Genomic DNA, 57,671 nt, shown 5'->3' on the forward strand with positions numbered 1-57,671 from the left:
GTCCCAGGCACGGGCCAACCGGACGAACCTCAGCAGCAGTTCCTCGTTGTGGCCGATGTTCTCGGGGCGCAGGCGGGGCAGCCCCCGTCGGTAGTCGTCTTCCCGTAGCAGGGCCATGTCGAGCCGGCCGGTGAGAAACCCGCGGCCCAGCGGAGCGTAGCCCACGAGGCATGCTCCCAGGTCCCGTAGCGCGGGCAGGAGTTCGTCCTCGATGTCGCGGGACCACAGGGAGTACTCGCTCTGGACCACGGCCACCGGGTGGACGGCCGCCGCGCGCCGCAGAGTGGCCGCCCGTACCTCGGACAGGCCGATGGCGCGCACCTTGCCGGCCTCGACGAGGCCGCCCATCGCGCCGACGGTCTCCTCGATGGGAACCTTCCGGTCCACCCGGTGCAGCAGGTAGAGGTCGATGACGTCCACGCCCAGGCGTTCCAGGCTTGCGTCGCAAGCCCGGCGGATGTGATCGGGGCTGCCGTCCAGGCCCCGGTATCCGGGGTCGTCGGCACTGCGCAGCTGACCGGCCTTGGTGCTGATCAGCACCTGATCGCGCCGACCGCGCAGTGCCTCGCCGAGGAGCTGCTCATTGGTGAACGGGCCGTACACGTCCGCGGTGTCGAACAAGGTGACGCCCGCGTCCACGGCCGCCCGGACGGTGCGGATGGCCTCGGTCCGGTCCGCGACTCCGTAGAACTCACTCATTCCCATGCACCCCAGGCCCACGGCGGAACAGTCCAGCTCCCGGCCCAGCCGACGCCGGGGCATCGGCCGGTCCGTGAGCGGGGACGAGACGGCGTCAGCCATCGGAGAGCAGCTTCTGGGCCGCCCGGACGATGTCGGCGACGCCGAGCCCGCAGGCGTCGTACAGATCACTGACCGGCTTGCCGTGCATGCCGTAGTCGGTGAGGCCGAGGGTGGTGGAACGGGGTGACAGGAACTCTCCCAGAACCGACGGCGGCCCGTTGTGGACACTGAGCGAAGGAACATCCGTCGGAACGATCGAACGCCGGAAGGCCACGTCGTGGTCGGCGAAGCGGCTGGCCGAGAAGACGTTGACGACCCGGATACGGCTGCCGGACTCGGTGACGAGCCGGTCGGCCGCCTCCAGCGTCTGCGGAACCATCGATCCCGCGGTGAGCACGACCAGTTGTGGATCCGGCTCCTCCCTGACGGTCCAGACACCGGTGGAAGTGTCCCGGGCAGCCACCTCGGTGAGGTCCCCGAGGACGGGCAGCGCCTCGTGGGCGAGCCGCAGATAGACCGGGGTGCCGAGCGTCAGTGCCTCGTTGAAGAGCACCTTGGCCTCGTTGATGTCGTTGGCCTCCAGGACCGTCAGCCCCGGCAGGTTGCGTACGGCGGCGAAGCACGCGTCGGACTGCACCATCTGCCCGAGTTCGTCGCCCAGCCCCGCGGACGTGCCCACGACCACGACGGGGATTCCGGGAAAGCAGATCGACTGCCGGATCGAGTCGACCATGCGCCAGACGAACCCCTCCATCAGAAAGACGACCGTGCGCAGTCCGGCCGCGGTGGCACCGGCGGCCAGCGAGGCGACATCCTGCTCGGCGATCTGGTGCTCCAGCACCGGGCTCGTCGGGTTGTCCCAGTGCCATGAGGAGTGGGTGTCGAGCAGCGGCAGGAGTCCGGAGTTGCGGATCGCGTCGGGTGACACCACGAACAGGTCGCCGCCCGGAGCGACATGGTCCACCAGTTCCTCGGCGAACTTCTTGCTGACGATCTTCTGGCCGGCCGGGTTGCGGGCGGTGTCCCAGGCTATGGCAGGGGTGGCGCGTGCGGGGGTGACGGGTTCGGCCAGCGGTTCACGCCGGGCGGCGGCGGCCTGCGGGAAGTGCTCGGTCACCAGCTGTGACGCTTGCGCCACGTCGGCTTCGAGGTCGTACGGGGGCCGGTACTCGGCGGGGACCTCACCACCGGCGTTGGGACTGTCGCTGTACGGCGGGAGCAGCCCGTGCCCCTTGGTGGTGCTCAGCAGCAGCACGCTCGGGGCGGACTCTTCACGGGTCTGCGCCAGTCCCTCTCGAACGGCGGGCGCGTCGTGGCCGTCGACCTCGAAGACCTTCCAGCCGAAGCCCCTCCACCACGAGGCGATGGAATCGCGCTGGGTGCTCATGTGGCTGCCGAAGCCGTTGGCGTCCACCGCCACTGTCACGCGCTCCAGGCCCAGCCGCACGGTCGTCTGGGCCGCCTCCCAGACCTGTCCCTCGCTGAGTTCGGCGTCACCCATGAGCACCAGGGTGTGGGTGTCCCTGCCGGCCCGGCGGTCCGCGAGGGCCAGGCCGTTGGTGAACGACAGGCCCTGCCCGAGGGCGCCGGTGGTCATCTCCAAGCCGCGCGGGTGCTGCATCTGCGGGATGCGTGGCAGCCGGTGCCCGACGGCACCGAAGGTGAGCAGCTCGGCGAGTGTCACATCACCGAGGTAGCCGTGCAACCACAACGCGAAGTAGTGTGCCGCCGCGGCGTGTCCTTTGGAGTGCACGTACTTGTCGCGGTCGGGAGCCCCCCGGTGGGAGACGTCGAGTCGGTAGTCCCCGGTGAAGTAGAGCGTGGTGAGGAAGTCGACGGGCGAGAGACTGCCGCCCACATGATGGTTGGCCGACATCACGAAGTGGCGCATGGCACGGGCGACGGAGGCGAGTTCGTTCTCGTTCATCAGGAGTCGTCCTGTTCCCTGGGAGCCGGCAAGAGAGATGGTTCAGGTACGTGCTGCGGCGTCGCGAGACAGCTCGGCGGTCTCGTCGAACCAGGTGCTGTTCTCGGAAACGGCCCCGGTGCCGATGAGGTCGAGGATCTGCCGGACGTCGACCAGTTCGGTGTCGGCTCCGCCCGCGGTGCCGTCGGCGGCGATCCTGGCGAGGACGTCGTCGGCCGCGGTCACGAAGGCCCGCAGCATCTGATTGGCATAGATGGTCATAGACACGCCAGCCGCGGCGAGCTCCTTCTCGGAGACCAGCGGATAGGTGGTGGGGATGACGACCAGGGGCACGTCCGGGTGCCTCGGGCGGAAGCGGTGGGCAAAGGCGAGCACCTCGTCCGCGGTCTTGGCCTTGGAGTGGATGACGACGGCGTCCGCGCCCGCGGCCGTGTAGAGGTCGGCGCGGTACAGGGCGTCCTCCAGGCCGGCTCCGGCGACCAGCGACTCCAGGCGGGCGATGACGGTGAACGCCTCGGTCCGCTGGGCCCTCTTGGCCGCCAGGATCTTGGTGGCGAAATCGTGCGGGTCGGCGAGTTCCTGGCCCTCGCTGAAGCTGTTGCGTTTGGGAAAGACCTTGTCCTCGATGCAGACGGCCGCGATGCCCGCCTTCTCGTACTCGTGCACCATGTGGACGATGTTGTTGACGTCCCCGAAGCCGCTGTCGCAGTCGGCGATCACGGGCAGGTACGAGACGCGGTCGGCGATCCGGGCGGCGGCCAGGAATTCGGACATGGACAGGATGCTCGCGTCCGGCAGTCCGTGTGCCGCGGAGATGCCGAGGCCGCTGACCCAGAGGGCGTCGTAGGAGTGCCGACCGGCGAGCAGCGCGGTGAAGCCGTCGTGCACCCCGACCGCTCTGTGCAGCTGTCCGCTGCGCAACAGCGCGCGGAACAGTCGTGCCTTGTCCTGGTGGGGTTCGGAGGGTAAGTGCAGAGACAAGTTGGCGTTCCTTATCATCTCAAAAGGGACTTCAGATGGTCGGTCATGCGCGTGACCGCGCGTTCGAATTTCTCCGTCGGTTCGACGAACGAGAGGCGCACGTGCTCAGGGGCGCCGAAGGAGCCGCCGGGGACGACCGCGACGCCTGCCTCGTCGAGCAGTTCCCGGGCAACGGTCGCCGCGTTCAGCAGTCCGGGCCGGTTGGCCAGCAGAGGGGCGAGCGAGGGGAAGGCGTAGAAGGTGCCGTCCGGATCCCGGTGGTCGAAGACGTCGGGAGCCGCCGTGAGGATGCCGCCCAGCAGCGCGCGGTTGGCCAGCAGGCGGTGGCGCAGCCGGGCCACCGGTTCCTGGTCGCCTTCGAGGGCGGCGAGCGCCGCGACCTGGGCGATCCGGTTGGGATGGTTGGCGGTGTGCGACAGGACCGCCGTCACGGCCGCGGCGATGGGGGCGGGCGCCACCAGCCAGCCGATCCGCCAGCCGGTCATCGCGTACGTCTTCGACACCCCGTCGACCACGACGACCTCGGCGCCCGCCTCGCGCAGCACGTCGCGCGCCGGCGGGCCGGGGTCGGTCCAGCTCAGCCGACCGTAGATCTGGTCCAGTATCACGGTGACCCGGTGCCGGGCGCACCATGAGCCGATCTCCCGCAGCCGGTCGGCGGTCGGCACCGCGCCGGTCGGGTTCGACGGCGAGCAGAGCACAAGGAGCCTGACGCGGTCGTCGTGGTGGCGGTCGAGCAGTTCGGCGCCGGGATGGAAACCCGTGCCCGGCCCCGTCGGCACGGTAACGGCCCGGCCGCCGGCCAGCCGGACCGCGTGGCCGTACGTCGGCCACGACGGCGTCGGTACGAGCACACCGTCTCCGGGTGCCAGCAGAGCCAGGAACGTGACGAACAGCGCGGACTTCGCTCCCCCGGTGACCACGACGTTCCCCGCGTCGAGAGAGTCCCCGGCGGCGGGCGTGTCCGCCGCCACCCGCTCCCGCAGTTCGTGCAGCCCCGCAGGTGGACCGTAGCCGTGACCGGTGGGTGACAGTGCGGCGCGGGCGGCGGCGCGGCGGACGTGCTCGGGCGGGCAGCCCGGCGGTTCCCCCGCGGTGAGGACGGCTATGTCGTGCCCCTCGGCAAGCAGTTCGCGTACCCGGGCGTTGAGTCCCGAGGTGGGTGACAGGGGCGTCTTCGTCATCGGCGAATCGCTCATACGTGTGCTTCTCCGGCTGTGTGCGGAGCCGTCCGCGGACCCGGGACGGTGACGGAGGGGGACGTCTCGTAGCGAGCGGGTTCCAGGGGACCGCCGGGCGGACGGCCCTGCCGCTCGCAGGCCGCGGTGAACGCGTCCAGACCGTGCTCGACGTCGACGGGGCCGAGCGGTCCCATGGCGGCCAGGAAGAAGTATCCGGCGGCCAGCGCATCGGCGGGGGTGTAGATCTCCACGCCGAGCCGGTCGAGTTCGGTGCGGACCCGTTCGTAGTCGAGCCCGGCGGGCAGCCGGACCGGGACCACCACCTCGGAGCGCCGGCCGGCCGGCAGCTCCACCAGCCGGAACCCACGGCGGACCAGTCCGTCGCGCAGGAGGCCGGCGGTCACCGCGTACCGGGCGGCCCGGCCCGCGGGGGTCTCGCGCTCGTAGTGGTCCAGCGCCTCGGCCAGTGCGTGGAGGATCTGCACGGGCACGGTGAAGGGCACTTCGGCGCCGCGCTGCGCCCGTAACTGCCGTGCGAGGTCGAAGTAGTAGCTGTGCCCCGGCCGGGCGTTCTCCAGGACCGCGCGCCGTCCCACGACGAACGACACCCCGGGCAGCCCTTCGAGGCCCTTGTTGGAGGTGACGGTCAGGACGTCAGGTCCCTCGGCGTCCAGCGCGAGGCGGTGGGCGCCGACGCTGCTGATGGCGTCCACCAGGCTGAGCACGCCGCGTTCCGCCGCGACGCGGTTCAGTTCGGCCATCGGGGTCAGCACGCCGGTGGCCGTCTCGTGGTGGACGAACGTCAGGGACCGGATGTCCGGTGCGGAGTCCAGTTCGGCTGCCACCGCTCCGGGATCGACACCCTCGAATGTGCCGAAGCGCATCCGCCGCACCTCCAGGCCGGAGCGTTCCGCGATCTGAGCCAGGCGCTCGGAGTAGTAGCCGGTGACAAGGGCGAGCACCGGGCCGCGCACGCAGTTCACGGCGGCCTCGTTGGCGCCGGTGCCCGAACAGGCGAAGAGCACGGCTTCGAAGTCGTCCTCGCCGCCCAGCAGTCTCGGCAGGCTCTCGCGCACCTGGGTCAGGAGCGCCCGGAAGCCGGGGGCGCGGTGCGACATGTCGTCGACCACCAGAGCTTCTTTGGTACTGGCCCGGGTGTTGGTCGGGCCAGGGTTGAACAGCAGCCGGCTCATACGACCTTCTCGGTAGTGACGTCGGGTACGGAGTTCGGCCGGGGGCAGTAGACCCGCAGCCAGACCTCCAGGTTCATCAGCATCCACGCCTGGCGCCCGAAGGACGGCTGGGCGTCCCCTCGGGAGGCCCACCACCGGCGTAGTCGGTCGGCGTCGAGCACCTCGTGGAGACGAGCACCGTCGTCCAGGACCAGGCGGGCGACCTCACCCGCCTCGGGTGCGGCGAGCCACTCGTCCAGCGGGGCGGGAAAGGGACGCTTGGCACGGGTGAGGACGCCGGCGGGGACACGGCCGGTGAAGGCACGGCGCAGCAGCCACTTGGTGGTGTCACGCCGTTCGCTGTACCGGACGGGCGGTTCGGTGAGTGCGCGGACCGCGGCGAGCGGACCGCGCCAGCGCAGTTTGGCGCGCTGCGGCAACCGGTAGGCCCACTCCACCAGGCGGTGGTCCAGGAAGGGCACCCGGCTCTCGACCCCGGCGGCCATGGCCGTGCCGTCCAGGACGTGCAGCAGCCCGGGAAGATGCACCTTGACCATGAAGTGGGTGAGCCTGCGGTGTGTGCCGACGCGGCGTGGCCGGTCCCACTCGCGCTCCAGTACGCGCAGGAGTTCCGCGTCGTCGTCCAGCCGGGTGGCCACGTCGTCGCGCAACAACCTGTGTTTGACATCCATCGGCAGGTAGGAGTAGCTCTCCAGGAGCTGGGTGAACATCGGGGACCGTGGATGTCGGCGCCAGCCGACGGCCGTGGGACGGCGCGGGCCGCGCAGACGGCGTTTGCGCGCCTCGAAGGGCAGCCGGTACAACCGTCCGTAGCCGGCGAAGAGTTCGTCGGCCCCCTCGCCGCAGAGCACCACGCGGGCCTTCGGGCTCACCTGCTCGGCCAGCTGGATCAGCGCGACCTCGTTGTGCATGCCCAGCGGATGGTCACGGATGCGCACCATGGAGGCGAGTTGCTCGGGCGAGACGGCCACTTCCGTGCCCACCACGGTCAGGGGCAGCGACAGGGCGGTGGCGACCTCGGCGGCGCCGTCCGCCTCCGAGTAGCCCGGGACGTCGTACTCCGCAGTGTAGGCACCGGCGCAGCGGCCCAGACGCCCGAGTTCGCCGGTCAGGATGGCGGAGTCCAGGCCCCCTGAGAGGTAGGCGGAGACCGGGACATCGGATCGGCTCCAGGTCTCCACCGCTTCCCGCACGATGCGCCGCAGGACGGCCGCTCTGCGCCAGGGACGTGGTGAGCGGGCGCGGGATCGTGCGAGGTCCCACCACTGTCCGGTGCGGACGGCCCCGCCCTCCCAGCGGAGCCAGGACCCGGCCGGAAGCTGGCGCAGCTCCGCGAAGAGGGTCCGGGGCGCCGGGACGTGGCGCAGGGTCAGGAAGGCCGAGATCGCCTGTAGGTCGGGGGTAGGTGGTCCGGGCAGCAGGGGAAGCAAACCCTTGGGCTCGGAGCAGAAGGCGAGCCGGTCCTCCTGCTGAAGGTAATAGAGCGGTTTGATGCCGAAGCGGTCGCGGACCAGGGTGAGGCTGCCGTCCGTGTCGTCCCGTACCGCCAGCGCGAACATTCCGTTGAGCCGGTCCAGACAGGCGAGGCCCCACCGCTGGTAGGCGGCGAGCAGCACCTCGGTGTCCCCCGTGCCGACGAAGCGGTGACCGAGACGTTCCAGGTCGGCCCGGATCTCGGCATGGTTGAAGATCTCTCCGTTGAACACCATGTGCAGCCGGTCGTCCTGGGAGGCCATCGGCTGGGCGGCGAGTGGTCCGGTGTCGAAGACGGCCAGGCGGGTGTGGCCGAGCACGGCGTCCGGTGTCCACCTCAGACCGTCACCGTCGGGGCCGCGATGCCGCAGCAGGTGAACGCAGTGCTGGGCCGTCGCGCGGTCGAGACCGTGGCCGGTCCGGCCGGCGCCGACGGCGCCCCAGATTCCGCACATCGCCGCTACCGCCGATCGGACACGGCGGTCGGCCCGAACAGCCGTTCCGCGAAGGCCAGATCGACGTGATCGTCCACCTCGCACCAGCGCGTCCCGGCCATGTCCACTGTTTTCAGGGACAGCCCGGCCCCGAGGCAGCCTTGGAGCAGATGCTCCAGGTGGGCGCGGGGATCCTGCTCGGTCAGTGCCACCAGGGCCGGGGCCACGGTCCCCGTCAGGTCCGCGTGCGTGAGGACATGGACATTGACGGTCTTGTGCAGGTCCGTGACATCGGCGTCCGGCGCCCGCCAGTCGGCGCGAGTGACACCGGTCGCGCGTCCCTGGCGGTCCAGGGTCATGAAGGTGCCGGACAGGCCGGACCGGTACGCCTCCACAGCCGTGCTGCTGCCGTTCTGCTCCAGCAACCGTTCCAGGACGGCGGTTTCGAGAACCACGTCGCCCTCGACGACCACCGGCGTCTCCAGCGGATCGAGCGCGGCGAGCCCCGCACGCAGCGAGACGGCGGTGCCGGTGGTCGCGTACCGGTCGTTCGTCACGAACCGTACGTCGTACTGGGGCCGTAGACCGCGGACGGTGTCCGTGACCGTGTCGGCCAGATGGCCCGTCACGATGACGGCGCGGTGGATCCCGGCGGCGTTCAGGGCGTCCAGGGTCCGTACCACCAGTGGTACGCCGCCGACGGGAACGCATGCCTTCGGTACTGTCCCCGTGCTCGGCGCGAGCCGGCTGCCGAGACCGGCGGCGAGGATCACCGCGGTGTGCGCCGGCCGCATCCCGCCGGCCGTCGGTCCGTCGCCCGGCGGGATGCGTGCGGCACACCCGTGGAGGAAGGCCGCGTCGGCGGGGTGCGTCAGCAGCCGTGCGGCCGACGCGGGATCGGCCCAGACGGCGGACGGGTTGTCGGGGTCCGACGGGAGCAGCGGGCCGCCGGCCGTGGTGAAGAGGTGCATCTCGATGTTCTTCAGCCGGTCGGGAAGAATCGTTCCGTCACCGCTGATCGTGGACCGCACATAGGAGCCGAGCGAGGTGATGTGCCTCAGGTCCGTGAGCCCGCTCTCCTCGGCGATCTCCCGCTCGGCTGCCTCGCGCGGCCCTTCGCCCTCTTCCAGGTGGCCTTTGGGCAGCGACCAGGATCGGCCTTGCTGAGCGACGACGACGATGCGGCCGTCGGGTCCGGCCACGACGCCCCCGGCCACCCGGGGAACCGGCCTCACCGGCGGTCTTCCGCGGTCCCGAGGGTCATGACCTGTCGTTGCCGAGGAGGCTTGTAGAAGTCGGTGGGATGAGGGTCGTCACCGAAATCGCCGAACATCCGCCGCAGTCGCGGTGACATCGTTGCCAATACCTCTGACGGCTGCTGGAGGTAGTCGTGCGGACGGTGCCAGAGGTGACCGAACCGGAAGATGAAGGTCTCCCGGGGGCGCCTGGTGTTCTTCGCCACGGCGTGCCAGAGGGAGTACGGGAACAGGAGGACGTCCCCGGGTGCCGCGTGCACGGTCACCGCGTCCGAGGGCAGTTCCCCCCGTTCGAACGGTTCGTTGAGTTCTTCGATATAGCAGTTCGGCACGGTTTTGCGTGGCATCAGACGATGACTTCCCGGTATCAGGAGGAAGTTGCCGGATTCGCTCTCCGAGGTGTCACTCAGAAACACCTGGGCCTTCACCTGAAGACTGATACTGCCCTCGTCCAGCCGTATACGCTGGAGATATTCACCCCCGTCCGTGTGCCAGGACTCCAGTGGGGTGTCGTGCATCCCTCGGATAAATATTTCGGTGCCGAGGACCTGAACACTCGGCCCGAGAACCGATGTCAGTGGCCCGATCAGTCCGGGATGGTCCAGGAATTCCCCGAGACCCGGATGATGGGCGATCGCGTCACGCACGCGAACGGTGTGCGAGCGATCCGTGAAACTCTCGTGCGCGGTGATCGTCGGGGTATTTCCCTCTCGGGCGTCCTTCACCAACTGCCGCCCGCGAGCCACCTCCTCGGGGTCGAATAAGCCACGTAAGTGCAGGTAGCCGTCCCTTCGGTAGGTACGTAAATCGGCGTCGGACAGAGGTGTCACATCCCCCTCCGATACGTTTCCGGCATGATCTTCTACCTGGATATTTTGCTGCTGCATATTGCTCTCCAGTGATCGTCGATTATCACGAGCAATCAGGGACGTCTCGTCGCGAATTCGTACAAGTGGGCAGCATGGGCCGGGAAGTCCGGTGAACGTGGGCGTCGCAGGTGGCATGCGCAGCAGCCAGTGGGAACGGCCGTACATTGCCCGTCTGCTGCCGTTCAGGATTAAACGGAGGTATGGCGCGTGTCAAGCAGATGGGGGTGTGGCTGCCCGGTCGCCGACTGATGACGGGTAGCGAACGGGACAGTGAGGAGTAGGACACGGCCGACGGACGAGCCCCGAGATAGGCGGTAGTTGCCGACGCGGGCGGTAAACACTTAACGAGAATGTAATGTGCCGCGGCTCAACAGCGAGCCGAGCCCCGCGAGGTCCTCGTCAAGTCCGTCCCGGCGAGGCCACCGGGGTGTCCCACCGGCTCTGCGGCGTGCTCACGCAGAGCCACCCGTATGCGGCGCGAGTCGTCGGCCCACGCGTGCAGCCCCCGACCGTGCTCAAACCGCTCGGCCGGTGCGGCTCCCCGGCCCCGGATCCGCGAGTCCGGACGCCGGGTTGACCAGCTTGGTGGGCGAACGCCCTTCTCAAGGCGGACGACACCGATGCCGCCCCGCGAAGGACGCACCGGATCTGCCGGGCGGCTACCGCACGCCGCCGCGCGGCGGGACGATGCCGCGGCTCACCTTCGTACAGTGGGCCTGCGTCCATTGCGGGTACGTACGGTCCGAGACGGCCGTCACACCGGCTCGACCTCGATCACGTATCGGTCCATGAGTTCGTCGACGGCCTCGTGCAGATGGCGCTCGTCGGCCACTTCGAGGAGGACGAACCCTGTGCTCGAAGTCGACATCAGACGCGGACCGATGACGTCGCCGACCTTGGCCTTCAACTTCACCCGTGCCACGCCGGCCACCGTGGACAAGGACTCGGCCGAGGAAAGCCGTGTGATGCGGCCGGAGCTGACGGGAAGGGCGCAGTTGACCACGATGCCTTCCCGCGCGGGTGCGCGCGGAGCGACCGACGGCCGACCGCCGAGTTCCGCGTCGACGAAGGCATCCCAGAGGTTCACTCCGGTCTGGAGTGCGATTCCGTCGACGATCCCCATACCGGCGGGTCGGCAGGAGATCTCGCTGACGACCAGCCCACGCGCGGTCCTGAAGAGTTCCATGTGCGTGACACCTGTCTCAAGTCCCAACGCGGTGACCGTCGCCTGGTGCAGGTCGCGGACAGCCTCGACATCCGGGTGCGAAGAGGGAAGGACGTACGAGGCGTTGGGCTCCTTCGCCCGCCCGAGCACCGGGCTCAGATAGCTCGACACCGCCAGGAAGTCGGCCCGCCCGGCCCGCACGACACCGTCACAGTGATACTCCGCCCGCATGTCGATGAAACGTTCGACCAGGAGAAGGCAGTCGGGACTGCGCAACCCTTTCCCCAGTTCTGTGGAGACCAGGGCATGGAGATCCTCAAGGCCGCGGAGTAGGAAGGTGTCCTGGGCGCCGGCGCCGAGTGCGGGCTTGACGACTACCGGCCACCCCAGTTCCGCCGCGACGGCGGGTACGTCGTCCAGGGCGGCAATGGCGCGGAAGTCGGCGAGCGGCAGGCCGGCCGCCTTGAGGGCGGTCTTCATGGCCACCTTGTTGGAGAAGCGGTTGACCACGTCGTAACCCGTCCCCGGCAGGCCGAAGAACGATCTGAGGTACCCGGCCGCCTGCAGGCTCCGCTCGGACGAGCACATGACGAGGTCGATACGGCGCACGCGGTTGATGCTCAGGGCCGCGGCACGGAGCGCGGTGAGATCGGCGATGTCCGGGACCGTATGGATCCGTGTGCCGGTCGGGTAGAGATGTCTGTACGGGGCCTCGGTGACGACGGTCAAGTCGGCGTGGGCCGGCAGATGACCGACGATCTCGATGCGACCCGAGTTCACCAGAAGGACGTGCATCGTGTGCGGGGACTCCTTGGTCGGGGCGTTGCTCTCGCGGGGCCCGTGCCGGGGGGCGTCAGGCGGAGAAGGCCGAGCCGAAGACTTTGACGTGGTGAACGGTGCGGGCCCACAGTTCGGCGACATCAGCGCCGGAGTACCAGTCGGTCTTGTAGTCGGCCGACATGTGAACGCCCTCGTGCTCGTCCCAGTACGTGGCGATGGCCGCGTCCTGCCAGCCGACCCGCAGGGAAATCCGCCGGGTGTGCGCGCCGGTGAAGAGATCCGTGGGAGTGACCGTACGCATCCGGGCCGATCTGGCGTTGAACGATACATAGGGGACCTGCCCCTGGTAGCCGAAGCCGTCGGACGCGAGATCGTGGATCTGGGTCGACCAGGGGACTTTGGAAGCCTCGATGGCATCGATCAATTGGGTGAAGAACCTTCCCAGATATCCTTCGACATCCGCGAGGCGCTCCGGTCGGCTGGGCAGGATCACCTTGCTCGCGAACCAGCCGACGGTGTCGCGGGTCTTGGCGTTGGACCGGTTGGCGGTTGTCATGCTTGTCCCGACGGTGGACTGGCCGGACAGCTCCTCCAGGGAGGCATGGAGGGCGGCCAGCACAAGGTTCAGCCGGGTCAGGCGGGTGCTTCTGGCCGCCGGGAGCAGGCTGTCGTACAGGTCGGCGTCGAGCTGCCCCGTGAAGCGTTCGATGTGGTCATGTCGTATCGGTGAGACACCAGAGAAACCCTGGATCTCGACGCGAGGGAGCACTCCGACGTCTTCGAGCGCCGCGGCGATGTGCCGTCGGGCCGCGAGACCTGGCGGCGACTCCAGGTAGGTGTTCTGGCGGACCACGAAGTCGGGGAAGGACATCGCGATCTCCGGCAGGGCGCAGGGTTCGCCGAGGGCTTCCTGCCGGTAGAGGGCACGAAGGTCCCGGAGCAGTACATCGCCGGACCATCCGTCGCTGACCAGGTGGTCGGCCACCAGGCACACTTCGAAACGGCGTGGCGCGATCTCGACCGCCACCATGCGGGCCAGCGGACCGAGGTAAGGATCGAACGGTTGCGAGGCGGCGGCCACGATCGCCGTCCGCGCCGTCGACGCGGCGACAGCTGCCTCCGCCGTGCCGGCCCCGCCGGGAGCCCCGGGGACGGACCGGACGATGAGCGGCGCGGGTTCGGCCGATGTCTCCAGGCACCAGGTGTCATTGTCCGCACCGAAAGTGGTGAGCAGTCCCGGGTGACGGCGCTGGAGCAGCCCCCAGGCCCGGTCGAGTACGGCCAGATCCAGCGGACCTTCGACCTGGAAGGCCAAGGGACAGTGATGGGGGTTGAACACACCGACGGCAGCGTCGTTGATCGTCTGGCGTAGCCGGTGCCGCTGGTTCCACGATGCGGACGTGGTGGAAGGGCCCGTCATGATTCGCCGCCTTCCCCGGTCGCGAGGAGCGATTCGACGGAGGCCGCGATCCGCAGGACCGTCGGTGACTTGAAGACCAGCCCGAACCCGATGTCGACCGCGAACCTCTCCTCCAGAGCCGTGACTATTTCCAGGGCCGTGAGAGAGTCCACACCCAGCTCGAACAGATCCACGTCGTCTGCGACGGACTCGGTCCTGAGTACGGCCGCGCAGACCTCGGACACCGCGGCGACGATGTGCGGTGCCGCCGTCCGCGGGCCCGGAACATCCGGCACGGGGGCGACGGTTGTGTCTCCTTCGGGGAACGCGGCGGCACGGCTGCGCAACTCGCTCCGGTCGATCTTGCCGTTGGGAAGCAGCGGCAGTTCGTCGAGGACGGCGATGGCGTGGGGCACCGCGGCGGCCGGCAGCGAGTCGCCGACGGCACGCCTGAGGTGCCCGGCGGTCAGGCCCGCCGCCGCGGACACCACGTAGGCGAAGAGCTCTGTCATGCCCTCGACCCTGTGGTCGACCACGGACGCCTGAACCACTCCGGGGACGGCCTCCAGGGCTCTCGTCACCTCACTCAGGGCGATACGGACCCCCCTCACCTTCACCTGGTCGTCCATGCGCCCCAGTACGCGCAGCCTTCCCGAGTCGTCGAACGTGCCGCGATCACCCGTTCGGTACAGCAGGTCGAGCGGGTCGTCGTCACGGAAGGGGTTGGGCGTGAAGGGAGTCGGGGCGTGGAGGTAACCGGCTGATCGGTAGGGCGTGCGGAGGACTATTTCACCGGGCTCGCCCTGGGCGGGAAGGTCCCAGGCGCCGGGAACGAAAAGAGCTGCTTCGCACCCGGGGAGGGGCGCCCCCACGGGTAAGGAGCCGTCGTCGACGTCGAGAGGCACACGCTGATGGAACTTGGCCAGTGTGGTCTCGGTGGGGCCGTAGAGGTTCACGACTTCTGATGCCGGTGACACACGCTCACGCCACTGGCGGACCAGGGCGCCGTCGAGGGGTTCACCGGCGAAGAACGTGAGGCGGAGAGAGCGGACGGTGGTACGGTCCGGCTCCGCCGACAGTAACCAGCGACGCACCAGGGAGGGCACCACGTGCATGACCGTGACCCTCTGGCCGCGCGCGAAGGCGAACACGCGGCGTGCGTCGGGCGAACGCAGCCCCGGCAGACAGAGCGTGGCACCGCTGACGAGAGGCGTGCACACCTCGCGCAGCATGACGTCGAACGACCAGCGGGTCGACTGGCCGAAGCGGTCACCGGGGCCGATGCCGAAAGCGTCGCGCTGCCAGGCCACGAAGTGGCCGAGCCCTTCGGCCGTACCGGCCACCGCCTTGGGTTCGCCGGTGCTGCCGGAGGTGAAGAAGACGTAACCGCCGGGTCCGGGTGCGGTGCCATCCGCGGGAGTCGTCCCCGCGGTCGGCATCAGCTGAATTCTGTCCTGCTCACGCGGCTCACCCGCCACGATCACCGCGGCGGGGGCCGCGCTCTCCATCATTTTTCGACGGCGGGCCTCGGTGACGGCCGAGTCCAAGGGCATCACGGCGCAGGAGGCACGCCACACGCCGAGCAGCGCGGCGATCGACCGGAAGGTTCCGTCGTTCTCCACCGCGACGAGTGACCCTTTCCGCACGCCGCCGCGGACCAGCAGATCGGCCACGGCGTCCGCTTCGTGGTCGAGCTCGCGGTACGTGACCGAGCCGTTCTCGGATACCACGGCTTCGGTATCCGGGCTTCGGGCCGAGACGGCGCGGAACATCTCCGTCACGTTTGGCACGGGCCGAGCGGCAAGAGGACCACTGAACGGCGTTTCGACGATCGGCATGTCGACGTTCCCTTCCAGTCGTGGGATGCGAGCAAGAGATGTTCGCGGCACACCTACGGTGCCGTTCCGGTCGATCGTGGGGGGCCGGGCCGACAGAGGACGCGGGCTGTTCGCGATACCTCCTGTGGGGGAACTCAGGTCTTTCGCGGTTCACGGTCAGGGCGTCGGAGCGGACAGGTGATCTCCCGCGGTGAGACCACTCGGCGTGACGAGGGAAGAGCCCTTCGGCTGTATGCAGGCCACCAAGGATACCCGGTGCCAGGTTCTTGAGCGTTCATTGCCTGGCCGCCAACTCGGCCTGTCCGCTGGCTCGTTACCGCCCTCCCGCGTGTTCTCGGCAGGCCGCGCGCGCTCCGTGGACCGCCGGGACGGACCGCGGACGCGGGCACCGACGCCGCCGTCGGCACCTGGTGACGCTCGACAGCGCGGGGACCGGTCAGACGACGGGGGCCTTCACCGCGGACTCGAACCGCGCGTGCTCCAGGCGCCGGCGTTTCTGGGCCCAGCGGACCGCGGGCGATGCCATCAGACCCGTCAGGACGAACATGCCTCCCACGACGTACCAGCCCGGACGCCCCCAGGTAAGACACAGGGCGATGAGCAGTCCCGGGCCGAACGCCTCGGCCAGTCCGGCGCCCAGACCGAAGACACCCAGGTATTGCCCGGTGGCGTGGGACGGGGCGAGGGCGAAGGACACCTCGAAGCCCGCGGCGGTGTGCCAGAGTTCGCCGATCGTGTGGATCACCACCGCGGTGAGGAGCACCGCGGCCGCCGCCCATGCCGGTACACCCGCGGACAGGGGGATGAGCGAGCAGGCGACAAGGAAGGCCGTACCCGCTCGGCGGTAGGCGCCACCGGCGGCGGCGGGGGAGATCACGCCGCGGCTGGCCCGTACCTGGAAGGCGATCACCATGGCGGTGCTGGTGAGCATCGTGCCCGAAATGAGCCAGTGCGGAGCGCTGGTGTCATTGACCAGCCAGAGCGGGACCGCCACGGTCAGTACCTTGAACTGGATGGCCATGATGCCGTCGAGGACGGTCAGCAGCAGGTAGGGGCGGTCCCGTAGAGCGTTCGAGCGGAGATCTTCGGTGACGGTGAGGGGCGCGACCGGCGGCAGGAGGGCCAGGAGTCCCGCGGAGACCAGGAAGGCGATCGCGTTGCCGAGGACCATGATCTGGTAGGAGGTGAACGTGCCGACCTGCACGACCCAGCCCGCGCCCAGGGCGCCGAGGGAGATGCCGACGTTGGTCACCGCACGGAGATAGGCCCGGAACTGCTGCGGCCGGTCTCCACCGTAGTGCCTGATGAGAGGGGAGCGGGCCGCTACTCCTGCCGCCTTCGCTGCCGTGGCGGCGCTGATGACGAAGAGGAAGGGCCAGAAGCTGTCCGCCAGGACGAAGCCTGCCGTGGCCGATCCCTGCACCACGAGGGCGACCGCGTAGACGCCGCGCGCCCCGTGCCGGTCCGCGAGGTGACCGACCGCGACGCCCAGGGCCAGCGCGAACAGACCGGCGATCCCGAGCCCGAGTCCCACCTGGGACACGGGAAGGTGAACCGCCTCGGTGAAATAGAGGACTCCGCCGGTGAGATAGAGGCCGGAGCCGACGGTGTAGACGAAGTTGACGCCCGTGAGGACGCGTTGAGGTCCGGTGTTCGGTAACAGGCGGAACATGGCAAGACCCTACTTCTCCACAGAGGGCAGGGCCCCGCGCAGCGAGGAACTGACCAACCGGCTTCCGGGGCCCTCCTGCTGGCCGACGCCAGCCCACGCTGCCGACCGGCCGCAGGGGCGTGGCCGTGGTTCCCGAGAACAGCCGATAGGCGGGTACGGGCGGCGCTCGGCCGGGCGCCGTCCGCGCCGCGTCGGTCGAGCAGCAGAAGCTGCTGCCGGTCGGCCGGCCGCGAGCACGTCGACCAGGCCGAGCAGGCCGGCCGGGCCGGCGAGGCCGTGGGGCCGCTCGCGTCCTGGCCGCGGGTATGGGCCTGGTCGCCGATCCTGCCCGCGCCCCTGCCGGCCGGCTTCGGCCCCTTGGCTACGCGGGCGGGCGATCGCTTCCGCGGGCGTCTGCGAAACCCCGGATCACAACAGTCTGTTGTTACTGGGCCGCGTTCGCCGGCATCGCCGCAGTGGGCGTCGCCGGTCGCGGTGCCGTCTTCGTTCATGGATGAGGCGTTGGCGGCGTTGTGTCGGGCGAGGTCGGCCCACTTCGGTTCGTACTCGATGCCGGGTGCGTTGCGGTCGAGGTGGATGGCTTCGACTGCCCAGCGCCACCTGGACTTCTACCGCTCCCTGAGCCGACCGGCCCCTTGATCGGCTTGCTCGATCGGGGCCCGGTACAACGAGGTCATCACCTGGCCGGGAATCAGGAATTCGGCGGCGCGGGCACCGTCCAGGGTTCTGACGGCGGCCAGCGTGGTGTCGAGGTCGTCGGTATCGAACTCGATCAGAGCCAGATGACGAAAGTGGTCCTGAGAGTGACTGGCATCGGTACTGATCTGCAGGTCATTGAGTACCAGGCGTTTGACCGAAAGGAATCCTGGCAGACCGAGAAGTTCCGGAATGTGCTTGGTCTCGTACCACTCGTTGAAGTCGCGCTCCCGGTCGGTGTGCACGTTGCAGAGTGCCGCTATGACGTATGTAGCCATGTCCTCCAACTCTCTGGAGAGGGTGGAGGTCCACCGTAGTCACACATGCCCGTCCGGCATGTCTGCTGAGGCGGCATAGGGGGTTTTTAGGGGGGTAGTTGACCGAGTGCCGTGCGGATACCACTATTCGGCCAAACGGGGGGCGAAACTCCCCCCGACACCACCAGGTGTCGTTCGAAAACTGCTGGTCGGAACAAGGGGGATTTCATGGCGGAGCTGTCACGTAGACGCTTTACTCTGGCCGGACTTGGTATCGCGGCGGTTGACGTCGCCGCGCGCGGCGGGGTCGCGGTGGCCGACCCGGCCCGGACGGCTGTCACAGCCGATCAGGTGTCGGCGGTCCGCGGATCGGTCTTCGGTCCGGTCAGTGTGACCTCCGGGGATCGGCGGTATCAGGACCTTCTGCTGCGGGGGTACAACCGCCGGTTCACCGGGCGGCCCGAGAGCGTTCGGCTTGTCGGGTCCACGGACCAGGTCGTGCAGGCCGTCAACGAGGCGGTGGCGGCCAAGAAGAGAGTCGCGGTGCGCAGTGGTGGGCACTGCCTGGAGAACTTCGTCGACGATCCGAACATAAGCGTGGTCATCGACCTGTCCGAAATGCGTTCGGTATACTTCGACGCGGGCATGAACGCCTTCGCGGTCGAAGCTGGGGCGACCCTCTCGCAGGTCTACCGCACCCTCGACTTCGGCTGGGGCGTGACGATACCGGGCGGCTCCTGCCCATCCGTCGGGGTCGGCGGCCACATCACCGGCGGCGGTTACGGCGTCCTGTCCCGTCAGCACGGTCTGGTCGCGGACAACCTGTACGCCGTCGAGGTCGTCGTGGTCGATGCCTACGGCAAGGCTCGGGCCGTGATCGCCACCCGCGCGGCAACCGACCCCAACCGGAACCTGTGGTGGGCGCACGCCGGGGGCGGCGGCGGAAACTTCGGCATCGTCACCCGGTTCTGGCTGCGCTCGCCGGACGCCGCCGGCACCGATCCCACCAGGCTGCTGCCCAGTTGTCCGGGCGGAATCATGATCACCTCCCTCAGCTGGAGCTGGGACCAGCTGAATGCCGCGGTCTTCACGACGATCGCCACCAACTTCGCCACCTGGCACGAGCAGAACAGCGCCCCTGGCGCTGCCGCCAACCAGCTGTGGGCATCGTTCCTGGCGGTCCGCAAGGGCAAGGGCGGCGTGGCCATCAGGGCCCAGGTCGACCCCACTGTGCCCGGTACCCAGCAGTTGCTGACGGACTTCGCCGCCGCGATGACGCTCAATGTCGGTCCGGCCCCGACGACGAGCACCACGGGCAACCTGCCGTGGCTCTACACGACGACCACCAGCGCGACCGAAGTGGCGGATGTGTTCGGCATCCCCAGCCTGCTGCTGCGGTCGAAGACCAAGGGCGCCTACCACAAGAAGGGCTACACGCCGGATCAACTGCGCACCGCCTACACCTACCTGACCAGCGACGCCTACTCCTATGCCACGGGCATAATGGCCCTCTTCTCCTTCGGCGGGAAGGTCAACTCGTTCGCCCCGACGGCGACGGCGGTGGCGCACCGGGACTCGGTAATGCTCGCCTCGTTCGTCAACTACTGGTCCGACGCCGGTGAGGAGGCAAGGCAGCTGCAGTGGGTCCGAGAGGTGTACCGAGACGTGTACGCGAACACCGGTGGCGTGCCGGTGCCGGGCACCGTCACCGACGGGAACTATGTCAACTGGCCCGACGTGGACCTCGCGGACCCCGCCTGGAACACCTCGTCGGTTCCCTGGCCGACGATCTACTACAAGGACAACTACGCCCGGCTCCAGCAGATCAAGACAGCGTGGGACCCGCTCGATATCTTTCACCACAGCCTGTCGGTCCGCGGACTGTAGCGGCGGTCCGGCTCAGCCGAGCGTCGCGGAATCCCTGGCACGCCACTCGCGCTGCTTGGCCAGCCGCTCGTGCTTGCGCGCGATGTCCGGCTCGCCGAGCGCCCGGTAGGCCGCGGCGAGGCCCAGATACGCCTCGCTCTGGCGGTACACGTCGCCGGTCCCCTCGCCGATGACCAGCGCGTGAGCGTGCAGATCAACAGCCTCGGCGGGGTTGCCCCGCATCCGGGCGACCCCGCCGAGGCTGTTGAGCGCCTGCCCTTCGAGGTCGCGGGTGCTGGTTTCGCGGGCGAGGTCGAGGGCTTGGTGGAGGTGGGTGAGGGCGGTGTCGTAGTGGCCGAGGCGTTCGTGTACGAGGCCGAGGCCGCAGAGGGCGTGGCCTTCGAGGTCGCGGGTGCTGGTTTCGCGGGCGAGGTCGAGGGCCTGGCGGAAGTGGGTGAGGGCGGTGTCGTAGTGGCCGAGGCGTTCGTGCACCAGGCCGAGGCCGCAGAGGGCGTGCCCTTCGAGATCCCGGGCGCTGGTGTTCCAGGCGAGCGTCAGAGCCCGGCGCAGGTCGTTGCATGCCTGCTCGTAATGGCCCGGATAGCGGTGCACCCGGCCAAGGTTGCTCAGCGCGTAGCCCTCGATGTCCCGGTCTTCGATGCGCTGGGCGATGGCCAGGGCGTGGCGCAGATGGGTGAGGGCGGTGTCGTAGTCGCCGAGGCGTTCGTGCACCAGGCCCAGACTGCACAGGGCGTAACACTCCGCGCTCGGTGTGCCGGTGTCGCGGGCCAGGTCCAGGGCCTGGCCGAAGTGGGTGAGGGCGGCCTCGTATCGGCCGAGCCCGTGGAGCACCAGGCCCATGTTGCTGAGCGAGCGGCCATGGGTCACGTGGTCACCGGTGTCACGGGCGAGAGCGAGGGCCTGGCGGAAGTGGGTGAGGGCGGTGTCGTAGTGGCCGAGCCGTTGGTTGGCCAGGCCCAGACCGTAACGCGCGAGGTTCTCCATCTTCTGGTCGTCGCTGTCGTAGGCCAGGGCGACGACACGGGTGTGCAGCGAGAGTGCCTCGTTGTGCTGACCCCGGATGTAGAGGTAATGGCGGAGCACCGAGAACAGTTCGGCGCTGTGTCCCGGCCAGTCGCGCCCGGCCGTCTCCGCGGCGGCCAGCAGGTTCGGCCACTCTGATTCCAACCAGTCCATGGCCTGGTCCTGCGTGGCCACTGATGGCCCCGATCTGCTGGGGAGGGGTGCCGGAGGGCGGTCGGGCTGCCAGTGCGGAGCGATGATGTCCATGGCCGCTACCGCGGTCCGCAGATAGTGGTCGAACAGCCGGGTCAGTGCCGCGTCCCGCTCGGCTTCCGGCATTTCGGCGCCGGCCAGGTGCACGGCGTAGGCCCGGAGCAGGCCGTGCAACTGGTAGCGATCCTCGCTCGACTGCTGCAACAGGTGTACGTCGAGCAGCGCCTCCAGGATGCTGTCGGCGCTCTCCCGGTCGATCCCGGCGATCGAGGCCGCGGCGTACGAGTCGAAGTCCGTTCCCGGCAACGCCCCCAGCAACCGGAACAGGTGCTGATGCTGGGGGAGGACCTGCTGGTACGATGAATCGAAGACGGCGGAGACGCTGTTTTCTGCGGTCTGCAGTTCGGCCAGCCGCCGTTGGCAGTTGCGCAGCCGGGACGTCAGATAGGCGATGGTCCACGCCGGCCGGTGGCGCAGCCTCGCCGCCGTGATGTGGACGGCCAGTGGCAGATACCCGCACATCCGCAGTAACTCGCCCACGGCTTTGGGCTCGTTGGCCACGCGCCCGCCGCCCACGATCCGGTCGAGCAGCCGCTCCGCGTCGGCAGGGGTCAGCGCGTCCAGCGAGAGCACTGCGGCGGCGTCCAGATCGGTGAGCCGGTTGCGGCTGGTGACCAGGATCAGACAGTCGGCCGTACCCGGAAGCAGCGGCCGGATCTGGGCGATGCTCGCCGCATTGTCGAGGACGACGACTGCCCGCAGGCCGGTGAGCCGGGCCCGCCACAAGGCGGCCCGCTCTTCCAGGTCCTCGGGGATGTGGCTCCTGGCGACGTCCACCGAGCGCAGGAGTTTTTCCAGCGCGGCACCCGGATGCAGCGGCGGCTGCCCCTGCGTGTGTCCTTGCAGGTCCAGGTACAGCTGTGCGTCGGGGTAGCTGTCCGTCATGCGGTGCGCCAGGTGCACCGCGAGCGATGTCTTGCCCACGCCGGCCATGCCGTCGATGGCGGCGAGCGTCACGGTGTTCGGCGCGGAGCGGTCGCGGTGCGCGGTCACCTTGTCGACCAGAGTGTGCAACTCCCGCTCCCGGCCGGTGAAGTGGCTGATGTCCTTGGGCAGGTTGTATCTGGCGGGTTGTGCGACCGCGAAGGCCCTGGGGCGGCCGAGGGTTGCGTCATTGGTGAGAATGCGCTGCCGTAACTGGCGCAGTTCCGGGGCCGGTTCGATGCCGAGCGAGTCCGCGAATCGCCGACGGGTCGACTCGTATACGGTGAGCGCGTGTGCCTGGCGGCCGGACAGGTACAGCGTGAGCATGAGTTGGCCGGCGAGCCGTTCCCGCAGCGGATGTACGCTCAGCGCGTCTGTCAGTTCAGCCACCACCGCCTGGTGGTTGCCCTGGGCGAGTTCGAGGTCTATGCACTCCTCGAGTGCGGTGAGCCGCTGCTCTTCCAGCCGTGATGTGTGCGGTCTCAGGGCCGAATTGTCCAGACCGGCCAGTGCTGGTCCACGCCACAGGGCGAGCCCTGCCCGGTACTCGGCGACGGCCTCGGCCAACTGCCCGGCTCCGGCGCGGTGGCGTGCGTTGGCCAGCGAGTTGACGAACGTCGCCAGGTCCAACTGGTCGTCAGGAAGGTCGAGGCGGTAGCTGCCCGCGCCGACGGCGGTGGAGAGGGTGGTCACCCCCGCGGATTTGAGGAGTCCGCGCAGCGTGGAGACCGTGTTGCGGATCTGCTTTTCGGCGGTACGGGGTGGATCGTCCCAGACGGCGTCGACGAGGTCCCCGAGCGTGACGCTCTGGTTCACGTTGAGAAGGAGCATGGCGAGCACTATTTGCTGGCGTGCACCGGTCAACTGCATTTTCCGGTGGTTCGCGCGCACTTCCAGCGGTCCGAGGATCCGGAACTTCATTCAGCCTCCCCCATGAGACGTGAGTGGTAGCCGGCTCCGTCCCGGCCGTCGCAGACGAGGCTACCTGTTTCCTGGTAAGCCTTCGAAAAGTATTTCGGGCGTTGACCCCGGATCTTGGGCACACGAGACACTGGATCCTGAGGATCTGAGAGGAAGAGCGCGAAATCCCGCGCAAGGCGGCGAAGTATTTCGCCGGGGAGACGCGCTGGTGAGGGGCCATCAACTCACTACTGCCTGAATCTGGACGAGTGCGTTCTGTGACGTAGTAGGGGGGGTAGTAGGGGGGTAGTAGAGGGAATTCGTGGGAATCACGGAAACCGCCCTGGCGGTGCTGGACGTGAAGTTCGCGCATCCGGCGGCGGAGATGGCAGGGCTCCACCATGCGGTGGGAGGCGGAGTCGGCATTCCGGCAGATCAAGACGTTCCAGCGCGGGCCGGCCGAGTCGACGAGAACGACTGTCCCACCGGGCGCACACTCATCAAGGACGAACGCCAGGCGATCCCGCGGCGCGTCCAGCGGGACGACTTCCGCGGCGCATGGAACGACACCATCGCCCCGTACGATCCCCGGACGGCAGCTCGCCGCCCGGATGCACATGGTTCACCAGGACGCGGGCGGCACCTACGGCGTCCCCGGGATCACCGCCGAACCGTGTGAGACGGGCGAGTTGGTCAACCACAAGAGGGTCGCCCGCATCATGCGCCGGGCAGGCCTGACCGGACTGCGGCTGCGCGGGAAGCACCGCATCACCATCGCGGACCCGGCCGCCGCGAAGGCGGCCGACCTCATCGGCCGCAGCTTCACCGCGGCGACCGTGAACACGAAAGCGCTGTCGGCAGTTCTGCGGACAACGCGCTCGCCGGGTCCTTCAACGCCACGTGCAAGCGGGCGACCCTCCAGGGCCGCGGTGCCTGGGCCGACGAGCGCGAAGCCCGCCTCGACCTGTTCCGCTGGTTGCACCGCTACAACACCCGACGCCGTCGTTCAAGCCTCGCGGAAGATCAGCCGATGACTGTTTATTTACTCGGGTATCAGTAAGAAGCAGGAGTAAACACCTGGATCAGGTCGAACCCGGGTATCTCCCGGCGTCGCTGGGAGGGCATATGCGGGAAAGGACGGTGCCGGGACGGATCGAGGACGGCCGGAGGATGTCATCGGCCATGATGAGTGGAAGTAGAGGCGACAGCGACGACTGGGGGGCCGTTGTATGACCGAGACTTCACGAACGCATGACGCCGGGACCGCGCTACGGCCGCGTCACAGCCATCGTGGTTCCTGAGCGATCTGACTGCTCACCGTCATCGAAAATGCCACCTTTTCGGTCATTTTTGACCAATTGGTGATGAACCAGTCTTCGATCCATCTCCGCAGCCGCCTCAGAATACCCGGCCCGGCGTCCGGGATGTGACAGATCGAGGGGAACACTTCGAAGGTCGAGCGGAAGCCGTTCCCTTCCCCTGTCTTCCGGTACCGGTCACTCCGTGCTGCCACAGCGCCGTGGCGGGCCATTCGCCAGATGAATTGTGGAAGGACTTGACCAGCTGATGACTGTGGTCAAACAAAGGGATGTGGTTCCCGAATTACTGTGGCAAGCAAAGGAGTTGCTGGCCTTCCTGGGCCGGAGAATCGAGGAGATGGATTCGAAGGACGGCCGGCTGCATGCCGAGGCGGAGGCCGACCGGCTGCTCATCGCCTGCGAATTCCCCAGCCTTCTGCGTACGGTGGTCACGGATGCGGACAGCCGTCGACTCGACGGCCCGGCCAATGGCTTGGCACAGAAGCGGGCGGCCTGGGCGCTGGCGAGCCGCCTGCTCGGTGACTCGGGACTGCCCGATCCGGTCGACAGTGCCACCTCCGCCCTCTCCGCCAGTAAGTTCGGTGAGGACACCGCACCCGCCGTCATGGCGGCCATCACGGCCCTGGTGCACAGCAACCGCCTGGAGGCCGCGATCTCCTGGTGTGACGGAGCACTGCCGGACGCGGCTCGGCTCGGCGCCGACGCCTGGTCGGCCCGCCTGCTGGCGACACGTGCGGAAGCCTCTCTGTACCGGGGCGACGTCCTGGTCGGAATCGCCCGCGCCGAGGCCGTGTTCGACATGGTCCCGCCCCAGCGGACGGGCGCGTGGATCGGAGGACCGCTCTCCTGCCTCATCGCCGGGCACACCGACCTGGGGGAGCTCGCCGCCGCGAAGGAATGGGTACGGCGGTCCGTAGCGGCGCCGATCTACGAGACCAGGCATTGTCTCGGATATCTGTACGCCCGAGGCCACTACCATCTCGCCGATGGCGAACACCTCTCCGCGCTGGCCGACTTCATGAGCTGTGGCCGACTGATGGCGTCATGGGGCCTGGACCTGGATCTGTACCCGTGGCGATTCGCAATGGCCGCAGCCTACCTGGGCGTTGGTGACTACGACAACGCGTTCAAGATGATTGATTCCCAGCTGGACAGGTTCGCCGCGCCCGCCGCCGACCATGCGCGGCTGTTCGGCCTGGTGAGCGCCAGGAGCCGCCGCCGACAGGGGCTGCGGGAAGAGCTCTTCGGCATCCTTCGGGAGGCCCTCGGACGGCCCGGCTTCTTCTCCACGCTCCACCGCCTGCAATGGGGTGATCTGCCGAGTACGGTCTCGCACCGTGTCGCCGCCTACAAGGTGACCGACCGGTACGCCAGATATCTGGACAAGCTCAGTCTGTCCGAACAGCGGGTGGCCCTGCTCGCCGCTCAGGGCGAGACCAATCAGCAGATCGCGCGTGCCCTGTCGATCACGGTCAGCACCGTGGAGCAGCACCTGACCAGTACATACCGGAAACTTCATGTCGCAGGCCGGAGTGATCTGCGCGCGAAGCTGGGGTGAAGGCGCACGCGGCCCGACGTTCCGCGGCGCCCCGGGTGGTCCCGGGCAGGGGCCCATGCCTCATCGGCAGAAGCCTCTCCCGCTGTCTGCCCCGCTGTCTGCGGGATCCGATCCGCGCGCCGTGCCTCAGGCCGAGTCGGGCGAGGGAGGCGCGGTGAGTGCCGACCGGGTGAGCGAGAGCACGCCGGCGCGTACGGCGTCCATGCTCATGCCTGTGTCGACCAGCATGTCGACGAACTCCGCGCGAGGAACGCCCAGGATCGCGTGAGCCATGAATCCGGCGTCGAGATCGGGGCGTGCTTCGGAAATCGTGTCTGCGAGGCGGGCGTGCCACAGGAGGTACCGGCCTGCGTTGTGGTTCGAGCCGACGTGGTGTTCGAGTTCACGCAACAGCGGCCGGCCGGGCACGACGATCTCGTCGAACAGTTCACCGATGAAGCGCAGCACTCGGTCGTGGGCCGGCAGGAGCGGGTCGGCCAGCCGGTCGAGGGCTCCCGAGTGCCAGTCCTCCGTGAGCTGTTCGAACAGGGCGCTGATGAGGCCCTCGCGGTTTCCGAAACGTCGGAACAGCGTGCCTTTGCCGACTCCCGCTGCTTCCGCGATGTCGTCCATCGACACGTGGTCGACGCCGCCTTCATGGATCAGCCGCTGGGCCGTGGCCAGGATCCTGCGTCGGTTGTGCGCGGCGTCGGCTCGCTCCTTGACGGCCACATCCGGCTCCCTTGACATCGCTTGGTGACCATGAGTTATGATGCCGCTCCTAAGCGGACTGACGGTCCGATTGTGATGACTGTGACGGCATCAGGCTAGGAGACACAGTATGCGTTCTGTTCGGTTTCATGAGTACGGGCCGCCCGAGGTGCTCAAAGTCGACGAGGTCCCTGACCCCGAGGCGGGGGAGGGGCAGCTGCTGGTCCGGGTCAGCGCCGCGGGGATCAGCTATGCCGAGACCCAGATCCGGTCCGGACTGATGCAGCAGTTCAGCTGGTTCCCGGATCCGCCGCTGCCGTGCGCACCCGGTTTCGAGGTCGCGGGCACGGTCGTGAAGGTCGGCCCGGGTGTAGGTGACGAGTGGGTCGGACAGAAGGTCGTCGGCACCGCTCCGACCGGCGGCGGCTACTCCGAACTGGCGGTCCTCCCCGCCGGGGCGGCCCAGACGATCCCTGACGGGCTGGGGGATCACGAAGCGCTGGCGCTCTTCGGGCAGGGACTGGTCGCCGTCGGCGTGACCGAGGTCGCCGACATCCAGCCGAAGGACGTCGTCCTGGTCGAGGCCGCCGCGGGCGGCGTCGGCAGCCTGCTGGTGCAGCTGGCCAAGAACGCGGGCGCCGAGGTGATCGCCCTGGCCGGAAGCGAGAAGAAGCTCGCGCTCGCCAAGCAGCTCGGTGCGGACCACGTCGTCGACTACACGGACAAGGACTGGGACCAGCGCGTCCGCGACATCGCCCCCGGCGGCGTCCAGGTCGTGTTCGACTCCCTCGGCGGGGCTGTTTCCCAGGCCGCGTTCGACCTGCTGGCGATGGGCGTCGGACGGATGGTCGTCTACGGCACGGCCAGTGGCAAGGTCCCGCAGTTCGATCCCGAGCAGGTGTACGTCCGTGGCGTGGCCGTCTCCGGCTTCGGACCGCGGGTCTTCCTGCAGCCCGAGTACGGTGCCCGGCTGCGCAAGGCGGCCTTCGACCTCGCCGTGGCCGGCACGCTGAAGCCGGTCATCGGGCAGGTACTCCCGCTGGCCGACGCCGCCGCGGCCCACCGGGCATTCGAGGAGCGCACCACTGTCGGCAAGGCGATCCTGGTCCCCTAGCTTCCCGGAACGGCTCATTCTGTTCCCTCGCAACGGCGTCGTGCCGCGCGAGTGCTTTCGGTATCAGCACCAGCTGTGAGAAATTTGCGCTGCCCCAAATGATGCGCCCGGTCTGTTTCATGGACCGGGCGCATCTTCTTTTTCCGCCAGTTTTCCGCCGGCCTTCCGTCGAGCGGAATATTGTCACTGTCAGCAAAGATGCACCCCTCCCGTAGGGGTTTATTAGGGGGGTATTTCAGAGGCTTCATGACCTAGCATCGGTGCCTGGTGATCCGTGTGCTGCCATTGTTCCGAATGAATCGACGGTGGGGGATCTATGAGTGGCTCCGTTGGCGATATCGAAACGATAGATGATGCCGTTGCGGTTATCGGTCTGTCCTGTCGCTTCCCCGGTGCGAATAGCGTTGAGGAGTTCTGGCGGCTGTTGAGTACCGGCACCGACGCGGTCACCTCCTCTCCCGCCGGACGCCCGGGATCGACGGCCGGCCAGGCTCGGGGTGGTTTCCTCGACAATGTCGACCGGTTCGATGCCGAGTTCTTCGGGATGACCGCGCAGGAGGCCGACGCAACCGATCCGCAGCAGCGCCTCATCCTCGAACTCGGCTGGGAGGCACTCGAGAACGGTGGCATCCGGCCCACGGACACCGGCCGCCTCGGCGTGTTCGTCGGCGCGATCTGGGACGACTATGCCGAGTTGAGCAGGCGCGGAGGCCCCGACACGTACAGCAGGCACACCGCCATCGGGACGCACCGCAGCGTCATCGCCAATCGGCTCTCCTACTTCCTCGGCGCGGACGGCCCCAGCCTGGTCGTGGACACCGGCCAGTCCTCCTCCTTGGTCGCCGTGCACCTGGCCTGCGAGAGCCTGCGGCGCGGCGAGTCCGAGGTGGCCATCGCCGCCGGCGTCAACCTGCTGCTCGGCTCCGAGAACTCGGCGTTGCTTGCCGAATGGGGTGCGCTGTCACCTGATGGTGTCTGCTACACATTTGACGCACGGGCCAACGGATTCGTCCGCGGTGAAGGCGCCGCGGCTGTTCTGCTGAAGCCCTTGGCCGCGGCGATCGCCGACGGCGACACCATTCTTTCGACCATCCTCGGCGGTGCTGTCAACCATGGTGGTGAGGGAACCCTCGCCACCCCGAGCGTGGACGCCCAGCGCGCCGTACTCGCGGCGGCCCACCAGGCCGCCGGCGTCGCCTCCACCGACATCCAGTACGTCGAACTGCACGGCACCGGCACTCCCGTGGGCGACCCGATCGAAGCGGCCGCGCTCGGCGCCGAACTGGGCGGGTCACGTCCCGCCGACGCCCCGGTGGTGGTCGGCTCCGTCAAGACGAACATCGGCCACCTCGAAGGGGCCGCTGGGATAGCGGGCCTGGTCAAGACGGTGCTCGCGGTGCACCACCGTGCCATCCCGGCGACGCTGCACCACGAGGTTCCCCATCCCGGCATTCCACTCGCGGAACTGCGTCTGGAGGTGGCGAGGGAACTGCGTCCGTGGCCCAGCCCCGACAAGCCCCTGGTGGCCGGAGTCAGCTCCTTCGGGATGGGCGGCACCAATTGCCATCTGGTGCTGACAGACGGGCGTGCGCAGACCGAACGCCCCGACGCCACATCCTCGATGTCGCCCATAGCGTGGGTGGTGAGCGGCCGCACCCCGGCGGCTCTTCGCGCCCAGGCGGACCGGCTTGCCGCCCTGGCCGACGCCGACCCGGTGGACGTCGGCCGCTCCCTGGCCACGACCCGGGCCACGTACGCCCACCGTGCGGTCGTGGTCGGTACCGGAGCGGACGAACTGGTCGCCGGCCTACGCGACTTGGCCCATCCCGGGACGGCTGCTCTCGACGACCCGCGACTGTGCCTGGTCTTCACCGGCCAGGGTGCGCAACGCATCGGCATGGGACGCGAACTCCGCGCGACCTACCCGGAGTTCGGCCGGGCATTCGACGAGATATGCGACCACTTGGACCAGCTGACCGGCGGCTCGCTGGCGGAGACGATCGACTCGGGTGAGGGGCTCGATCAGACCGGCTGGACCCAGCCCGCCCTGTTCGCGGTCGAGGTCGCGCTGGCCAGGCTGCTGGAGTCCTGGGGCATTCGCCCGGACGTGGTGGTCGGCCACTCCGTCGGCGAGATCGCGGCCGCCCACCTGGCCGGCGTGCTCGAACTGCCCGACGCCTGCGCCCTGGTGGCGGCCCGCGCCCGGCTCATGCAGGCCCTGCCCGCCGGGGGCGCGGCCATGATCGCCGTCGAGGCCACCGAGGACGAAGTCCGCACCTTGGTCGGCGACCGGACCGACGCCGTCGACATCGCCGCCGTCAACGGCCCCAACTCGGTTGTCCTGTCAGGCGTCGACACCGCCGTCGACGAGATCGCCGGGCGGCTGGGAGCCCGAGGGCGGCGCGTCAAACGCCTCACCGTCAGCCATGCGTTCCACTCGCCCCTGATGGACCCGATGCTGCCGGACTTCCGACGGTTTGTGGAAGGCCTGTCGTTCCACGCTCCACGCGTGCCGATGATTTCCACGGTCACCGGGGCGCCGGTCACCGCGGACGAGGTGGCCTCGCCGGAATACTGGGTGCGCAACGTACGGCAGCCGGTACGGTTCTCGGACGCGATCAGGCGTGCCGAGGCGACCGCGTTCCTGGAAGTCGGGCCGGACGCCGCCCTGACCGGCGCGATCGGCGACCACCTCCCGGACGCTCTCGCGCTCTCCGCGCTCCGGGCCGGCGAGGCCGAAGCGACGCGTGTACTCACCTCCGTCGGCCGTCTCTTCGCGCACGGCGTCCACGTGGACTGGCCGCGCCTGTTCGAGGGCACCACCGCCCGCCGGATCACTCTGCCTACGTACGCATTCCAACGGGACCGGCACTGGCTCGGCATACCGCGCACGGACGAACCGGTGCACGAGCCCTCCCAGGCCGAAGCGCTCCGGCAGAGGCTCGCGGCCCTGCCCGACCCCGACGCGGCCGTCATCGACCTGGTGAGCCGGAACGTCGCGCGGGTCGTCGACACCGCCGCGGCGGACATCGACATCGACACCACCTTCCGCGACCTCGGCCTCACCTCCGTGACCTCGGTCGAACTCCGCGACGCCCTGGTCGCCGAAACCGGACTCCCGCTGCGCACAGGACTGGTGTTCGACCACCCGACTCCGCGTGTGCTCGCCGCGCATGTGCACCGCTCGCTCTTCGACGTGCCTCCTGACGAGGCCGCGGCTGTCCACACCCCGTCGGCGGCGGCGACCGCCGAGGACGACCCGATCGTGATCGTCGGCATCGGCTGCCGATTCCCGGGTGGGGCATCCTCACCGGCCGAACTGTGGGACCTCCTCTCCGGCGAACGGGACGTCATCTCCGCCTTCCCGACCGACCGCGGCTGGGCACCGGGCCCGGTACACCACGGCGGATTCCTGGGCGACGCCGCGTACTTCGACGCGGACTTCTTCGGAATCTCGCCGCGCGAGGCGCTGGGCATGGACCCGCAGCAGCGGCTGCTGTTGGAGACGGCGTGGGAGGCGTTCGAGAACGCCGGCATCGACCCCCAGACGCTGCGCGGCAGCGCGACCGGCGTCTACATCGGTGCCACCGCCGAAGAGTACGGCCCCCGCCGGCATTCGGCCCCCGACAGCCTCAGTGGATTCCTGCTGACCGGCAGTTCGCCGAGCGTGATGTCCGGTCGTATTGCTTACACGTTTGGTTTTACGGGTCCTGCGTTGACGGTGGATACGGCGTGTTCGTCGTCGTTGGTGGCGTTGCATGTGGCGGCGCAGGCTTTGCGGAGTGGTGAGTGTTCGTTGGGGGTGGTGGGTGGGGTGACGGTGATGTCGTCGCCTGGGACGTTTGTGGAGTTTTCGCGTCAGCGTGGGTTGGCGGTGGATGGTCGGTGCAAGTCGTTTTCGGCGTCGGCTGATGGTACGGGTTGGTCTGAGGGTGTGGGGGTGTTGTTGCTGGAGCGTTTGTCGGATGCCCGGCGCAATAACCATTCTGTGTTGGCGGTGGTGCGTGGTTCGGCGGTGAATCAGGATGGTGCGTCGAATGGGTTGACGGCGCCGAATGGTCCGTCGCAGGAGCGGGTGATTCGGCAGGCGTTGGCGAGTGCGGGGTTGTCGGCGGCTGATGTGGATGCGGTGGAGGCGCATGGGACGGGGACGCGGCTCGGTGATCCGATCGAGGCGCAGGCGTTGCTTGCCACCTATGGGCAGGACCGTGATCCGGACCGTCCGCTGTGGCTGGGCTCTGTCAAGTCGAACATCGGGCACACGCAGGCGGCCGCGGGGATCGCTGGTGTGATCAAGATGGTGTTGGCGATGCGGCACGGGGTCTTGCCGCGGTCGTTGCATCTGGATGCGCCGACGTCTCATGTGGACTGGTCGGCGGGGGCTGTTGAGTTGCTGGCGGAGTCGCGGGAGTGGTCTGCGAATGGTCGTCCGCGTCGGGCTGGGGTGTCGTCGTTCGGGATCAGCGGGACGAACGCGCATGTGATCGTGGAGGAGGGTGACCCGGCTGCTGTTCCTGCTGTTTCTGCTGTTCCTGCTGGTGGGCGTGCTGGTGGTGTGATGCCGGTGGTTCCGTGGGTGGTGTCCGCGCGGTCGGGGGAGGCGTTGCGGGAGCAGGTGGCGCGGGTGTCCGCTCTTGCGTTGGCCGGCGACGGTGCCGGTGATGGCGGTTTGGTGGATGTGGGTTGGTCGTTGGTGTCGGGGCGTTCGGTGTTTGGGCATCGGGCGGTGTTGCTGGGTTCGGATCGGGCTGAGCTGGCTGCTGGTGTGCCGGTGGTGGGTTCGGGTTCGGTTGGTGGTGTGGGGTTCCTGTTTGCTGGTCAGGGTGGTCAGCGGGTGGGGATGGGGCGGGAGTTGTATGAGGCGTTTCCGGTGTTCCGGGAGGCGTTCGATGAGGTGGCGGCGGGTCTGGATGTGCCGGTCGGGGATGTGATCGTTTCCGGTGTGGGGTTGGAGAGGACCGGGGTGGCGCAGCCGGCGTTGTTTGCGGTGCAGGTGGCGTTGTTCCGGTTGTTGGAGTCGTGGGGTGTGCGGCCTGCGGTGTTGGTGGGGCATTCGGTGGGGGAGATTGCTGCTGCTCATGTGGCGGGGGTGCTGGGTCTGGCGGATGCGTGTGTGCTGGTGTCGGCGCGGGCTCGGTTGATGGATGCGTTGCCGTCGGGTGGGGTGATGGTGGCGGTGGAGGCTTCGGAGGAGGAGGTTGCGCCGTTGCTGGCGGGCATCCCGGCTGTGGGGATTGCTGCGGTGAATGCGCCTGGTTCGGTGGTGGTTTCCGGTGGTGAGGCGGAGGTTGCGCGGTTGGTGTCGGCTCTGTCGGGGCGGCGGACGAAGCGGCTTGATGTGAGTCATGCGTTTCATTCGCCGTTGATGGAGCCGGTGCTGGAGGAGTTCCGCCAGGTGGTCGCGGGGCTGTCTTTCGCACCGCCGCGGTTGCCGGTCGTTTCGACCGTGACCGGGCAGGCGGTGGCGGACGAGTGGGGTGATCCGGAGTACTGGGTCGGGCATGTGGTGCGGCCGGTGCGGTTCGCTGATGCGGTGGCAGCGGCGGGGGCGGAGGCGTGGCTGGAACTGGGGCCGGACGGGGTGTTGTCGGCTCTGGTCGAGGACAGTGTTCCGGTACTGCGTGGGGATCGGTCGGAGTACCGGCAGGCCCTCAACGCGCTCGCCCACGCTTTTGTGCATGGTGCGGAGGTGGACTGGGCCGGGCTGTTCGCCGATCAGGCCCCGCAGCGGGTCCCGTTGCCGACGTATCCCTTCCAGCGTCAGCGCTACTGGCTGGAACCGGCCGCGGGTGATGCGTCCTCGGCCGGGCAGTCCGACGCCGGGCATCCCCTCCTCGCCGCGGTCGTCGAACTACCCGACAACGCGACGGTTCTGACGGGTCGGATATCCCTCAGCACCCACCCCTGGCTCGCCGATCATCACGTCCCCGGTGGACTGCTGCTGCCCGGAGCCGCCTTCGTGGAGTTGGCGGTCGCGGCAGGTGACCGGGTGGGAAGTTCCCGGATCGATGATCTGACGCTGACCTCGCCGTTGACGCTCACCGAGCACGAGGTGGTCCTGATCCGTGTGACCGTGTCGGCCGAGGACGCCGCCGGACGCAGGGATGTCGCCGTCGACTCGCGCAACGCCACCGAAGACGTGTGGACGCGCAACGCGAGCGGTGTGCTGAGCGACGTATCCGCAGTGCGGTCCGACGTCGGCGCTTGGCCACCGCCGGATGCGGTCGAGGTCGACACGGCCGACATCTACGAGCGGCTGGCCGAGCACGGTTACGACTACGGGCCGGCCTTCCAAGGGCTGCGACGGCTGTGGCGGTCCGGCGACGACATTCTCGCCGAGGTCGAGCTGCCTGTACGCGGGACGGATACCTTCGTCATCCATCCGGCGCTGCTCGACGCCGCGCTGCACCCATGGCTTCCGGGTGCGGTGACCGGGAGCGGGCCCAAGGTGCTGCCGTTCGCCTGGCGGGGTGTGGAGATCCACGCGACCGGAGCGAGCCGGTTGAGGGTACGAGTCACCCCGACAGGGCCCGACCAGGTGACCTTGCGGATCGCCGACTCGGACGGCGCTTCGGTGGCGACCGTCGAGTCCCTGACGTGGCGGGAGGCGCACGGCTCCGTCGATCCCTTGGGCAACCACCTCTTCCACGTGGACTGGATACCGGTCGAGACGGCATGGGCCCGTCCCGGGGAGTACGCCGAGCTGTCCTGGGGGGCCGACCCCACCGAACTGCCCGGCTCCGTACCGTCTCTCCTCGTGGTGTCCGTGCCCGAGGCCCGCGGTGATGTCGTCACGTCGGTGCACGAGGTGACACAGGAGGCGCTTCGGCTGGTTCAGGGATGGCTGGCCGATGAACGATTCGCCGACGCGTGCCTGGTGTTCATGCTCGACGAGCGCGATGTGGCGGCGGCCGGGGTGCGTGGACTGATCCGTTCGGCGAACACCGAGCATCCTGGACGGTTCAGGATCGTCGCCGTGGACGGCCGGCCTGATCCGGCGTCGGTGCCGGACTCGGCGGAGCCGGAGGTCGCGTTGCGCGACGGCGTTGTCCTGGCACCACGCCTGGCCCGGCTCGCACCGGTGGCTGAAGCGCCGGAGCTCCGGTTCGACAAGAACGGGACCGTTCTGCTCACCGGTGGCACCGGCGAGCTGGGTGCCTCCCTGGCCCGGCACCTGGTGCGTGTCCACGGTGTACGTCATCTGCTCGTACTGAGCCGCAGCGGCCCGGCCGCTCCGTCGGCGGCCCGGCTACAGGACGACCTGGCCGAGCTGGGCGCCGAGGTCACCATCGTTGCCTGCGACGCCGCGGACCGACCGGCACTGGACGCTGTACTGCGCGACGTCCCCGCCGAGTATCCGGTGCGTGCTGTCGTCCATGCCGCCGGTGTCCTGGACGACGGCATCGTGACCTCCTTGACCGGAGCACGCATCGACGCGGTACTGCGGCCCAAGGCCGACGCCGCGTGGGCCTTGCACGAGGCGACCCGGGAGCTGGACCTCACCGCGTTCGTACTCTACTCGTCGGTCTCGGCACAGATCGGCGCCGCCGGACAGGCGAACTACTCGGCGGCCAACGCCTTCCTCGACGCGCTGGCGCGCCACCGCGTGGCTCTCGGTCTGCCTGCCACCTCCCTGGCGTGGGGTCTGTGGGCGCCGGCCGGCGGAATGGCCGAGACCATGACGGACGCCGATCTGGCCCGGATGGCCAGGACAGGTGTGCTGCCGCTGCCGCACGACACGGGGGTGTCGCTGTTCGATCTGGCGCTGCGGCAGGACCGCGCGCTGGTCGTGCCGATGCGGTTCGAGACCGCCGCCGTGCGTAGAGGCGAGGTGCTGCCACTGCTGCGCGGCCTCGTCCGGGCCGGAACTCCGGGGCGGCGGACCGCGGGTGAAGGGTCCCTCCCCGGGTTGGCGGACCTGCCGCTCGCCGACCGGGCGGCCGGGGTGGCCAAGCTGGTGCGGGACACCACGGCCGCCGTGCTCGGCCACACCGAGCCCGAGGCCCTCGACCTGGACAGGACCTTCCAGGACCTCGGGCTGGACTCCCTGACCGCCGTCGAACTCCGCAACGGGCTCACTGCCGCGGTCGGGTCGAGGCTGCCGACCACACTGGTATTCGACTACCCGACGCCCCGAGACGTGATCAGCCATTTGCTGGCCGAGCTCGCCGGGGAGCGACCGGACGCCGCGCCACCGGCTCCGTCGGCCCTGGCACGCGACGACGAGCCCATCGCCATCGTCGCCATGGCCTGTCGCTACCCGGGTGACGTGTACTCTCCGGAGGACCTGTGGCGGGTCGTGGCCGAGGAACGTGACGTGGTGTCCGGGTTCCCGGACGACCGGGGTTGGCCGGAGGGCCTGTACGACCCCGACCCCGAGAAGGCCGGTCACACGTACGCCACTGGTGGGGGCTTCCTGCACTCGGCGGCTGAGTTCGACGCTGGGTTCTTCGAGATCTCGCCTCGGGAAGCGATGGGCATGGACCCCCAGCAGCGGCTGCTCCTTGAGACCGCGTGGGAGTCCATCGAGCGCGCCGGTATCGACCCGGTGTCGCTGCGCGGAAGCCAGACCGGCGTGTTCGCCGGGCAGATGTACCACGACTATGCGCCCAGCGTGGACCGGATGCCCGAGGACCTCGAAGGAATCCTGCTGACCGGCAACACGGGCAGTGTGTTGTCGGGCCGGCTGTCCTACACACTCGGTCTCACCGGCCCCGCGGTCACCGTGGACACCGCGTGCTCCTCGTCGCTGGTCGCGGTCCACCTCGCGGCCCAGGCGCTGCGGGCAGGGGAGTGCTCCCTCGCTCTCGCCGGTGGAGTGACGGTCATGTCGACGCCCGGCACCTTCGTGGAGTTCGCCCGGCAGCGGGGACTCGCGCCCGACGGGCGGTGCAAGCCGTTCTCCGCCGCCGCGGACGGCGTCGGCTGGGGCGAGGGCGTCGGAGTGCTGGTACTGGAGCGTCTGTCGGACGCTCGGCGCAACAACCACCGGGTACTGGCGGTGGTGCGTGGCTCGGCGGTGAACCAGGACGGTGCGTCGAACGGTCTTACGGCGCCGAACGGCCCTTCCCAGCAGCGGGTGATCCGGCAGGCGCTGGCGAACGCGGGGCTGTCGACGGCCGACGTGGACGTTGTCGAGGCCCACGGTACGGGTACGAAACTCGGTGACCCGATCGAGGCGGAGGCGCTGCTCGCCACCTATGGGCGCGATCGTGATCCGGACCGGCCGTTGTGGCTGGGGTCCATCAAGTCGAACATCGGACACACCCAGGCCGCCGCGGGCGTCGCGGGCATCATCAAAACGGTCATGGCCATGCGGCACGGACTGTTGCCCAAAACCCTCCACGTCGACGAACCGTCACCGTATGTGGACTGGAGCGCGGGCGGTGTCGAGCTGCTCACCGACGGGCGCCCGTGGCAGGAGCACGACGCACCACTGCGTGGAGCCGTCTCATCGTTCGGCATCAGCGGTACGAACGCTCATGTGATCCTTGAGCAGGCCCCGGCCGCCGAGCCGTCGGCCGTCGGCGCCGGCGATCCGGCCCGCGGTGTGCCGTGGGTGCTGTCCGCACGCAGCCTCCCGGCCCTGCGTGCCCAGGCCGCCCAGCTTGCCCAGTGGCCGGTGGACGAACCGGTGCGCGTTGCCAGTTCCCTGGTCACCAGCCGGTCGGTGTTCGAGCACCGTGCCGTCGTCGTCGGCAACGACTCCGAAGAACTGCGCGCGGGGGTGCTGGCGCTGGCCTCCGGCGAACCGGACGGCCGTGCGGTGCTCGGCGATCTCACCGACGAACCCGGCGACGTGGTGTTCGTCTTCCCCGGCCAGGGATCCCAGTGGGTCGGGATGGCCAGAGAACTCGTCGCCGTCGCCCCGGCGTTCGCGGAGGCCCTGCGCGAGTGCGACCGGGAAATCGGTGACCTCACCGGCTGGTCGGTGCTGGACGTGGTGACCGGCGCCAACGACGCACCGTCCCTCGAACGGGTGGACGTGGTGCAGCCCGCACTGTTCGCGGTGATGGTGTCGTTGGCGGCGCTGTGGCGGTCCTGGGGTGTGACTCCGTCCGCCGTAGTGGGGCATTCACAGGGCGAGATCGCGGCCGCGTACGTCGCCGGCGGGCTCTCCCTCGCGGACGCCGCCCGGATCGTGGTGCTACGCAGCCGTGCCCTGACCGAACTGGCGGGTACAGGAGGGATGTTGTCGGTGCCGCTGCCAGCGGCCGAGGTGGAGACCGCCCTCACCGACTGGCACGGCCGGATGTCCGTGGCGGCGGTGAACGGGCCGCGTGCGACCGTGGTGTCCGGCTGGAGTGACGCGGTGGACGGGTTCGAGGCCGAATTGATCGCGGCGGGCGTGTCGGTGCGCCGGATCCCGGTGGACTACGCGTCGCACTCCGCGCAAGTGGAGCCGCTCAGGGACCGGCTGCTCGCCGAACTCGGCTCGATCGCCCCCAGCTCCGGCACCGTTCCGATGTGGTCGGCCGTCACCGGGCAGCCACACGACATCGCGGACATGCGGGCCGAGTACTGGTACGAGAACCTCCGCCGTACGGTCCGCTTCGACGACGTGGTCGGCGAACTGCTGGCCACCGGACACGGCGTGTTCGTCGAGTGCAGCCCGCACCCGGTGCTCACCGTCGGCATCCGGGACACCGCCGAACACGGCGACCAGCACACCGCCGTGGTCACCGGTTCGATCCGCCGCGACCGGGGCGGCCTCGACCAATTCCTGCGGAGCGCGGCCGAACTCTTCGTGCACGGCGTCCCGGTGGACTGGACCCGCTGCTTCGCCGACGGCGACACACAGACCGTCGACCTGCCGACCTACCCGTTCCAACGGGAGAGGTTCTGGCTCAGCCGCACCGGTGCCACCGCCGGTGTCACCGCCGCTGGTCTGACCGGCACCGGTCACCCGCTGATAGGAGCCGTCGTCGATCTGCCGGACGGTGGGCTCATCCTGACAGGACGGCTCTCCCTGAACACCCATCCGTGGCTGGCCGACCACACCGTGTTCGACAGTGCGGTCGTGCCCGGCACCGCGTTCGCCGACCTGTTGACCGCGGTGGGCGACCGGGTCGGAGCGCCCTGCCTGGAGGAAGTCACCCTCACCGCTCCGCTGGTCGTGCCGGACCGGGGAGGGGTGCTGATCCGGGCCGTCGTGTCCCCGGCCGATGAGGAAGGTCGCCGACGGCTCACCGTCCACTCCCGCGCCGAATCCGACGCCGTCGCCCCGCCGTGGACCGACCACGTCGAGGCCATACTCGGCTCGGCCGGCGGCGCGCCGGTGGAACTGCGCTCGTGGCCGCCCGCGGGCGCCACCGAGCTGGGCCTCGACGGAGCGTACGAGCGGCTCGCCGCCGACGGCTACCGGTACGGCACGACCTTCCGGGGGCTGCGCCGACTGTGGCGGCACGGTGCGGACCTGTACGCCGAAGCCGTCCTGGACGGCGAGCAGTCCCACGGCCACCTCGTGCATCCGGGACTGTTCGACAGCGCGCTGCACCCCCTGCTGCTCACCGACGACCGGGAAGGCGGACTGCCGTTCGCCTGGCGGGGTGTGCGCGTGCACGCCTCGGGCGCCTCCCGGGTACGAGTCAGACTCAGCCCCGCCGGGCCGGACGCGGTGTCGGTGGCGATCGCGGACGGCACCGGAGCGCCCGTGCTGTCCGTGGATTCCCTGGTACTGAGGCCTGCGTCCCGGGACGCCCTGCTCGGCACCACGGGGACCGCCGACGCGCTGCACATCGTCGAACTGGTCCCGGTCCGACCGGAGCAGGCGGCCACGGACACCGGCGACTGGGCGCTGCTCGGCGACATACCCACCTGGTGGCCCGCCGACGGTAGCGCGCCCGCGTCCTTCCCTGACCCGGCGGCCCTGGCGGGCTCTCCCGATCCTCTGCCGGCCGTCGTGCTGGCTCCGGTGACCGCGTCTGATTCCCCGTACGTCGCCGACAGCGCCCGTGAGGCCGTGCACCGCGTGCTCGACCTGGTCCGTTCCTGGCTCGCGGACGAACGGCTGGACACGTCGGAACTTGTGGTGGTGACCGTCGACGCCCACGCCGCCGACGTGGCCCACGCCGGTGTCTGGGGCCTGCTGGCGACCGCCCAGACGGAGAACCCCGGCCGGTTCCGACTGGTCGACCTCGACGGTGAGGCCGCCGCCCGGTCCCTGCCCACCGCGCTGTCGACCGGGGAGCCGCAACTCGTGCTGCGGGGTGCCGAGGCCTTCGTACCCCGGCTGGTGCCGGCGGCGAGCAGGCCGGCCCTTACGGTCCCGGACGCCTCCGCCTGGCGGCTGGAGATCCCGGCGGTCGGCACGCTGGACAGCCTGACGCTGGCACCCTCCGACACCGCCGACCGGCCGTTGGCACAGGGGCAGGTCCGGATCGCCGTACGGTCCGCCGGGCTGAACTTCCGGGATGTCCTGATGGCATTGGGCATGTACCCGGGCGAGGTCGTCCTGGGCAGCGAAGGAGCCGGCATCGTCACCGAAGTGGGCCCGGGTGTCACCGACTTCGCCCCCGGGGACCGGGTGATGGGCATGTTCTTCCACGCTTTCGGCCCGGTGGCCGTCGCCGACCGCCGCATGATCGCTCCCATGCCTGTGGGCTGGTCCTTCGCGGAGGCCTCGTCGGTGCCGGTCGTCCACTTGACCGCGTACTACGGACTGGTCGACCTCGCGAGGCTGCGCGCCGGCGAGAAGGTACTGATCCACGCGGCCACCGGCGGCGTCGGTATGGCTGCCGTGCAACTGGCGCGCCACCTCGGAGCGGAGGTCTTCGGCACCACGAGCCCGGCGAAGCAGACGGTGCTCCGGAGTCTCGGTGTCGACGCCGAGCACAGCGCTTCCTCCCGGTCCCTCGCGTTCGAGGAGCATATCCGCCTCGCCACCGACGGACGGGGCGTCGACGTGGTGCTCAACTCGCTGGCCCGCGAATACGTCGATGCGTCGCTGCGGCTCACCGCGCCGGGCGGCCGGTTCGTCGAGATGGGCAAGACCGATGTACGTACCGCTGCCGATGTCGCACGCGACCACTCCGGTGTCACCTACCGCGCCTACGACCTGGTCGATGCCGGACCGGAACGGATCGGGCAGATGTTGCGCGAGATCCTGGACCTGTTCCGGGACGGCGTACTGACCCTGTCGCCGGTACGGGCATGGGACGTGCGCAGGGCCAAGGACGCCTTTCGGCATCTGCGCGAGGCCCGGCACGTGGGCAAGAACGTCCTGACCGTGCGGCCCGAGTTCCAGCCCGATGGCACCGTTCTCCTCACCGGCGCCACCGGGGTGCTCGGCGCGCTGCTGGCCCGGCACTTGGTTCACACGCACGGCGTCCGGCACCTGCTGCTGGCCAGCCGCAGCGGCTCGGCCGCCGACGGCGTCGGCTCGCTTGTCGCCGAACTCACCGATGCCGGGGCCCAAGTCACCGTGGCCGCCTGCGACATCGCCGACCGCACTGCCCTGACCGGCCTTCTGAACGGCATTCCGGCCGAGCACCCGCTGACCGCCGTCATCCACGCGGCCGGCGTCCTCGATGACGGCCTCCTCACTTCACTCAGCGTCGAACAGATCGACCGCGTACTGCGTCCGAAGATCGACGCGGCCTGGCACCTTCACGACCTGACACGCGACCTCGACCTGTCCGCGTTCGTCCTCTATTCCTCCATCGCGGGACTCAACGGCGCGGCGGGGCAGGCCAATTACGCCGCCGCCAACACCTTCCTCGACGCACTCAGCCGACACCGCGCCGCGCGGGGACAGGCCGGGCTCTCGCTCGCCTGGGGCCTGTGGGAACAGGCCAGCGGTATGACTGGGCACCTGGCAGAGACGGACCTCCACCGCATTGCCCGAAGCGGGCTGGTGCCGATGACGTCACAGGAAGGGCTCGCCCTCTTCGACGCCGCACTGACCGTAGGCGAACCCGTCGTCGTCCCCGCCCGGCTCGACCCCCGTGCACTGAGCGCCGACGCCGCGAGCGTGCCCCCGCCCCTGCGGGGCATGGTGCGCACCCCGGTCCGCCCCACCGCGGCGGCGGGCGGAGACAGCGCGGAACCCCTCGCCGGCCGGCTGGCCCGGCTGTCCCCTGCGGAGCGGCGGGGCACGCTCCTCGACCTGGTCACCGCCCAGGTCGCCACCGTCCTCGGCCACACCGATCCGGCCGTGGTGCGGGACGCCCGCGCCTTCAAGGAACTCGGCGTGGACTCACTCACCGCCGTCGAAGTGCGCAACCGGCTCGCCGGCCTGAGCGGGATGAGGCTCCCCGCGACCCTCGTCTTCGACCATCCCAGTCCGGCCCAGGTCGCCGACCACATCCTCGGCAGGCTCGCCCTGCCCGAGGACGAGGACCCGGTCATGGCCGGCCTCCGCGAGGTCGGCGACTCCCTGCCGGACGTTCTCTCCGACGACATGGCACGCCGGCGCGTCGCCGCCCGTCTACAGGAACTGCTCGACGCCTGCGCAATCCCCTCGGCAGCCGACACGGGTGGCGATGACGACCTGGATTCGGCCACCGACGACGAACTGTTCGCCTTGGTCGACCAAGACCGGCCGTGACCCCGAGAACCGCCCGCCTGCCCCGACACCGCTTCAGCAGCCCCACCGCCCCACCGAACATGACTACACCAGGGGAGTGACCTTCGCGTGTCCGACGAATCCAAGCTCCGCGAATACCTCAAGCGCTCCATCGCCGACGTGCGCGACGTACGTAGGCAACTTGAGGAGGTACAGGACAAGGCGAACGAACCCATCGCCATCGTCGGCATGGCCTGCCGGTACCCGGGCGGGGTTGCCTCGCCGGACGACCTGTGGCGACTGGTCACCGACGGCGTTGACGCCATAGGAGGTCTGCCGACCGACCGCCACTGGGCGCTTGACCGTCTTTACGACCCCAATCCGGAAACTTCCGGCCGCAGCTACACCCGGGAAGGCGGCTTCGTACACAACGCCGCGGACTTCGATGCGGGCTTCTTCGGAATCTCGCCGCGCGAGGCGCTGGGCATGGACCCGCAGCAGCGGCTGCTGCTGGAAACCACCTGGGAGACCTTCGAACACGCGGGCATCGACCCGGTGCCGTTGCACGGCAGCCCGACCGGTGTGTTCGTCGGTGCGAGCGGCCACGAGTACGGCCCCCGCGTCGACGAGACCCCCGCCGAGGTGGAGGGCCTGGTCCTCACCGGTGGTGCTCCCAGCGTGATGTCCGGCCGGGTCGCCTACACGTTGTGGTTTTACGGGTCCGGCATTGACGGTGGACACGGCGTGTTCGTCGTCGCTGGTGGCCATGCACCTGGCCGCCCAGGCCCTCCGCAACGAGGAGTGCTCCCTCGCTCTGGCCGCAGGGGCCACGATCATGGCCACCCCCCGCACATTCGTGGAGTTTTCGCGGCAGCGGGTGGGGGCGGTGGATGGTCGGTGCAAGTCGTTTTCGGCGTCGGCTGATGGGGCGGGTTGGTCTGAGGGTGTGGGGGTGTTGTTGCTGGAGCGTTTGTCGGATGCTCGGCGTAACGGTCATCGGGTGTTGGCGGTGGTGCGTGGTTCGGCGGTGAATCAGGATGGTGCGTCGAATGGGTTGACGGCGCCGAATGGTCCGTCGCAGGAGCGGGTGATTCGGCAGGCGTTGGCGGGTGCGGGGTTGTCGGCGGCTGATGTGGATGCGGTGGAGGCGCATGGGACGGGCACGCGGCTCGGTGATCCGATCGAGGCGCAGGCGTTGCTTGCCACGTATGGGCAGGGCCGTGATCCCGACCGTCCGTTGTGGCTGGGGTCGGTGAAGTCGAACATCGGTCATACGCAGCATGCGGCGGGGATCGCTGGTGTGATCAAGATGGTGTTGGCGATGCGGCACGGAGTGCTGCCGCGGTCCCTGCACCTGGACGCCCCCACACCGCATGTGGACTGGTCGGCGGGGGCTGTCGAACTGTTGGCGGAGTCGCGGGAGTGGACGGCGAATGGTCGTCCGCGTCGGGCTGGGGTGTCTTCGTTCGGGATCAGCGGGACGAACGCGCATGTGATTGTGGAGGAGGGCGACCCGGAGCCGACGCCGGTCCTGGAGGCGGGTGGCGGGGGTCGGGTGGTTCCGTGGGTGGTGTCTGCGCGGTCGGGGGAGGCGTTGCGGGAGCAGGTGGCGCGGGTGTCTGCTCTTGCTTTGGCCGGCGACGGTGCCGGTGATGGCGGTTTGGTGGATGTGGGTTGGTCGTTGGTGTCGGGGCGTTCGGTGTTTGGGCATCGGGCGGTGTTGCTGGGTTCGGATCGGGCTGAGTTGGCTGCTGGTGTGCCGGTGGTGGGTTCGGGTTCGGCTGGTGTGGGGTTCCTGTTCGCTGGTCAGGGTGGTCAGCGGGTGGGGATGGGCCGGGAGCTGTATGAGGCGTTTCCGGTGTTTCGGGAGGCGTTCGATGAGGTGGCGGCCGGGCTGGGTCTGCCGCTAAGTGATCTGATCGCTTCCGGTGTGGGGTTGGGTCGTACGGGGGTGGCGCAGCCGGCGTTGTTTGCGGTGCAGGTGGCGTTGTTCCGGTTGTTGGAGTCGTGGGGTGTGCGGCCTGCGGTGCTGGTGGGGCATTCGGTGGGGGAGATTGCTGCTGCTCATGTGGCGGGGGTGCTGGGTCTGGCGGATGCGTGTGTGCTGGTGTCGGCGCGGGCTCGGTTGATGGATGCGTTGCCGTCGGGTGGGGTGATGGTGGCGGTGGAGGCTTCGGAGGAGGAGGTCGCGCCGTTGCTGGCGGATATCCCGGCTGTGGGGATCGGGGCGGTGAATGCGCCTGGTTCGGTGGTGGTTTCCGGTGGTGAGGTGGAGGTTGAGCGGTTGGTGGCGGCTCTGCCGGGGCGGCGGACGAAGCGGCTTGATGTGAGTCATGCGTTTCATTCGCCGTTGATGGAGCCGGTGCTTGATGAGTTTCGCCAGGTGGTGGCGGGGTTGTCTTTCGCACCGCCGCGGTTGCCGGTCGTTTCGACGGTGACTGGGCAGGTGGTGGGGGATGAGTGGGGTGATCCGGAGTACTGGGTCGGGCATGTCGTGCGTACGGTGCGTTTCGACGATGCCATGCGCATTGCGGTGCCGGAGGCCGGGGCGTGGCTGGAGCTGGGTGGTGATGCGGTGCTCTCGCCGCTGGTGGAGAACTGTGTTCCGGTGCTGCGAACCGGGCACGAGGAGGAGCGGCAGGCTCTCAACGCGCTCGCCCACGCTTTTGTGCATGGTGCGGAGGTGGACTGGGCCGGACTGTTCGCCGGTCATGAACCGCAGCGCGTGCCGCTGCCGACGTATCCCTTCCAGCGTCAGCGCTACTGGCTGGAACCGGCCGCGACCAGCGGGGCCGTCGCGTCAGCTTCCCATGACTCCTGGCTGTATCAGGTGGGTTGGAAGCAACTCGAACTGCCGCGCCGGGATGTGGTTCCGGGGACATGGCTCGTGCTTACCTCGTCGGAGCACGATCAGGACCACGTCCTGGCGGAGGCCGCTCGGCGGATCGGGGACACCGTCGAGAGCTTCGTACGTGTGGACTTCGACCCCGGCGCCGAGCTTGACGCGCAGGCCGTCGCCGACCTGGTGCGACGGGAAGCCGGCGATGCGTCGTTCGCAGGTGCGGTGTCGTTGATCGGTGCGCACGCGGGGGCCGTTGTGGCTGTCGCTCACGCGCTGGACACCGTGCCGCTGTGGTGTCTGACCCATGGTGCGGTGGCCGTTGACGCCGATGACACGGTGAATCCGGACGAGGTCGGCACATGGGCGGTCGCGCGCGTGCTGGCCTGGGAGCGGGCCGACAGCTGGGGCGGAGTTGTGGACCTGCCCGCAACGCCGGGCGAGCACGACTGGGGCCGGGTCCGCGATCTGCTGGCAGCCGGCCTCGACGGGGACGACCAGGTCGCCGTGCGAGACGGTCGGATCCTTACCCGGCGCCTCCAGTCTGTGCGGCCCGGTGGTAGCGCCATGAACCTCAGCGGAACGGTCGCGGTCGTCGGTGACCTCGGTGCCAGGGCCGGCATTCTGGCGGACTGGCTGTTCGACAGCGGAGCCGACCGGGTTGTCCTGGTGGGGGAAGTGGCTGAAGTGGGGGAAGCGGCGGAAGCGGCGGAACGCATCGAAGTCGTGGAGTGGAACAGCACCACTCGGGCGGAACTCAGTGGCAGTACCGTGTTCTTCCTTGATGAGGACCGGTCGGAAGCCGGCCCGCTGACAGCGAGCCAGTGGCAGAGCCTGGTCACGAGCCGAACGGAACAGCTCCGGGAACTGGACGAGTTGGCAGGCGACGGGATGCTGGTGATCCTCTCCTCCGCCGTCGGTGTCATCGGCGGCGCGCCGTCACCCACCACCACACAGGCCGCTGCGGACGCCCTGATCCAGCACCGTCGGTCCCTCGGACTCCCCGGTATGTCGATCGCCATCGGCCCGGACGAGGACGGGCAGGGCGCTCTCGGATTCCGCCCGGTCGACATGAGGGAAGCACTGGGACTGCTGAGCGCCGGACGCGAAAACGTCATTGTCGCCGACGTCGACTGGCAGCAGGTGATCTCGTCTCCGACTGTGGCACGCCCCCACCGCCTCATCTCGGACCTGCCCGAGGCCAGGCACCTCCTCGGTGCGGATTCCCAGGCTCTGCGCGAACGGCTCGTCGACCTGACGGACACGGACCGCCGTCAGGTCCTCATCGGGCTGGTACGGACAGAGGTCGCCGAAGTGCTCGGATACCCGGAATCCAACACGGTGGAGACCGACCGAGCCTTCACCGAATTCGGGTTGACCTCCCTGACCGCCGTCGATCTGCGTAATCGCCTGAACGCGCGGACCGGGTTGCGGCTGCCCGTTTCGCTGGTCTTCGACCGGCCCACAGTCGAGGCGGTCGTGGACCACCTGGTGTCCGAACTGCTCGGTACGGTCGACGACCGCGTGCCCGTCACCCGAGTCGCCGCCACCGACGAACCGATGGCGATCGTCGGCATGGCCTGCCGTTTCCCCGGTGGAGTCGAGTCGCCGGACGACCTGTGGCGGGTCGTCGCCGATGGAATCGACGTGATCTCCCCGTTCCCCACGGACCGTGGCTGGAACATCGAGGACTTGTACGACCCGGATGCCGCCATGCCGGGAAAGAGCTACACCAGCGAAGGCGGCTTCCTCCGAAAGGCGACGGAGTTCGATGCGGGCTTCTTCGGTATTTCGCCGCGTGAGGCGCTGGCGATGGATCCGCAGCAGCGGCTGCTCCTTGAGACCACCTGGGAGACCTTCGAAAACGCCGGCATCGACCCCAAGACGCTACGGAACAGCTCGACCGGCGTGTTCATCGGCGGCAACGGTCAGGACTACGCCACATCCATGACCCGCGTTCCGACGGGCGTGGACGGGTTTCTCATGACCGGTAACGCGGCCAGTGTCCTGGCGGGTCGTATTGCTTACTCGTTTGGTTTTACGGGTCCTGCGTTGACGGTGGATACGGCGTGTTCGTCGTCGTTGGTGGCGTTGCATGTGGCGGCGCAGGCTTTGCGGAGTGGTGAGTGTTCGTTGGGGGTGGTGGGTGGGGTGACGGTGATGTCGTCGCCTGGGACGTTTGTGGAGTTTTCGCGTCAGCGTGGGTTGGCGGTGGATGGTCGGTGCAAGTCGTTTTCGGCGTCGGCGGACGGTACGGGTTGGTCTGAGGGTGTGGGGGTGTTGTTGCTGGAGCGTTTGTCGGATGCCCGGCGCAATAACCATTCTGTGTTGGCGGTGGTGCGTGGTTCGGCGGTGAATCAGGATGGTGCGTCGAATGGTCTGACGGCGCCGAATGGTCCGTCGCAGGAGCGGGTGATTCGGCAGGCGTTGGCGAGTGCGGGGCTGTCGGCGGCCGATGTGGATGCGGTGGAGGCGCATGGGACGGGTACGCGGCTCGGTGATCCGATCGAGGCGCAGGCGCTGCTTGCCACCTATGGGCAGGACCGTGATCCGGACCGTCCGCTGTGGCTGGGCTCTGTCAAGTCGAACATCGGGCACACGCAGGCGGCCGCGGGTGTTGCTGGTGTGATCAAGATGGTGCTGGCGATGCGGCACGAAGTGCTGCCGCGGTCCCTGCACCTGGACGCCCCCACACCACATGTGGATTGGTCGGCGGGGGCTGTCGAACTGTTGGCGGAGTCGCGGGAGTGGACGGCGAATGGTCATCCGCGACGAGCAGGCTTGTCCTCATTTGGTGCGAGTGGGACGAACGCGCATGTGATTGTGGAGGAGGGTGACCCGGAGCCGACGCCGGTGCTGGAGGCGGGTGGCGGGGGTCGGGTGGTGCCGTGGGTGGTGTCTGCGCGTAGTGCGGGGGCGTTGGAGGAGCAGGTTCGGCGGCTGCGTGACATTGATGCCGCTGGTGATGTGGCGAGTGTGGGTTGGTCGTTGGTGTCGGGGCGTTCGGTGTTTGGGCATCGGGCGGTGTTGCTGGGGTCGGATCGGGCTGAGTTGGCTGCTGGTGTGCCGGTGGTGGGTTCGGGTTCGGCTGGTGTGGGGTTCCTGTTTGCTGGTCAGGGTGGTCAGCGGGTGGGGATGGGGCGGGAGTTGTATGGGGCGTTTCCGGTGTTTCGGGAGGCGTTCGATGAGGTGGCGGCGGGTCTGGATGTGCCGGTCGGGGATGTGATTGCTTCCGGTGTGGGGTTGGGTCGTACGGGGGTGGCGCAGCCGGCGTTGTTTGCGGTGCAGGTGGCGTTGTTCCGGTTGTTGGAGTCGTGGGGTGTGCGGCCGGGTGTTCTGGTGGGGCATTCGGTGGGGGAGATCGCTGCTGCTCATGTGGCGGGGGTGTTGGGTCTGGCGGATGCGTGTGTGCTGGTGTCGGCGCGGGCTCGGTTGATGGATGCGTTGCCGTCGGGTGGGGTGATGGTGGCGGTGGAGGCCTCCGAGGAGGAGGTTGCGCCGTTGCTGGCGGGCATCCCGGCTGTGGGGATTGCTGCGGTGAATGCGCCTGGTTCGGTGGTGGTTTCCGGTGGTGAGGCGGAGGTTGCGCGGTTGGTGTCGGCGTTGCCGGGGCGGCGCACGAAGCGGCTTGATGTGAGTCACGCGTTTCATTCGCCGTTGATGGAGCCGGTGCTGGAGGAGTTCCGCCAGGTGGTGGCGGGGCTGTCCTTCGCGTCACCGGAGTACCGGGTGGTGTCGACGGTGACCGGGCAGGCGGTGACGGACGAGTGGGGAGATCCGGAGTACTGGGTCGGGCACGTGGTGCGCACGGTGCGTTTCGACGACGCCATCCGCATTGCGGCGCCGGAGGCCGGGGCGTGGCTGGAGCTGGGTGGCGATGCGGTGCTCTCGCCGCTGGTGGAGAACTGTGTTCCGGTGCTGCGAACCGGGCACGAGGAGGAGCGGCAGGCTCTCAACGCGTTGGCCCACGCGTTCGTGCATGGTGCGGAGGTGGACTGGGCCGGACTGTTCACCGGTCAGGCCCCGCAGCGCGTGCCGCTGCCGACGTATCCCTTTGAGCGTCAGCGCTACTGGCTGGAGCCGGCCGCGGGTGATGTGTCCTCGGCCGGGCAGTCCGACGCCGGGCATCCCCTCCTCGCCGCGGTCGTCGAACTACCGGACGGTGGAACACTTCTGACGGGCCGGATATCCCTCGGCACCCACCCCTGGCTCGCCGGCCACGCGGTGCTGGGCTCGGTTCTGCTGCCCGGTTCGGCCTTCGTGGAACTGGTCATGGCGGCCGGGCGCCGCGTCGGGTGCCCGCGGGTCGAGGAACTGGTGCTCGTCGCGCCGCTGTTGGTGCCACGCTCGGGTGCGGTTCAGCTGCGGGTGGTGGTCGACGCGCCGGACGAGGCGGGCGGCCGGGCCGTTGCCGTGTACTCGCGGTCGGCTTCCGACGAGGCCGATCCCGAATGGACCCAGCACATGACCGGTTCGCTGGGGACCGTCGACGCCGATCCCCGGGCGGCGTTCGAGTGGCCGGCCGCCGACGCGACGGAGTGTGATCTGACCGGCCTGTACGAGGGGCTGGCCGATCGGGGCTACGACTATGGCCCGGTTTTTCAGGGGCTGCGACGGCTGTGGAAACGTGATGACGAGGTCTTCGCGGAGCTTGAGCTGCCCACGAAGCAGCCCGGTGGAACCGGTGACTTCGTATTGCATCCGGCGCTGTTGGACGCGGCCGTGCACCCTCTGCTGCCCGGTGTCGTGGACGACGAACGCGCTGCCGGGCTGCCGTTCGCCTGGAGCGGGGTGAGCGTGTTCGCTTCGGGTACGGCGCGGGTTCGGGTGCGCATCGCGCCGGTCGGCCCGGACACGGTCTCGTTGCACATGGCCGACGACGCGGGCAGGGCGGTCGCCACGATCGACTCCCTGGCGTGGCGCGCGGTGAGCGCCGCCGACGTACGGACCGGGCACCACGAGTCGTTGTTCGAAGTGGTGTGGAATCCGGCCGAGTCGCGGGAGGGGGACGCCCGGTCGTGGGTTGTGCTCGGCGCGAGCCGCGCCGAGTGGCCTGCCCTGTTGTCCGCCTCCTACCCCGATGTGAGCGCACTGCGCGCCGCACTCGACAGCGGGGATGCCGTGCCGTCCGTGGTTCTCGCGCCGCTGGCCGCGGGCGACCCGGGGGAAGCGTCCGCCACGGTCGGCGACGCGCTGGAGCTGGTGCGGGAGTGGCTGGCGGACGAGCGGCTGACGCAAGCCCGGCTGGTGGTCGTGACCACCGGAGCGGCCGGGCCGGACGTGGCCGATCTCGCCGGTGCCGCCGCCTGGGGCCTGCTGAGGTCCGCGCAGACCGAGCACCCGGACCGGCTGGTGCTGGTCGACATCGACGACCTGGACGCCGCCTGGCCGCTGCTGCCCGGTGCTCTGGCGTCGGGAGAGCCGCAGCTCGCCCTGCGCGGAGGTGTCGCGCTGGTGCCCAGGGTCGTCCGGCTGCCGGTCGAGGTCGGTGATCCGGTTCTGTTCCCCGTTGCGGGAACGACGCTGATCACCGGCGGTACGGGTGTGCTGGGCGGGATGTTCGCCCGGCACCTGGTACAGGCCCACGGGGTGCGTCGGCTCCTGCTGGCCGGTCGACGGGGCCCGGACGCACCTGGCGTCACAGAACTAGTCCTAAACATGCGGGAGTTGGGCGCCGAAGTAGAGGTGGTCGCCTGTGACGTGGCGGACCGGGCGGAGTTGGCGGCTCTGCTGGACGGGATCTCTGCCGAGCATCCGCTGACCGCCGTCCTGCACCTGGCCGGGGTGTCCGACGACGGTGTCGTCGATGCCCTGAACCGGCAGCGGGTCGACGACGTGCTCGCACCCAAGTCGGACACGGCCTGGCACCTTCATGAGCTGACCCGGGACCTGGACCTGTCCGCGTTCGTGATGTTCTCCTCGGTCGCGGCGACCTTCGGTGCGGCGGGGCAGGGCAACTACGCCGCCGCGAACGGCTATCTCGACGCGCTCGCCCTGCACCGGCGCGCACAGGGCCTGCCGGCGCTGGCCCTCTCGTGGGGGCTGTGGGCGCGGGAGAGCGGCATCACCGGCCGCCTCGGCGAGGGCGACCTCCGGCGGCTCGCGCGGGCCGGGATCGTCGCGCTGGACGATGCCACCGGCTTCGACCTGTTCGACGTAGCCCTGGCGACGGGGCGGCCATGGGTGCTGCCGATGCGGCTGGACACCAAGGCGCTGCGAGCCCAGGGCGGGGCGCTGCCCCCCGTACTCCGGGGCCTGGTCCATACCCCCCGACGGCCCGGAGCGGCGGCCGGGGCGGTCGGCGAGACCCTTGTGGACCGGCTGGTGCGAACCGCGCCGGAGGACCGGGACCGGCTGATCGAGGACGCGGTGTGCCACGAGATCGCCGTCGTCCTCGGGCACGTGGGATCCGAAAGCCTCGACAAGGAGCGGACGTTCGCGGAACTGGGCTTCGACTCCCTCACCGCGGTGGACCTGCGCAACCGGCTCACCGGCATGGCCGGGCGGCGGCTGTCGGCCACGGTGGTGTTCGACTACCCGACACCGACCGCGCTGGTCGGCCACCTCCGCGCCGAACTGCGGGCGGATGCCCTGGACGGGCACCCGGTGCTGGACCGTCTGGGCGAGTTGGAGGCCGCCATGGCCACAGCCGCTCCCGACCCGGCCACCCGGACCCGGGCGGCGGAACGGCTGCGCGCACTGCTGTCCCAGTGGACGGCCGACACCGAGGCGGGCCAGGTGACGGAAAAGCTGGCCGACGCCTCCGCGGACGAGGTCTACGACTTCGTGACCAAAGAACTCGGGATCTCCCTCAACTGAGCCCATCCGTACGCGAGACCGATCGGGGCGGAAGACAATGGCGAACGACGAGAAGTTGCTGGACTACCTCAAGCAGGTTTCGGCGGATCTGTACCAGGCTCAGCACCGCATCCGCGAGTTCGAGGAGCGGGACGATGAGCCGATCGCGATCGTCGGAATGGGGTGCCGTTTCCCTGGCGGAGTGACGTCGCCGGAGGACCTGTGGCAGCTGGTGTCCGACGGCGGTGACGCGATCACCCCGTTCCCCACCAACCGGGGGTGGCCACAGGACCTGCTCGACCCCGACCCCGACCGCAAGGGCAAGACGTACAGCACCGACGGCGGATTTCTGCACGGCGCCGGGGAGTTCGACGCGGAGTTCTTCGGCATGAGCCCGCGCGAGGCCATGGGCGTCGATGCCCAGCAGCGGCTGCTGCTGGAGACCGCCTGGGAGACGCTCGAACACGCCGGGATCAGTCCGCGGTCCGTGCGGGAGACACCCCTCGGTGTGTTCACCGGTGTGATGTACGCCGACTACGGGGCAAGGTTCCTCACCGCGCCGGACGGCTTCGAGGGGTACCTCGGTCACGGCAGTGCCGCGAGCATCGCCTCCGGACGGATCGCCTACAACCTCGGCACGGTCGGCCCCGCGATCACCATAGACACGGCCTGCTCCTCGTCCCTGGTCGCGCTCCACCTGGCGATCCGGGCGCTGCGGGCGGGGGAGTGCTCCATGGCACTGGCCGGCGGGGTCACCGTCATGGCCTCGCCCGCGGTCTTCGTGGAGTTCTCCCGGCAGCGCGGCCTGTCCTCCGACGGCCGGTGCAAGTCGTTCTCGGCCTCCGCGGACGGCGTCGGCTGGTCCGAGGGCGTCGGCATGGTGCTGGTCGAGCGTCTGTCGGACGCCCGGCGCAACGGTCATCGGGTGTTGGCGGTGGTGCGTGGTTCGGCGGTGAACCAGGATGGTGCGTCAAATGGTCTGACGGCACCGAACGGTCCGTCGCAGCAGCGGGTGATCCGGCAGGCGCTGGCGAACGCGGGACTGTCGACGGCCGATGTGGATGTGGTCGAGGCGCATGGGACGGGTACGCGGCTCGGTGATCCGATCGAGGCGGAGGCGCTGCTCGCCACGTACGGACAGGGGCGTGAGCCGGACCGGCCGTTGTGGCTGGGGTCGGTGAAGTCGAACATCGGGCACACCCAGGCCGCCGCGGGCGTCGCCGGAATCATCAAGATGGTGATGGCGCTGCGGCGGGGCGTGCTGCCACGGACGCTGCACGTGGACACGCCCTCGTCGCACATCGACTGGGAAGCCGGCGCGGTCCGGCTGCTCGACCGGGAGCGGGAGTGGGCGCCGGGCGACCGGCCACGGCGCGCGGCCGTGTCGTCGTTCGGCATCAGCGGCACCAACGCGCACGTGGTGGTGGAGGAAGCGCCCGCGCCCGAACCGGCCGACGTGCTCGAACCCGCCGACGTACCCGGCCGGACGCCGCCGGCCGTGGTGCCCTGGATCCTCTCCGGCCGCAGCGCCACCGCACTGCGTGAGCAGGCGGCCCGGCTGGCCGACTGGCCCGCCCAGGACCTCACGGACGTGGCGTGGTCGCTGCTGTCCACGCGTGCCGAGTTCGAGCACCGGGCGGTCGTGGTGGGCACGGACCACGCGGAACTGGTCGCTGGACTGGCCGCCGTGGCCGAGGAGTCCGCCAAGACGACCGTCGGCGCGGCGTCCGCGCCCGGGGGCACCGTGTTCGTGTTCCCGGGACAGGGATCGCAGTGGATCGGCATGGCAACCGAACTGCTCGCCACCTCCCCGGCGTTCGCCGATGCCATGGCCGAGTGCGACCAGGTGCTCGGCGAGCTGACCGGCTGGTCCTTGCTCGATCTGCTGGCCGAGGCCGACGGCGCGCCGTCCCTGGAGCGGGTCGATGTGGTGCAGCCCGCCCTCTTCGCGGTCATGGTGTCGCTGGCCGCCGCGTGGCGGGCGATCGGTGTGTCACCGGCCGCCGTGATCGGGCACTCACAGGGTGAGATAGCGGCTGCCTGCGTCGCCGGAGCGCTGTCGCTGCCGGACGCGGCACGCGTGGTGGTACTGCGCAGCCGTGCTCTCACCGAACTGGCCGGGCAGGGCGGCATGATCTCGGTGCCGCTGCCCCTCGCCGAGGTCGAGGAACGGCTCGCCCGGTTTGGCGACGCGCTGTCCTTGGCCGCCGTCAACGGGCCGCGTGCCGTGGTCGTCTCCGGCACCGACAGCGCGCTCGACGACCTTCTCGGCGAGCTGACCGCCGAGGACGTGCGGGCACGCCGGATACCCGTGGACTACGCGTCGCACTCCGCGCGCGTCGAGGTGATTCACGACCGGCTGCTGGCCGAACTCGATGGCATCGCCCCGAGGCCCGCCGACACGCCGCTGTGGTCGACCGTCACCGGCGACTGGCTGGACACGGCCCGCATGGATGCCGAGTACTGGTACGAGAACCTGCGCCGAACGGTGCGCTTCGCCGAGGGCACCGCCGCCCTGCTGGGCTCGGGACACGGCGCCTTCGTGGAAGTCAGCCCGCACCCGGTGCTGACCATGGGCATCGCGGAGACGGCCGAGGCGCACGGCGCCGAGCACGCCGTCGTCGTCGGATCGCTGCGGCGCAACCGCGGCGGCCTGCACCAACTGCTGACCAACGCGGGCGAGCTGTACGTACGCGGCGTGCCGATCGACTGGACCGCACTCCTCGACGGCCCGCGCCAACCGGTCGAGCTGCCCACCTATGCCTTCCAGCACGCCGACTACTGGCTGCGGTCCGACGGGACGGTGGGCGACGTCACCGCCGCCGGACTCGCCCTCGCGGGCCACCCGCTGCTGGGCGCGTCGGTGGAGCTGGCCGGCGGAGGCGTCGTACTGACCGGCCGTCTGTCGCTCGCCGGCCATCCCTGGCTCGCCGACCACGCCGTACTGGACACCGTGCTCCTGCCGGGCACCGGGCTGGTGGAACTGATCATCACAGCCGGTGACCGGGTGGGCTGCGGCCACATCGAGGACCTCACCCTGACCGCCCCGCTGCTGCTGCCGGCCCAGCGCGCCGTACAGATACAGGTCGTGGTCGGCCCGGCCGACGAGACCGGACTGCGGGAGGCATCCGTGCACTCGCGGCCCGAGGCGGCCGACGGGCTGGAGCCCGAGTGGACCCGTCACGCCACCGGCGCGGTCCGTTCCGGCGGCACCGAGCCCTCCCCCCTGGAGGAGTGGCCGCCGGCCCGCGCCACCGAAGTGGACCTGGACGGCGTCTACGACCGTCTGGCCGAGCTCGGGCACGGCTACGGGGCACAGTTCCAGGGGCTGCGCAGGGTGTGGCAGCGCGGCGGGGAACTCTTCGCCGAGGTCGCCCTCACCGAGGAACAGACCGCGGACGCCGGGCGGTTCGTTCTGCACCCCGCACTGTTCGACGCGGCCCTGCACCCGCTGCTGCGCGGTGTCGTCGACGACGGCCGGCACGGCGGGCTGCCGTTCGCATGGAGCGGCGTGGAGGTGTACGCCTCCGGTGCCACCAGGCTCAGGGTCCGCCTCACCCCGACTGGACCCGATTCCGTCGCCCTGGTGCTCGCCGACGCCGACGGCGCACCCGTCGCCACCGTACGCACGTTGACCTGGCGCGAGGTCAGCCCCGAGGCGTTGCGCGGCGCGAACCGCGACCACGACAACCTCTTCCGGATCGACTGGCGCGAAGCCCCCTCCACACAACCGGGGCCGGCGGAACCCGTTCTGCTCGCCGCCGACAGCCTGGCGACGGCCTTCCCCGCCAGCACCACCCACCCGGACCTGGAGTCCCTGCGGCAGGCGCTGGACGACGGCGCACCCGTGCCCGACCTCGTGCTCACGAGCCTCCCCCAGAGCAACGGGGATCCCCTCACCGACACCCACACCGCAGTGAACCGGACCGCCGCGCTGCTCACCGCCTGGCTCCTCGACGAGCGGCTGGCCGACACCCAGCTCGCCATCGTCACCAGCGGCGCCGTCCACGGCACCGACCTGGCCGCCGCGAGCACGTGGGGCGTCGTACGGGCCGCGGGCACCGAACACCCCGACCGTTTCCGGCTCATCGACACCGCCACCGACGGCATCGACGGAGTGCCGGCCGCGCTGACCGTCGACGAACCCGAGGTCCTTGTGCGGGGCGGAAACGTCCTGGTGCCCCGGCTGGCCCGCACGGCCGGTGCGGTCACCGGCCCCAGCCCGTTCGACCCGGACGGAACGGTACTCGTCACCGGCGCCACCGGCGCGCTCGGCACCCGGCTCGCCCGTCATCTGGTCCAGGAGCACGGCGTACGACACCTCCTGCTGGTCAGCAGGTCCGGCCCGGCCGCACCGGGCGCCGAGGCGCTCCGCGCCGAGCTGGCCGGGCTCGGCGCCGAGGCCACGCTCGCGGCCTGTGACGTCGGCGACCGGGCCGCGCTCGGCGCGCTGCTGGACGCGATCCCCGCCGACCGGCCGCTGCGCGCGGTCGTGCACACCGCCGGTGTTCTCGACGACGGACTGGTCACCGCGCTCACTCCGGACCGATTCGCCGCCGTACTGCGCCCGAAAGCCGACGCGGCCTGGCACCTGCATGACCTCACCAAGGATCTCGACCTCACCGCGTTCGTCCTCTACTCCTCGGCCGCCGCCACGTTCGGCGGAGCGGGCCAGGCGAACTACGCGGCGGCCAACGCCTTCCTGGACGCCCTCGCCCACCACCGCACCCGGCTCGGCCTGCCGGTGACGACCCTGGCCTGGGGACTGTGGGCATCCGGCGGAGCCATGACGGAGGAACTCACCGACACCGACCGCGACCGTATAGCTCGGGCGGGTATGCGTCCGCTCACCGATGCGGACGGTCTCGCCCTGTTGGACACCGCCCTGCGGGAGGGCCACTCCTGGACCCTGCCGACCCGGCTCGACCTCCCCGCCCTGCGCGGGCTCGGTGCCGGTCTGCCCTTCCTGCTGCGCGGCCTGGTGCGACCGATCGCGCACCGCGGTACGGCCGGAACAGGGGAGAGCGCCTCCTCACTGGCCCGCAGGCTTGCCGAGCTGTCTCCCGCGGACCGCTCCCGCGCCCTGGTCGACCTGGTCCGCTCCCAGGTCGCGGACGTGCTCGGGCACCACGACGCATCGGCCATCGAACACGAGAGGCCGTTCACGGAACTCGGCTTCGACTCACTGACCGCGGTCGAACTGCGCAACCGGCTGGGGAGGGCGACCGGACTGCGGCCGTCCGCCACTCTCGTCTTCGACTACCCGAGTGTGGCCGCGCTCGCCTCCCACCTCGACACCGAACTCGGCGGAGCGAAAGCCCCGTTGGCCCCCGCGCTGCCGGTCAGGGCCGACCTCGACGACGACCCCATCGTCATCGTCGGCATGGCCTGCCGGTACCCGGGCGGGGTTGCCTCGCCGGACGACCTGTGGCAGCTCGTCACCGATGGCGTCGACGCCATCAAGCCCTTCCCGAGCGACCGGGGTTGGAACACCGCCGACCTGTACGACGCGGACCCCGACGCGCCCGGCAAGACGTACACGGTCGAAGGCGGCTTCCTCGACGGGGTGGACCGTTTCGACGCGGACTTCTTCGGGATCTCGCCGCGCGAGGCACTCAGCATGGACCCCCAGCAGCGGCTGCTGCTCGAAACGACCTGGGAGACCTTCGAACACGCCGGCATCGACCCGCAGACCCTGCGTGGCAGCCAGACCGGTGTGTTCGCCGGCATCAGCGGCCAGGACCACGGCGGCATCCTCGCCAAGGTCCCCGAATTCGAGGGCTACCTACTGACCGGCAGCGCGGGCAGCATCGCCTCGGGTCGCATCGCCTACAACTTCGGTTTTACGGGTCCGACATTGACGGTGGACACGGCGTGTTCGTCGTCGCTGGTGGCCATGCACCTGGCCGCCCAGGCCCTGCGCAACGGCGAGTGCTCGCTGGCGTTGGCGAGCGGCGTGATCGTCATGTCCACCCCGACCCTGTTCGTGGAGTTCTCGC

The 57,671-nt window shown here is 69.5% G+C and carries 21 protein-coding genes and 4 pseudogenes (2 of these 25 only partly in view); 10 read left to right on the top strand and 15 right to left on the bottom strand.

The annotated features are described in order from the left end of the window. The 13 genes from ACWGDX_RS12675 to ACWGDX_RS12735 form a co-directional block, all read right to left on the bottom strand. Positions 1 to 762, bottom strand: partial view of an aldo/keto reductase gene (locus ACWGDX_RS12675; RefSeq protein WP_453624938.1) — the 5' portion only. It extends 216 nt beyond the left edge of the window; only the first 762 of its 978 coding nucleotides appear in the window; its start codon is at positions 760 to 762; the stop codon falls past the left edge of the window. A 31-nt stretch (positions 763 to 793) separates the two neighbouring features. Then, positions 794 to 2,668, bottom strand: a complete 1,875-nt coding sequence (locus tag ACWGDX_RS12680; protein ID WP_453624887.1) for a transketolase-like TK C-terminal-containing protein — start codon at positions 2,666 to 2,668, stop codon at positions 794 to 796. Between the two features lie 42 nt (positions 2,669 to 2,710). Further along, a complete protein-coding gene (locus ACWGDX_RS12685; RefSeq protein ID WP_453624889.1) occupies positions 2,711 to 3,649 on the bottom strand; it encodes an isocitrate lyase/phosphoenolpyruvate mutase family protein in 939 nt (312 codons plus the stop codon). 14 nt (positions 3,650 to 3,663) lie between these two features. Beyond that, positions 3,664 to 4,848, bottom strand: a complete 1,185-nt coding sequence (locus ACWGDX_RS12690; RefSeq protein ID WP_453624891.1) for a pyridoxal phosphate-dependent aminotransferase — start codon at positions 4,846 to 4,848, stop codon at positions 3,664 to 3,666. Then, entirely contained in the window at positions 4,845 to 6,023 is a 1,179-nt protein-coding gene (locus ACWGDX_RS12695; RefSeq protein WP_453624893.1) for a pyridoxal-phosphate-dependent aminotransferase family protein, read from the bottom strand. The genes ACWGDX_RS12690 and ACWGDX_RS12695 overlap by 4 nt, the downstream gene beginning before the upstream one ends. Next, on the bottom strand, positions 6,020 to 7,951 hold the full coding sequence (asnB, locus tag ACWGDX_RS12700) for an asparagine synthase (glutamine-hydrolyzing) (RefSeq protein WP_453624895.1): 1,932 nt from the start codon (positions 7,949 to 7,951) through the stop codon (positions 6,020 to 6,022). Before asnB ends, ACWGDX_RS12695 begins: the two co-directional genes overlap by 4 nt. Positions 7,952 to 7,956: 5 nt before the next feature. Next, positions 7,957 to 9,165, bottom strand: coding sequence for an NTP transferase domain-containing protein (locus tag ACWGDX_RS12705; RefSeq protein ID WP_453624897.1), 1,209 nt, complete (start codon positions 9,163 to 9,165; stop codon positions 7,957 to 7,959). Further along, on the bottom strand, positions 9,162 to 10,073 hold the full coding sequence (locus ACWGDX_RS12710; RefSeq protein WP_453624899.1) for a phytanoyl-CoA dioxygenase family protein: 912 nt from the start codon (positions 10,071 to 10,073) through the stop codon (positions 9,162 to 9,164). The genes ACWGDX_RS12705 and ACWGDX_RS12710 overlap by 4 nt, the downstream gene beginning before the upstream one ends. Before the next feature lie 736 nt (positions 10,074 to 10,809). Further along, positions 10,810 to 12,015, bottom strand: coding sequence for an ATP-grasp domain-containing protein (locus ACWGDX_RS12715; protein WP_453624900.1), 1,206 nt, complete (start codon positions 12,013 to 12,015; stop codon positions 10,810 to 10,812). Between the two features lie 58 nt (positions 12,016 to 12,073). Beyond that, positions 12,074 to 13,420 (bottom strand): condensation domain-containing protein, encoded by a 1,347-nt coding sequence (locus tag ACWGDX_RS12720; protein WP_453624902.1) that lies wholly within the window; start codon positions 13,418 to 13,420, stop codon positions 12,074 to 12,076. Beyond that, positions 13,417 to 15,237: a non-ribosomal peptide synthetase gene (locus ACWGDX_RS12725; protein WP_453624904.1), complete on the bottom strand. Its 1,821-nt coding sequence runs from the start codon at positions 15,235 to 15,237 to the stop codon at positions 13,417 to 13,419. The genes ACWGDX_RS12720 and ACWGDX_RS12725 overlap by 4 nt, the downstream gene beginning before the upstream one ends. 436 nt (positions 15,238 to 15,673) lie before the next feature. Then, complete coding sequence (locus ACWGDX_RS12730; protein ID WP_453624906.1) at positions 15,674 to 16,909, bottom strand: MFS transporter; 1,236 nt, start codon at positions 16,907 to 16,909, stop codon at positions 15,674 to 15,676. A 608-nt stretch (positions 16,910 to 17,517) separates the two neighbouring features. Next, positions 17,518 to 17,883 (bottom strand): hypothetical protein, encoded by a 366-nt coding sequence (locus ACWGDX_RS12735; RefSeq protein ID WP_453624908.1) that lies wholly within the window; start codon positions 17,881 to 17,883, stop codon positions 17,518 to 17,520. Between the two features lie 207 nt (positions 17,884 to 18,090). On the opposite strand from ACWGDX_RS12735, the gene ACWGDX_RS12740 reads away from it, so the two are divergent. Next, on the top strand, positions 18,091 to 19,749 hold the full coding sequence (locus ACWGDX_RS12740) for an FAD-binding oxidoreductase (protein WP_453624910.1): 1,659 nt from the start codon (positions 18,091 to 18,093) through the stop codon (positions 19,747 to 19,749). Between the two features lie 12 nt (positions 19,750 to 19,761). Here ACWGDX_RS12740 and ACWGDX_RS12745 read toward each other — a convergent pair whose 3' ends face one another. After that, positions 19,762 to 22,869, bottom strand: a complete 3,108-nt coding sequence (locus tag ACWGDX_RS12745; RefSeq protein WP_453624912.1) for a tetratricopeptide repeat protein — start codon at positions 22,867 to 22,869, stop codon at positions 19,762 to 19,764. A 596-nt stretch (positions 22,870 to 23,465) separates the two neighbouring features. Between ACWGDX_RS12745 and ACWGDX_RS12750 the strand changes: the two are divergent. The 3 genes and pseudogenes from ACWGDX_RS12750 to ACWGDX_RS12760 form a co-directional block, all read left to right on the top strand. Then, positions 23,466 to 23,537, top strand: a pseudogene (locus ACWGDX_RS12750) (hypothetical protein); the annotation flags it as partial. 167 nt (positions 23,538 to 23,704) lie between these two features. Beyond that, positions 23,705 to 23,908 (top strand): annotated as a pseudogene (locus tag ACWGDX_RS12755) (integrase core domain-containing protein); the annotation flags it as partial. A 596-nt stretch (positions 23,909 to 24,504) separates the two neighbouring features. Continuing rightward, positions 24,505 to 25,725 (top strand): helix-turn-helix transcriptional regulator, encoded by a 1,221-nt coding sequence (locus ACWGDX_RS12760; protein ID WP_453624913.1) that lies wholly within the window; start codon positions 24,505 to 24,507, stop codon positions 25,723 to 25,725. Between the two features lie 126 nt (positions 25,726 to 25,851). On the opposite strand, the gene ACWGDX_RS12765 is transcribed toward ACWGDX_RS12760, so the two are convergent. Continuing rightward, the gene (locus tag ACWGDX_RS12765; protein WP_453624915.1) at positions 25,852 to 26,436 is read right to left on the bottom strand and encodes a TetR/AcrR family transcriptional regulator; all 585 of its coding nucleotides are present in this window, start codon (positions 26,434 to 26,436) and stop codon (positions 25,852 to 25,854) included. 109 nt (positions 26,437 to 26,545) lie between these two features. On the opposite strand from ACWGDX_RS12765, the gene ACWGDX_RS12770 reads away from it, so the two are divergent. The 6 genes and pseudogenes from ACWGDX_RS12770 to ACWGDX_RS12795 form a co-directional block, all read left to right on the top strand. Continuing rightward, positions 26,546 to 27,529: a quinone oxidoreductase family protein gene (locus ACWGDX_RS12770; protein ID WP_453624917.1), complete on the top strand. Its 984-nt coding sequence runs from the start codon at positions 26,546 to 26,548 to the stop codon at positions 27,527 to 27,529. A gap of 316 nt (positions 27,530 to 27,845) precedes the next feature. Then, positions 27,846 to 42,077, top strand: a complete 14,232-nt coding sequence (locus ACWGDX_RS12775) for an SDR family NAD(P)-dependent oxidoreductase (protein ID WP_453624919.1) — start codon at positions 27,846 to 27,848, stop codon at positions 42,075 to 42,077. Between the two features lie 87 nt (positions 42,078 to 42,164). Further along, positions 42,165 to 42,677, top strand: a pseudogene (locus ACWGDX_RS12780) (beta-ketoacyl synthase N-terminal-like domain-containing protein); the annotation flags it as partial. Between the two features lie 118 nt (positions 42,678 to 42,795). Next, positions 42,796 to 42,957: pseudogene (locus tag ACWGDX_RS12785) on the top strand (beta-ketoacyl synthase N-terminal-like domain-containing protein); the annotation flags it as partial. Positions 42,958 to 42,987: 30 nt separating this feature from the next. Next, positions 42,988 to 51,693: an acyltransferase domain-containing protein gene (locus tag ACWGDX_RS12790; RefSeq protein WP_453624939.1), complete on the top strand. Its 8,706-nt coding sequence runs from the start codon at positions 42,988 to 42,990 to the stop codon at positions 51,691 to 51,693. Between the two features lie 37 nt (positions 51,694 to 51,730). Then, on the top strand, positions 51,731 to 57,671 hold the 5' portion of the coding sequence (locus ACWGDX_RS12795; RefSeq protein WP_453624920.1) for an SDR family NAD(P)-dependent oxidoreductase. Its footprint extends 5,708 nt past the window's final position; 5,941 of the gene's 11,649 nt are visible here — the first part of the coding sequence; the start codon lies at positions 51,731 to 51,733; its stop codon lies off the right edge, out of view.

It is taken from the genome of Streptomyces sp. NPDC055025 (genome assembly GCF_053608565.1).

What these genes read in the sequence shown, in the direction of transcription:
- ACWGDX_RS12680 (WP_453624887.1), bottom strand. Translation starts at nt 2,668, where the DNA reads ATGAACGAGAACGAACTCGCCTCCGTCGCCCGTGCCATGCGCCACTTC.
- ACWGDX_RS12690 (WP_453624891.1), bottom strand. Translation starts at nt 4,848, where the DNA reads ATGAGCGATTCGCCGATGACGAAGACGCCCCTGTCACCCACCTCGGGA.
- ACWGDX_RS12695 (WP_453624893.1), bottom strand. Translation starts at nt 6,023, where the DNA reads ATGAGCCGGCTGCTGTTCAACCCTGGCCCGACCAACACCCGGGCCAGT.
- asnB (WP_453624895.1), bottom strand. Translation starts at nt 7,951, where the DNA reads ATGTGCGGAATCTGGGGCGCCGTCGGCGCCGGCCGGACCGGCCACGGT.
- ACWGDX_RS12710 (WP_453624899.1), bottom strand. Translation starts at nt 10,073, where the DNA reads ATGCAGCAGCAAAATATCCAGGTAGAAGATCATGCCGGAAACGTATCG.
- ACWGDX_RS12715 (WP_453624900.1), bottom strand. Translation starts at nt 12,015, where the DNA reads ATGCACGTCCTTCTGGTGAACTCGGGTCGCATCGAGATCGTCGGTCAT.
- ACWGDX_RS12720 (WP_453624902.1), bottom strand. Translation starts at nt 13,420, where the DNA reads ATGACGGGCCCTTCCACCACGTCCGCATCGTGGAACCAGCGGCACCGG.
- ACWGDX_RS12725 (WP_453624904.1), bottom strand. Translation starts at nt 15,237, where the DNA reads ATGCCGATCGTCGAAACGCCGTTCAGTGGTCCTCTTGCCGCTCGGCCC.
- ACWGDX_RS12730 (WP_453624906.1), bottom strand. Translation starts at nt 16,909, where the DNA reads ATGTTCCGCCTGTTACCGAACACCGGACCTCAACGCGTCCTCACGGGC.
- ACWGDX_RS12735 (WP_453624908.1), bottom strand. Translation starts at nt 17,883, where the DNA reads ATGGCTACATACGTCATAGCGGCACTCTGCAACGTGCACACCGACCGG.
- ACWGDX_RS12740 (WP_453624910.1), top strand. Translation starts at nt 18,091, where the DNA reads ATGGCGGAGCTGTCACGTAGACGCTTTACTCTGGCCGGACTTGGTATC.
- ACWGDX_RS12745 (WP_453624912.1), bottom strand. Translation starts at nt 22,869, where the DNA reads ATGAAGTTCCGGATCCTCGGACCGCTGGAAGTGCGCGCGAACCACCGG.
- ACWGDX_RS12760 (WP_453624913.1), top strand. Translation starts at nt 24,505, where the DNA reads ATGGATTCGAAGGACGGCCGGCTGCATGCCGAGGCGGAGGCCGACCGG.
- ACWGDX_RS12770 (WP_453624917.1), top strand. Translation starts at nt 26,546, where the DNA reads ATGCGTTCTGTTCGGTTTCATGAGTACGGGCCGCCCGAGGTGCTCAAA.
- ACWGDX_RS12775 (WP_453624919.1), top strand. Translation starts at nt 27,846, where the DNA reads ATGAGTGGCTCCGTTGGCGATATCGAAACGATAGATGATGCCGTTGCG.